The 46,059-nt window shown below is 66.3% G+C and carries 36 protein-coding genes; 20 read left to right on the plus strand and 16 right to left on the minus strand.

From position 1 onward, the window contains the following. The 3 genes from BJQ90_RS07040 to BJQ90_RS07050 form a co-directional block, all read left to right on the plus strand. On the plus strand, nucleotides 1–872 hold an 872-nt coding region (locus BJQ90_RS07040), incomplete at its 5' end, for an LCP family protein (protein ID WP_226759582.1). 85 nt (nucleotides 873–957) lie between these two features. Further along, the gene (locus tag BJQ90_RS07045; protein WP_226759583.1) at nucleotides 958–3,174 is read left to right on the plus strand and encodes a S9 family peptidase; all 2,217 of its coding nucleotides are present in this window, start codon (nucleotides 958–960) and stop codon (nucleotides 3,172–3,174) included. Nucleotides 3,175–3,278: 104 nt separating this feature from the next. Next, complete coding sequence (locus BJQ90_RS07050; RefSeq protein ID WP_226759584.1) at nucleotides 3,279–4,073, plus strand: DUF4386 domain-containing protein; 795 nt, start codon at nucleotides 3,279–3,281, stop codon at nucleotides 4,071–4,073. 210 nt (nucleotides 4,074–4,283) lie between these two features. Here the strand turns inward: BJQ90_RS07050 and BJQ90_RS07055 are convergent, their stop codons facing one another. Continuing rightward, a complete protein-coding gene (locus BJQ90_RS07055) occupies nucleotides 4,284–4,745 on the minus strand; it encodes a hypothetical protein (RefSeq protein WP_226759585.1) in 462 nt (153 codons plus the stop codon). Then, nucleotides 4,742–7,258, minus strand: coding sequence for a molybdopterin oxidoreductase family protein (locus tag BJQ90_RS07060; RefSeq protein WP_226759586.1), 2,517 nt, complete (start codon nucleotides 7,256–7,258; stop codon nucleotides 4,742–4,744). The genes BJQ90_RS07055 and BJQ90_RS07060 overlap by 4 nt, the downstream gene beginning before the upstream one ends. A gap of 359 nt (nucleotides 7,259–7,617) precedes the next feature. On the opposite strand from BJQ90_RS07060, the gene BJQ90_RS07065 reads away from it, so the two are divergent. Further along, a complete protein-coding gene (locus BJQ90_RS07065) occupies nucleotides 7,618–7,959 on the plus strand; it encodes a hypothetical protein (protein ID WP_226759587.1) in 342 nt (113 codons plus the stop codon). 114 nt (nucleotides 7,960–8,073) lie between these two features. On the opposite strand, the gene BJQ90_RS07070 is transcribed toward BJQ90_RS07065, so the two are convergent. Further along, nucleotides 8,074–9,039, minus strand: coding sequence for an amidohydrolase family protein (locus BJQ90_RS07070; RefSeq protein ID WP_226759588.1), 966 nt, complete (start codon nucleotides 9,037–9,039; stop codon nucleotides 8,074–8,076). Nucleotides 9,040–9,189: 150 nt separating this feature from the next. On the opposite strand from BJQ90_RS07070, the gene BJQ90_RS07075 reads away from it, so the two are divergent. Continuing rightward, the gene (locus BJQ90_RS07075) at nucleotides 9,190–9,447 is read left to right on the plus strand and encodes a hypothetical protein (RefSeq protein WP_226759589.1); all 258 of its coding nucleotides are present in this window, start codon (nucleotides 9,190–9,192) and stop codon (nucleotides 9,445–9,447) included. Between the two features lie 159 nt (nucleotides 9,448–9,606). Beyond that, nucleotides 9,607–11,586 (plus strand): amino acid transporter, encoded by a 1,980-nt coding sequence (locus BJQ90_RS07080; RefSeq protein WP_413463649.1) that lies wholly within the window; start codon nucleotides 9,607–9,609, stop codon nucleotides 11,584–11,586. Between the two features lie 8 nt (nucleotides 11,587–11,594). Here the strand turns inward: BJQ90_RS07080 and BJQ90_RS07085 are convergent, their stop codons facing one another. Next, on the minus strand, nucleotides 11,595–13,193 hold the full coding sequence (locus tag BJQ90_RS07085) for a helix-turn-helix domain-containing protein (RefSeq protein WP_226759590.1): 1,599 nt from the start codon (nucleotides 13,191–13,193) through the stop codon (nucleotides 11,595–11,597). Nucleotides 13,194–13,348: 155 nt separating this feature from the next. Here BJQ90_RS07085 and BJQ90_RS07090 point away from each other — a divergent pair, with 155 nt between their 5' ends. The 3 genes from BJQ90_RS07090 to BJQ90_RS07100 all read left to right on the plus strand — a co-directional run bounded on the left by BJQ90_RS07090 (nucleotide 13,349) and on the right by BJQ90_RS07100 (nucleotide 18,990). After that, nucleotides 13,349–15,403, plus strand: coding sequence for a hydantoinase/oxoprolinase family protein (locus BJQ90_RS07090; RefSeq protein ID WP_226759591.1), 2,055 nt, complete (start codon nucleotides 13,349–13,351; stop codon nucleotides 15,401–15,403). A gap of 2 nt (nucleotides 15,404–15,405) precedes the next feature. Continuing rightward, complete coding sequence (locus BJQ90_RS07095; protein WP_226759592.1) at nucleotides 15,406–17,412, plus strand: hydantoinase B/oxoprolinase family protein; 2,007 nt, start codon at nucleotides 15,406–15,408, stop codon at nucleotides 17,410–17,412. A 228-nt stretch (nucleotides 17,413–17,640) separates the two neighbouring features. Then, nucleotides 17,641–18,990, plus strand: coding sequence for a purine-cytosine permease family protein (locus BJQ90_RS07100; RefSeq protein WP_226759593.1), 1,350 nt, complete (start codon nucleotides 17,641–17,643; stop codon nucleotides 18,988–18,990). A 99-nt stretch (nucleotides 18,991–19,089) separates the two neighbouring features. Here the strand turns inward: BJQ90_RS07100 and BJQ90_RS07105 are convergent, their stop codons facing one another. From BJQ90_RS07105 to BJQ90_RS07130, 6 genes are all read right to left on the minus strand, one after another. After that, nucleotides 19,090–20,502, minus strand: coding sequence for an NAD(P)/FAD-dependent oxidoreductase (locus tag BJQ90_RS07105; RefSeq protein WP_264197042.1), 1,413 nt, complete (start codon nucleotides 20,500–20,502; stop codon nucleotides 19,090–19,092). 8 nt (nucleotides 20,503–20,510) lie between these two features. Continuing rightward, a complete protein-coding gene (locus BJQ90_RS07110; protein ID WP_226759594.1) occupies nucleotides 20,511–21,974 on the minus strand; it encodes an APC family permease in 1,464 nt (487 codons plus the stop codon). 5 nt (nucleotides 21,975–21,979) lie between these two features. Beyond that, nucleotides 21,980–23,530, minus strand: coding sequence for an APC family permease (locus BJQ90_RS07115; RefSeq protein ID WP_226759595.1), 1,551 nt, complete (start codon nucleotides 23,528–23,530; stop codon nucleotides 21,980–21,982). Next, entirely contained in the window at nucleotides 23,523–24,971 is a 1,449-nt protein-coding gene (locus tag BJQ90_RS07120) for an aminobutyraldehyde dehydrogenase (RefSeq protein ID WP_226759596.1), read from the minus strand. Before BJQ90_RS07120 ends, BJQ90_RS07115 begins: the two co-directional genes overlap by 8 nt. Nucleotides 24,972–25,087: 116 nt before the next feature. Beyond that, nucleotides 25,088–25,852, minus strand: coding sequence for a cache domain-containing protein (locus BJQ90_RS07125; RefSeq protein WP_226759597.1), 765 nt, complete (start codon nucleotides 25,850–25,852; stop codon nucleotides 25,088–25,090). Beyond that, nucleotides 25,842–26,597 carry a FadR/GntR family transcriptional regulator gene (locus BJQ90_RS07130; protein WP_226759598.1) on the minus strand — a complete coding sequence of 252 codons (756 nt, stop codon included), beginning with the start codon at nucleotides 26,595–26,597 and terminating at the stop codon, nucleotides 25,842–25,844. Before BJQ90_RS07130 ends, BJQ90_RS07125 begins: the two co-directional genes overlap by 11 nt. Before the next feature lie 277 nt (nucleotides 26,598–26,874). Between BJQ90_RS07130 and BJQ90_RS07135 the strand changes: the two genes are divergently transcribed. Then, on the plus strand, nucleotides 26,875–27,162 hold the full coding sequence (locus BJQ90_RS07135; protein ID WP_226759599.1) for a hypothetical protein: 288 nt from the start codon (nucleotides 26,875–26,877) through the stop codon (nucleotides 27,160–27,162). Nucleotides 27,163–27,206: 44 nt separating this feature from the next. Here the strand turns inward: BJQ90_RS07135 and BJQ90_RS07140 are convergent, their stop codons facing one another. The 4 genes from BJQ90_RS07140 to BJQ90_RS07155 form a co-directional block, all read right to left on the minus strand. Next, the gene (locus BJQ90_RS07140; protein ID WP_226759600.1) at nucleotides 27,207–28,325 is read right to left on the minus strand and encodes a hypothetical protein; all 1,119 of its coding nucleotides are present in this window, start codon (nucleotides 28,323–28,325) and stop codon (nucleotides 27,207–27,209) included. 139 nt (nucleotides 28,326–28,464) lie between these two features. Then, nucleotides 28,465–29,667, minus strand: a complete 1,203-nt coding sequence (locus tag BJQ90_RS07145) for an acyl-CoA dehydrogenase family protein (protein ID WP_226759601.1) — start codon at nucleotides 29,665–29,667, stop codon at nucleotides 28,465–28,467. A 104-nt stretch (nucleotides 29,668–29,771) separates the two neighbouring features. Further along, a complete protein-coding gene (locus tag BJQ90_RS07150; protein WP_226759602.1) occupies nucleotides 29,772–30,956 on the minus strand; it encodes a CaiB/BaiF CoA transferase family protein in 1,185 nt (394 codons plus the stop codon). Nucleotides 30,957–31,008: 52 nt separating this feature from the next. After that, nucleotides 31,009–32,367 carry an aminotransferase class III-fold pyridoxal phosphate-dependent enzyme gene (locus BJQ90_RS07155; RefSeq protein WP_226759603.1) on the minus strand — a complete coding sequence of 453 codons (1,359 nt, stop codon included), beginning with the start codon at nucleotides 32,365–32,367 and terminating at the stop codon, nucleotides 31,009–31,011. Between the two features lie 138 nt (nucleotides 32,368–32,505). Between BJQ90_RS07155 and BJQ90_RS07160 the strand changes: the two genes are divergently transcribed. The 10 genes from BJQ90_RS07160 (at nucleotide 32,506) to BJQ90_RS07205 (ending at nucleotide 44,194) form a co-directional block, all read left to right on the plus strand. Further along, complete coding sequence (locus tag BJQ90_RS07160; protein WP_226759604.1) at nucleotides 32,506–33,948, plus strand: PucR family transcriptional regulator; 1,443 nt, start codon at nucleotides 32,506–32,508, stop codon at nucleotides 33,946–33,948. A 147-nt stretch (nucleotides 33,949–34,095) separates the two neighbouring features. Beyond that, nucleotides 34,096–35,250, plus strand: a complete 1,155-nt coding sequence (locus tag BJQ90_RS07165) for an alcohol dehydrogenase catalytic domain-containing protein (RefSeq protein WP_413463650.1) — start codon at nucleotides 34,096–34,098, stop codon at nucleotides 35,248–35,250. A 31-nt stretch (nucleotides 35,251–35,281) separates the two neighbouring features. After that, a complete protein-coding gene (locus tag BJQ90_RS07170; RefSeq protein ID WP_226759606.1) occupies nucleotides 35,282–36,763 on the plus strand; it encodes a flavin-containing monooxygenase in 1,482 nt (493 codons plus the stop codon). Then, nucleotides 36,760–37,713: an alpha/beta hydrolase gene (locus BJQ90_RS07175; RefSeq protein ID WP_226759607.1), complete on the plus strand. Its 954-nt coding sequence runs from the start codon at nucleotides 36,760–36,762 to the stop codon at nucleotides 37,711–37,713. The genes BJQ90_RS07170 and BJQ90_RS07175 overlap by 4 nt, the downstream gene beginning before the upstream one ends. Before the next feature lie 102 nt (nucleotides 37,714–37,815). Continuing rightward, the gene (locus BJQ90_RS07180) at nucleotides 37,816–39,321 is read left to right on the plus strand and encodes an NAD-dependent succinate-semialdehyde dehydrogenase (protein ID WP_226759608.1); all 1,506 of its coding nucleotides are present in this window, start codon (nucleotides 37,816–37,818) and stop codon (nucleotides 39,319–39,321) included. 355 nt (nucleotides 39,322–39,676) lie between these two features. Further along, nucleotides 39,677–40,312 (plus strand): peptidoglycan-binding protein, encoded by a 636-nt coding sequence (locus BJQ90_RS07185; protein WP_226759616.1) that lies wholly within the window; start codon nucleotides 39,677–39,679, stop codon nucleotides 40,310–40,312. Between the two features lie 101 nt (nucleotides 40,313–40,413). Beyond that, on the plus strand, nucleotides 40,414–42,786 hold the full coding sequence (locus BJQ90_RS07190; RefSeq protein ID WP_319004611.1) for a hypothetical protein: 2,373 nt from the start codon (nucleotides 40,414–40,416) through the stop codon (nucleotides 42,784–42,786). Nucleotides 42,787–43,010: 224 nt separating this feature from the next. Then, nucleotides 43,011–43,277 carry a type II toxin-antitoxin system Phd/YefM family antitoxin gene (locus tag BJQ90_RS07195; RefSeq protein ID WP_226759610.1) on the plus strand — a complete coding sequence of 89 codons (267 nt, stop codon included), beginning with the start codon at nucleotides 43,011–43,013 and terminating at the stop codon, nucleotides 43,275–43,277. Then, nucleotides 43,274–43,534 carry a type II toxin-antitoxin system RelE family toxin gene (locus tag BJQ90_RS07200; protein WP_226759611.1) on the plus strand — a complete coding sequence of 87 codons (261 nt, stop codon included), beginning with the start codon at nucleotides 43,274–43,276 and terminating at the stop codon, nucleotides 43,532–43,534. Before BJQ90_RS07195 ends, BJQ90_RS07200 begins: the two co-directional genes overlap by 4 nt. A 534-nt stretch (nucleotides 43,535–44,068) precedes the next feature. After that, nucleotides 44,069–44,194, plus strand: a complete 126-nt coding sequence (locus BJQ90_RS07205; protein ID WP_226759612.1) for a GH32 C-terminal domain-containing protein — start codon at nucleotides 44,069–44,071, stop codon at nucleotides 44,192–44,194. Between the two features lie 63 nt (nucleotides 44,195–44,257). On the opposite strand, the gene BJQ90_RS07210 is transcribed toward BJQ90_RS07205, so the two are convergent. Further along, nucleotides 44,258–44,494, minus strand: coding sequence for a CDGSH iron-sulfur domain-containing protein (locus BJQ90_RS07210; RefSeq protein ID WP_226759613.1), 237 nt, complete (start codon nucleotides 44,492–44,494; stop codon nucleotides 44,258–44,260). 81 nt (nucleotides 44,495–44,575) lie between these two features. Beyond that, nucleotides 44,576–45,634, minus strand: coding sequence for an iron-containing redox enzyme family protein (locus BJQ90_RS07215; RefSeq protein WP_226759617.1), 1,059 nt, complete (start codon nucleotides 45,632–45,634; stop codon nucleotides 44,576–44,578). Nucleotides 45,635–46,059: the final 425 nt, after the last annotated feature.

Here is a 46,059-nt window from a genome sequence, read left to right on the forward strand (position 1 = left end):
CCCCGGAACCCACCCCGACTCCGACCCCGACCACGGATCCGCCGCCCGCCGCGCTCAACATCCTGCTGATCGGCAGCGACAGCCGGGGTAACGCCCGGGCCGTCGCCGCCTCCGGCGAAGCGTCCGACCAGCGCGGGGACGCCCTGGTCTTCATCCACCTCCCGGCAGACCGGCAGAGCCTCTACGGCATCTCCATCATGCGCGACCTCTGGGTGGACATCCCCGGCCACGGCGCGGCCAAGGTCAACGCCGGGCTCGAGCTCGGCGGTGTGCCCCTCATGACGCAGACCGTCGAGTCCCTGCTGGGCCAGCACATCGACCACACCGTGATGCTGGACTTCCAGGGCTTCGCCGCCATGACCGATGCCCTCGGCGGGGTGGACGTGGACATCAAGCAGGCCTTTCAGGGGACCGTCGATGACTACGTGTACTTTCCCGCCGGCGTGAACAAACTCAACGGGCTGCAGGCACTGGCCTACGTCCGCGAGCGCCATGCCTTCGCCGACGGCGACTACCAGCGGGTCCGCAACCAGCAGACCTTCCTCAAGGCCGTGATGGCCAAGCTGGCGGCCGAAGGCGGGCTGCAGGACCGCAACACCGTCAAGCAGCTGGTCTCCACCGTCCTCCCCCACGTCACGGTGTCCCCGGGACTGAATGTGGAGACGCTGGAGCACCTCGCCTTCAGCCTGCGCGCCACGGCCCCCGGCAACGCCGTGTTCTTCACTCTTCCCACCGCCGGCGTGGGGACCAGCCGGGACGGCCAGTCCATCGTCCTGCAGGACCCCGCCGCCACCGCCGCAGTCTCCGCCGCGCTGTCCTCCGGGACCCTGGCCGACTACGTCGCCGCCAACAACCTGCAGAACGGCAACTGACCCGCCGGGACAGCGGCGAGATGGGCTGCCGGGGCGCGGCCAGGCCTGCAATGGACTCCCCCTGCCCCGGCGGTAGATTGGAACCATGACCCAGACTCCTGTGCAGCCGTCCCCGCAGCCCCCGGTTGCCAAGAAAATCCCCGCCGTCCGCACGCACCACGGCGACGCCTTCGAGGACAACTACGAGTGGCTGCGGAACAAGGAATCAGCGGAGGTGGTGGACCTGCTCAAGGCCGAGAACGCCTACCAGGAGGCCGTGACGGCCCACCAGGAGCCGCTGCGCGAGGCCATCTTCCAGGAGATTAAGGCCCGCACCCAGGAGACAGATCTCTCCGTGCCCAACCGCAAGGACGGCTGGTGGTACTACACCCGCTCGGTGGAAGGCAAGGAATACGGCATCCAGTGCCGCGTCCGGCCCCAGGACACCGGGGACCGCGTCGCCGACTGGACGCCCCCCGCCGTCGAGGTCGGAGTCGAGGTTCCGGGCGAGGAAATCCTGCTGGACTGCAACGTCGAGGCTGAGGGCAAGCCGTTCTTCGCCGTCGGCGGCGCCGCCGTGACCATCGACGGGAACCTCTACGCCTACGCCGTGGACAACGCCGGCGACGAGCGCTTCAACATGCGGATCAAGGACCTGCGCACCGGGGAACTCCTGCCCGACGTGATCGAGAACGTCTTCTACGGCATCTCCTTCTCCCCCGACGGCACCCGGATCTTCTATACCGTGGTGGACGACGCCTGGCGGCCCTACCAGGTCAAGGCCCACGTGCTCGGCACGCCCGTCGAGGCGGACGAGGTCATCTACCAGGAGGACGACGTCGCCATGTGGCTGGGCTTCGAGCTCTCCGCAGACCGGCGCCACCTGGTGCTGGGCATCGGCTGCTCGGAATTCAGCGAGACCCGGCTGCTGCGCTTCGACGCGCTCGACGCCGGACTCAGCACCGTGATCTCCCGGGACGAACGCATCCTCTACGAGGCGGAGCCGTTCCTGCTGGCCGACGCCTCCGGGACGCAGGACGAGGCGATCGTCCTGACCCACAACAAGGACGCCATCAATTCCATGGTCTCCCTGGTGGACCCGGCCGAGCTCGCCAAGCCGCTCGCCGAGCAGCACTGGACCACCGTCGTCGAGCACTCCGGCGAGGTGCGGGTCAACGGCGCCGGCGTCACCTCGACGCACCTGGTGGTCTCCATCCGCAAGGACACGATCGAGCGCGTGCAGGTCCTGCCGCTGGCCGGGCTGGGCACGCCGGAGCAGGGCGCACCGGTGGAGCCCGCCTTCGAGGAGGAGCTCTACACCGCAGGGGTGGCCGGCTCCGACTACGAGGCCCCCGTGATCCGGATGGGCTACACATCCTACTTCACGCCGTCCCGGGTCTACGACTTTGTGCTGCCCACCGCGGAGCAGCCCGCCGGCGAGCTGCTGCTGCGCAAGGAAAGCCCGGTGCTCGGCGGCTACTCCGCCACTGACTATGTCGCCACCCGCGAGTGGGCGGTGGCCTCCGACGGGACCCGCATCCCGCTCTCCGTGCTGCGGCACGCCTCCGTCAAGCAGGATTCGACGGCGGCCGGACTGGTGTACGGCTACGGCTCCTACGAGATGAGCATGGATCCGAGCTTCGGGATCCCCCGGCTGTCCCTGCTGGACCGGGGCATCGTGTTCGTGATCGCGCACATCCGCGGCGGCGGGGAACTGGGCCGGCACTGGTACGACACCGGCAAGAAGCTGCAGAAGAAGAACACCTTCACGGACTTCATCGCGGCCACCGACTGGCTGGCGGAGTCCGGCTGGGTGGATCCTTCCCGGATTGCGGCGATGGGCGGCTCGGCCGGCGGCCTGCTGATGGGCGCCGTGGCGAACCTGGCCCCGGAGAAGTACGCGGCGATCGTGGCGGCCGTGCCGTTCGTGGACGCCCTGACCACCATCCTGGATCCCAACCTGCCGCTCTCCGCGCTGGAGTGGGAGGAATGGGGCAACCCGATCACCGACCGCGACGTGTACGAGTACATGAAGTCCTACACGCCGTACGAGAACGTCCGCGCGGTGGCGTACCCCAAGATCGCCGCTGTCACCTCGTTCAACGACACCCGGGTGCTCTACGTGGAGCCCGCCAAGTGGGTGCAGCGGCTGCGCGAACTGAACACCGGCAGCGAGCCGATCGTGATGAAGATCGAAATGGAGGGCGGCCACGGCGGCGCCTCGGGCCGCTACGTGCAGTGGAAGGAACGGGCCTGGGACTACGCGTTCGTCGCCGACTCCATGGGCGCGACCGAGCTGCTGCCGGGGGCCGGGGTTAAGTAGGCCGCCCTCCGCCGGGGACCCGCCCATTCGCCACAAAAACCAAGCCATTGACGGGGGTTCACCCGAGCACGACACTGGGACCCAGTTGAAGGTCGGCACAAGGTATGCCGCAGCCGAACAACTGGGCGGGCAATCGCTCGCCCGCCATCGCGCCAACAACGGAAGGCGTTCCGGTGACTTCAATGAGGAAGACCGCACTCGTGGCAGGTATCTTCTACCTGATTACCTTTGTTTCGATCCCCACGCTCACACTGTACGGTCCGGTGAAGGGCCAGGGCTTTATCATCAGCTCCACTGCCGACACTGGCGCGCTCTGGGGAGGCTTGCTCGAGGTGATCGTCGGCCTCGCCGGAATCGGCACCGCCGTCACGCTGTTCCCGGTGATCAAGCGGCAAAACGAAGCCATGGCGCTGGGCTTTGTCGCCAGTCGCACGATTGAAGCCGCCATGATCTTCGCCGGCGTCGCGAGCATCCTCTCCCTCGTTACCTTGCAGCAAGCCGGCGTCTCCGGAGCGGAAGCGACATCGTTGACCACTGTGGGCGATGGGCTCGTCGTGTTCTATAACGGAACGTTTCTGCTCGGCCAGAGCCTCATGCCAGCCGTGAACGCTGTGTTGCTGGGGACCTTGCTGTACCGCTCGGGCCTGGTGCCGCGTGCCCTTCCCGTGCTTGGACTCATCGGAGCTCCCCTACAGTTCGCTGCCGTCATCCTGACGATGTTCGGCGTCATCGACCGAATCTCCACCGTGACCCTGCTCGCCGCGCTCCCGATCGCTCTTTGGGAGTTCTCGCTTGGCCTATGGCTTGTAGTCAAGGGCTTCAGGCCGTCACCCATTACGGGCGCAATGCTCGCTACCGCCGCCGTCGCCTCGCCCGCCAGCCGAACTGACCCTGACTAGCTCACCGTCCATGGACAGCAGCTGGGTTGGCGTGGTCAGGATCCCGAGGCTGACGATGAGCGTCGTCGCCCCCCGCCGGCGGGTGTGGCCTGCGAAGCCAGGTCAGGGCCAGCGTGGTGAGCGCCACGGAGAGCGCTCCGGCGGCGACTGGAGCCGTTTCAGCAGGGACGGCGTCATGGGCATGGCGTTCGCCCTCCGAAACAAGGCACCTTAGCGCGCAACGAGCAGGGCCTGCGGGGCGGCCTGCTTCATCCGCGTCTGCAGCCAGCGCAACTGGACTGCGGTTTCCCCGCCACACCGGGCCACGACGTCGAGGAGCTCGCGGTCCCGGAGGGCCGAACCGGCCTGTTTGACCATCGTCCAGGTCACGTCGACAAGGCTGGCCAGCAGGTACAGGTCCTGCAGGTCCCGCAGAAGCCCCACCGGCCCCTGCCGCGTGGTGGAAAGCCCCTCGGCATGCAGGCGCTCCGGTTCGCTGTCAGAGAGGTCTTCGCCGTAGCGTTGAACGACCGGCAGCAGCAGGCGGCTGTGCTCCTCACACTGCTGTGCCAGGGTGTGGCACAGGAAGTGCACGTCGGGTTCGGCGCCGTGCCCCGACGCGACCTGGCGGAAGGATTCGGCCAGGGTCGTTTCGGCCTGGTGAAGCATCCCCAGATAGATGCTCAGGTTCATGGCCGGCTCTCCTGTCCGCTGCGGTTGATGGCGACTGAGTTAATCGATTCCGGGAAGCGGGGCGGCGGGGCCGCGTTGAACAGCTCCGTGGCTTCGGCGCCGCTGCCCCCGGTGGTCGGCGGTACCCGCTTCATTCCGGCTGCGGCGGGACGGGACGCCGTCGTGGTCGGCGCCGGTGCGGGCCCGGCGGCGTCGGCGATCTTCTCCACCTTCACGGCCGCGTTCTTGAAGACCGGCTGCTTGGACACCGGGTCCCACTCTGTGATCGTCAATTCGTTCGCGGCCGTCGGGTGTTCCCCGGGAGCGCCGTCCGCGTCCCAGTAGCCGTAGTGGAACGGTGCGAAGACGGTGCCGTTGCGGATGTCGCTGACCCGCGCCGGGACTTCGATCCGGCCCCGCCGCGACGTCACCCGGACCAGGTCACCTTCGCGGATCCCCAGCCGCCCGGCGTCGTCCGGGCCGATTTCCACCCAGGCGCTGGGCGCGGCCTGTGTCAGGGGGCGGGATCTTCCGGTCTTGGTCCGGGTGTGGAAGTGGTAGGCGGTCCGGCCGGTGGTGTAGCGCAGCGGGTATTCGCCGTCGGGCTCCTCGTGCGGGGGATGGTAGTCCGCGGCCTTCAGGATGGCCCGGCCGCGCGGGACGCTGGCACGGAACGACTCGGCGCCGACGGTGGCGCCCGTCAACAGGTCGTGCCCGTAGCTTTCGCAGTAATTCGGGTCCGTGGGGAAGACTCCGTCCGCGTAGAGCCGCTCGCGGCCGTCCGGGTTCTCATCGTTGCAGGGCCACGGGATGCCGCTGCCGCCGCGGAGCCGGTCGTAGCTCATGCCGCTGTAGTCGCAGGGCCGGCCCCGGGAACACTCCTTCCACGCCTGGAAGGCGTCCTCCGGGCCGGTCCAAGGCAGCAACGGGTCACCCTGCAGGGTAGTGAACTCCATCCGGCGCGCGTAGTCGAGAAAGATCTCCAGGTCGCTCCGTGCCTCCCCTGGGGGTTCTACCGCTTTGTCCGAGAGGTGGACGGTGCGGTTGACGTTCGTGAACGTCCCCGTCTTTTCGCCCCAGCCCGCCGCCGGCAAGACGACGTCGGCGGCCTGCGCGGTCTCGGTCAGGTAAAGGTCCTGGACCACCAGGAAGAGATCGGGCTTGGCCAGGATGTTCCGGATCCGCGGCAGGTCAGGCATGGAGACGGCCGGGTTGGTTGCCGAGATCCAGAGGAATTCGATGGAGCCCTGTTCGGCGTAGCGGAAAATCTGCATCGCGTGCGTCGGCGGGGCCCAATGTGGGATGGTCAGGGGGTCCACGTCCCAGAGGTCGGCGAGTTCCTGGATGTGGTCGGGGTTCTCCCAGTTCCGGAAGCCCGGGAGGTCACCGTCTGCCCCGCATTCACGGTTGTTCTGGGCGGTGGGCTGGCCGTTCATCTGCAGGATTCCGCAGCCGGGGCGCCCGAGCAGCCCGCGGAGCAGGTGCAGGTTGTTGACCTGGCAGGAGGCGGCGGTGGCCTGCGCGGACTGGTAGAACCCCTGAAGGACCGTGGACAGGACACGGGAAGAGGTGCCGAAGATCCGCGCAGCCTCCCGGATGTCCGCGGCGCTCACATCGCAGACTGCCGCCGCGGCCTCGGCTGTCCAGGGCTCGACGGTGGCTTTCAGCTCCTCCAACCCCACCGTGTGCTCATTCACGTACTCCGCGTCGAGCCAGCCGTTCGCCAGGACTTCGTGGACGAGGGCGTTCATGAGGGCGAGATTGGTGCCTGGCCGGACGGCGAGGTGGACATCCGAATGCCGGGCCACCTCCGTGTCGCGCGGGTCGATGCAGACGATCTTGGGCCGGTCGGGTCCGGCGATGCGGTCCAGCACGCGGGACCACAGCACGGTCTGCGTTTCGGCCATGTTGTGTCCGTAGAGGAACATCGCGTCGCAGCTGTCGATGTCCGCATAGGTGCCGGGCTGCCCGTCGGCCCCGAATGTTTCCTTCAGCGCTGCCGCCGCGGTGGCGGTGCACAGGCGGGTGTTGCCGTCCATGTGCGGGGTTCCGATGCCGGCCTTTCCAAGGACAGCCAGGGCGTAGTACTCCTCGAGGAAGAGCTGGCCGCTGGTGTAGAAGCCGTGGCTGAGCGGCCCGCGCTCCTGGAGCAGCTGCCGGCTCCGCTCGGTGATGCGGTTCATGGCGGTGTCCCAGTCGCATTCGACGAGCCGGCCGTCTTCCCGGATGAGGGGCCGTTGGAGCCGGTCCCGGTGGGATACCCCCTGCCAGCTCGCGAACAGGCCCTTGGGCCCGAGACGGCCGTGATTGACCAGGTCCCCGGCGCGGCCGCGGATGCCGACCATCGCTCCGCCCTTCACCGCGATATCGCACGCGCAGCCGTTACTGCAGAGCACACAGGCGGACTGGACCCAGCGGTCGACGTCGGACTCGGTGACCCCCTCACTCAGCGACTGGTCCACCCGCACCGGCCACAGCCCGTCTTTCGCGTACGGGGTCCTCGTGCCCCAAATCCCGGCAATCCGGTCAACCACGGTTGTCCTCCTCTGTGCTGGCCTGTCGCTTTTCGTTCCCGCTTCAATGCATCCGGATGGGTTATGTGGGCTGCCGGGTTCAGTTATGTGTATTTTGACTGGATCCCGATGGTTGCCCGAGTCAAGCTTTATCAGCAAGCTTGGTAGTAGTACAGACCCTTTTGTGACGTGGACCTCGCCCGCAGGGTCCGGGAGTCACGGCGATCCGCCAGCAGGGACAACGGGCGCACTACTTTTTCCGATGCTTGCTGTGTACGCTCAGTTTTAGTAGACGGACTGATCCAGTCTGGTGGTCCCCAGAGACCTTTTCCGCTCAGCGACCGGGAGCATTGCTTTGCGCGTCGTGGAAGGCCGCCCCAGTGGAACCGTTCACCGATTCAAACACTCCTCCGCTGTCTATCGCGCAGGTCGATTGGGCTCTCGACGGAGAATACGAGCAGGCGCCGCCCGGGTCCAACAAGGCTGCCGCTGACCTGCTGGCCTTACACGAGACGCTGCTAGCGGCAGTGATCACCCGCGTCGGCGAGGTCGAGGCGGCTGAATGGGCCCTTGACCAGGCAAAAGCCGCGTGCGGCGCTCAGGTTGCTGCTGCCCTGGCCGCCGGGGTGCCGGCCGAAGAGATCGCAGCAGCGGCAGGGGAACAGGGGTCGGCGGGGACCGACGTCGTCGATGACAGGGAACCCGAGCCCGCCGACGACTGACTGGCCCTTTCGCCCTCTGGGCCCAACTCAGCCCGGGACTCCTAGAGCAAGACGCGTGCTTCGAGGGTCGGTGCCTGACTCAGGCGATCGGGGTCCCGCCTGCTCCTGATCGTTTTAGCCTTGGCTGTGCTTCAGCCGCGGGAAGAGCGACTCCGCATTGCCGCGGTCGATCGCCGCGCGCAGGGAGGGTTCCATCGGGTAGTTCTCGTATTGCGTGTTCAGGAGCCCGATCGCCATCGACGGTGCGAACGGGAAGTCAGTGCCGTATGTGATGCGGCGAGGGTCAGCGACCTCGAGCAAGGTTGGCAGCGTCGTCGGGCTTGCGGACAGGGCGAGGTCGTAGTAAAACCGCCGCAGGATGGATTGCTTCGCATCGGTCAGCGCGGCCAGCGCGCTGAGGGCCAGGTCCCTGTTATTAAGCATCGTGAGCAGGATCCTGAAGGCGATGTACGGCGCGAAGCCGCCCGCGTGGGCCAGGAGGAACTTGATTCCCGAGTACTTCTCCACCGCTCCGGACAGGATCAAGCTGATAGCGGCGCGGGTGGTATCGAGCAGGAAGTCCGCGGCGAAGGTGGGGATCCCCGGCACCGCCGGAGCGGGAAGTTCGCCAGGGTGAATGAACACGACGGCCCGGCGGCGGTGCAGGAACTCCAGCAGCGGCTCGAAGTCCGGGTCGCCAAGGTAGCGTCCGTCATGGTTGGCCAGCAGCACGATGCCGTCGGCATGCAGGCTGTCCAAGGCGTACTCGGCCTCGGTTAGGGCCCCTTCCACGTCCGGCAAGGTAAGTGTCGCGAAGAACCCGAATCGATCCGGCCGGCCGGCCACCACCTCTGCGGTGTACTCATTGACCTCCCGCGCCCGTCGCCGCCCTTCGAGGGCGTCCCCGAGGTAGACGCCGGGAGTGGACAGGGACAGGATCCCCGTCTGCACGTCGCTCCCGTCCATGAACTTCAACGCCGAGCGCTCCGACCACGACGGCAGGCCCAAGCCACCGGGGCGGATGCCCTTCTGGTGCATCCAACGCGCATACCCCGGCGGAACGATGTGCTGGTGAGTATCTATGCGGTGCGGCCGGCTCATCCGAATCCCTGCCCAACGTACTCGACTCGCTGATCCGCGGGCCCGTCAATCGACAGCGGATGCTTACAATCTACTCGCCGGACGCCATCGAGAACCGCGCAGCCCCGGACGGGTCTTCCCGCGAAAACACTCCAATGGGAGGATGCTCATATGAGCGAGAAACACGACGGGCCGGCGCAGGACCTTGGGCCGCACCAGCATGCCCATGCAGTGCCGACGACGCAGCAGCTACGCACTGTCGGGCAGCGTCGGCGTGAGGCGGAGGAAAAGCTGGAGCATCACTTGGATGAAGCGCGCCACAAGAACGAACACCCCCATGGCACGCCCCGGACACCCGAAAGAGAAACCGTTGCCGAGGCCACAGTTGATGGAGGCGACGGCGCCGCCATCCAGAACGGTGGCGGCTGACCGCTGCTGCCCTGGCGTTCGACGTGAGCCGCCAGCGTTAGGAAAGCGTAAAGAATTCAGGGAAGCGGTCATTTCAGGCCTGCCCGCGGATTAGGTTCAATTGCCGAGGTGTCGGCCATTTTGAATACGCTGCGCCCGGCGAGTTATGAGGAGACGCAGATGAGCGCTACAGGCCACCAAACCATACCGGCAGAGGTGCGACGGTCCCGGCCGGAGACCGACACCGGAAACCCTCTGGTGCGGTGGTTGCTGAAGCATCGTGTCCAGCCGGTGATCGGGCCGGAGACCCCGGAAGACCACTCCCATCCGCAGGCATGGTGGAAGGTCATGTGCCTTACCGGCGTCGACTACTTCTCGACGCTGTCCTACCTGCCGGCGATCGCAGCCCTCGCGGCGGGCGCCTTGTCTCCGCTGGCGACCCTCCTGATTGTTGCTCTGACTCTGCTGGGCATGCTGCCGATGTACCGGAGGGTGGCCCAGGAGAGCCCGCACGGCCAGGGGTCGGTGGCAATGCTTGAAAACCTGCTGCCCTTCTGGCGGGGAAAGATCTTTGTGCTGGTGCTGCTCGGATTTGTCGCCACGTCCTGGATCATCACCATCACCCTCTCCTCGGCAGACGCCACGGTGCACATGCTCGAGAATCCCTATCTCCCAGAATTCCTGCACGGCCAGGCCGTCCCCATCACAGTGGTCCTGTTGCTCATACTGGGCGGCGTTTTCCTCCTGGGATTCAGCGAAGCCGTGGTGGTTGCCATCCCGCTGGTGGCAGTATTCCTGGTCCTGAACGCCGTCGTCATCGTCGCCGGCATCATCGAGGTCATCAACAACCCTGGCGCGATGGCCACCTGGACCGGGGATCTTTCTTCCCGTGGCAGCATCGGGGACCTCCTGGGGCCCGCCCTGATTGCGTTTCCGCTGTTGGTCCTGGGCCTGTCCGGATTCGAGACGGGTGTCAGCATGATGCCGCTGGTGGCCGCCAAAGGCACGACGCCCGAGGAGCGCCTCGCGTCCCGGGTGCGGAACACCCGCCGGCTGCTCACCACGGCCGCGGCAATCATGAGCGTCTATCTTCTGGGCAGCAGCTTCGTCACCACCGTCCTGATACCGGCCGAGAAATTCCAGCCAGGCGGTGAGGCCAGCGGACGGGCACTGGCCTACCTCGCACACGAGCAACTCGGAAACACCTTCGGAACGGTCTATGACGTCAGCAGCATCTTGATCCTGTGGTTTGCCGGCGCATCGGCCATGGCCGGCCTGATCAACATTGTCCCGCGCTACCTCCCTTCTTACGGCATGGCCCCGGAATGGGGGCGGGCGGTCCGCCCCGTGGTCCTCGTCTACACCGCGGTGAGCATCCTGATCACCATCGGCTTCAACGCTGACGTGAACGCGCAGGCCGGCGCATACGCCACCGGCATCCTGGCCATGATGGTCTCCGGCTCAATCGCCGTCACCATATCTGCCCTCCGCCGGGGCCAACGCAGGGCCGGCTATGCCTTCGTGCTGCTCTCACTGATCCTGCTCTACGCACTGGCTGCGAACGTCATCGAGAAACCCGACGGAATCACCATCTCGGCGTTCTTCATCCTGGGCATCATCGCGATCTCGCTGGTCTCCCGGGTGGCGCGGACCACGGAACTGCGCGCGGACCTCATCAGGTTCGACGACACCGCCCGCCGCTTCATCGCCGACTCACTGGACTACGACGGGGCGCTCAACCTGATTGCCCACCGCCGGCAGACCGGGGACGCCCAGGAATATGCTGAGAAGGAAACGGACCAGCGGGGCCAGAACGCTGTTCCCGGGACCGCTGACATCATTTTCCTCGAAATCGACATCATCGACCCTTCCAACTTCGGCGGGACCCTCGACGTGCACGGCGTCGATGTCGATGGCCACCGTGTGCTTCGGGTGGAAAGCCCGGCGGCCCCGAACGCCATCGCCGCGATTCTGCTGGCGCTCAGGGACACAACCGGCGTGATTCCGCACTCTTACTTCGAATGGTCCGAAGGCAACCCCCTCGCCCACCTGATGCGTTATCTTCTCCTGGGCCGCGGCGACACCCCTCCCGTCGTGCGGGAAATCATCCGGCAGAACGAGACGGATCCCGCCCGGCGCCCCCGCATCCACGTGGGGTGACCGAGATTTCAGCCGCGCGGTTCGTGACTGGCCTGGCCCAAAGCCACTATTTCGTCGTGAAAGGCGAGGTAGAGATTGGCAATTATCCGTGGGCTCGAGAGGGACCCGCCTACCAAGTTTTCAGCCTTCTTCAGGCGGTACCGGACAGTGTTCGGGTGGACGAACAACACACCGGCAACCTTCGCGACATCCAAGTCGTTCACGAGGTAGCAGATGACCGTCTGCTTCAGTTCGCTGTCGACGCTAAGGGCTTCAACAAACCTGTTTAGCTTGTCCTTGTCCTGTGGCGACTGCCGACGTGCAAGGAGCCAGGTCGCGGGGTCCACTTCATCCAGCCGGACGATCCCCTGATACGTTGCGGAGGAGGCGATGCCTGCTGCGGCTTGGACCTGCCGGCGGGCAATTCCTGCTGCTGCTTCTGCTTCCCGGAAAGCCTCGGGCGTCCTGGCAAGATCCGAATAGGGTTCGGACAGGCCGACGAAAACAGACCTGTCCGTCAAGTCCAGCCAAGCGCCCAGTGCTGATGAGTCCGACACCACCGCATGAAAGCCCGGCGGGTTTTCGGGCGTTCGCCCGGTCTCTGCCAGCAAGAGCCCCATGCCACTGGTTTCGGCTCCTCGCAGGAGTCGCTCCGCAAAGGAAGGGTCCAATGGCTGCTGGGCGACATTTACCGCTACCACGGCGCGTATTGGTGCATAGGGTATGAACCGGAATGTGCGCATCCGTTCCCAGTGCCTGAACTCGCGGGCAACCGGCACGCCGTCTTGCAGCATGGTGAGCAACTGCGTGTTTTCGTGCCTTTCTCTGGAATCTGAGAACTGAACGATCCCATACACTGCGGCCAGGAGCCGCTGTGTCGTTTCCAGCAACACATCACCGAGATCCGTCAGAACGCGGTGGTTTCTACTGGCCACCGCCAGGGTGAAGCCATCGCCCCGAAGCACCAGTGGCCGCGCCATGACTCCCCACTGGCCAATCACTATGGGGTCAGACTCGTTCTTTCGGTTACGCAACTCTTTCCAGATCAAGTGAGTCGGGCCGTCGCCGGAGGCTTCGACGATTCGCCCGGAATCTTCGTAAAGCACCGCTGTACCCCGGCATGCTGCGGCAAGTCTGACGATGAGGGCTTTGACCGGGTTCTCTGCAGAAATACTCTGCAACAAGTCATTGCTTAGCCAAAGTGCGCGCTTTTGCAGATAGGCGTCGGGAGATGCCTGCGACTTGTTGATGAAGTTCTCGATGCGGTGGAAGGGAACATCGGCCGCCACGGTATACAACGCGAAACCGGCCTGTTTGCAGGCCGACACCAGCTTTGCGGGCACATGGTCAAAGTAGACCCCGACGCCGAAGAACAGAGCTGCGACCCGGGCCTTCCGTAGATCTTCTACGAGTCTCACAGCCAGCTGTTCATCCCGTTCTGCATTTACAAACCTCAACCCGGTGGTCAGCAGAACGGTGTTCGGCTCCAGCCAGGCCGCCGGATTGTGGATGTCACTGGTGTGCGCTCCAGTTATGACTGCGGCTGGGTTGCCTGGGACAACCGGTGCCAAGCCTAGGGAAGCTTCTGATACCACGTCATTAAGCGTGACGGGGGGCTTGTCCGGCATCGGGCCTCCTGGCTTGAAGGGACGGGAGGCCCGAGTGGAAGCTGATTGGAAATCTCACAACGGACTCTCCCCTATATTTTAGTTTCGCCAGTGACAGAGACTCACGTCACAGCGGATGGTTGTTGGTACCCAATCAGCATCCTGGAGGAACTTAGATGTCCAATCTCAGAGTCGCAGTCGACGTCGGAGGCACATTCACTGACGTCTGCATTTTCGATGAAGATTCACAAAGCATGCGGGTCACCAAGGTCCCGTCGACACCGGCTGACCCCATGTTGGCGATACTGAGCGGGGTGGAACGTGCCGAGATCAATCTGGCGGACGTGTCACTGTTCTCACACGGAACCACCGTAGCAACGAACGCCCTGATCACCCGGAACTTTCCCGCCGCAGCCATGGTCACTACAAAGGGGTTCAGGGATGTCATCGAGATCCGGGACGGTACGAAAGACGACCTTTGGGACGCCTACAACGACGTAACAGGTCCCTACATCCGCCGCCGTGACAGGTTCGAGGTGACCGAGCGGATCGACTACGCCGGCAACATCGTCGCTCCCCTGGACGAAGACGAGGCCCGCCGTCTGGCCGCGGTACTCCGTAAGCGCGGCGTCACAACCATCGCCGTCTGCTTCATAAACTCCTACGCCAACGCCGAGCACGAAATCCGGATGCGGAAAATCCTGGAGGAGGAACTTCCGGAAGCCACCGTCTCCACCTCTGCCGAGATCCTGCCCGAAATCTTCGAGCACGACCGCTTCAACACCGCCGTCGCCAACGCCGTGCTGGGACCCCTGGTATCCGGCTACGTCAGCCGCCTCGCCGATGAGCTCGAATCCGGCGGTTACGACGGCGACCTGCTGCTCCTGCACTCCGGCGGCGGTTCCATGACCCCGCGAATGGTCAAGCGCTACCCGGTGCGCCTCGCAGCGTCGGGCATCGCAGCCGGCGCCATCGCGGCGAAGCACATCGCCCAGCAGTGTGGCTTCGAGAACGCCGTGAGCCTGGACATGGGCGGCACGTCTACCGATATTGCCCTGGTCTCCGACGGTGAGCTCCGTATTACCAAAGAATGGCAGGTTGAATACGGCCACCCCATCGTCTTCCCGAGCATCGAGGTTCTCACCATCGGTGCCGGCGGCGGCTCGATTGCCCACATTGACATTGCCGGTTCGCTTCGAAATGGCCCGCAGTCCGCGGGTGCCGACCCGGGGCCCGCCTGCTACAACATGGGCGGCGACGACCCGACCAACTGCGACGCCAACGTGGTCCTTAACAGGCTCGGATCCACCTTGGCCGGCGGCGCAAAGACGCTGGACCGCGGACTCTCGCAGGCCGTGATCAAGCGTGCCATCGCTGAACCGCTGCACATGAGTGAAGCGGAGGCCGCCCACGCCATCCTCCAAGTCGCAAACGCCAACATGGCGGACGCCGTCCGCCTGATCTCCATCCGCCGTGGCTATGATCCCCGCGACTTTGCGTTGATCGCCTTCGGTGGCGCTGGCGCCCTGCACGGCGCGGAGGTGGCCAGGGAACTGAACATTCCCACCGTCGTCGTACCGCCCAACCCCGGCGTCACGTCAGCACTGGGCTGCCTGCTGGTGGACATCAGGCACGACCTGTCCGCCATGTACTCGGCCGTTGCCGCAGACGCCGACGCGGAAAACCTGGAGAGCAAATACAAGGCCCTGGAAACGGAGGCCACTGCCCGGCTCCGCCACGAAGGCGTTTCCGAGGAGAATTCGATCCTGCAGCGGATCATCTCCATGCGCTATCAGGGGCAGTGGCGCTCGCTGGCCGTGAATATGGGAACCGGCGACGGTGCTCTGGAGGAAGCCATCCAGAGCTTCCACCAGCAGCACGAGCGCGAATTCGCGTTCCGCCAGGATGATCAGCCCGTGGAAATCTACCAGCTGCAGCTGTCCGCCGTCGGTAAGACGCCCAAACCCTCCTTCGCTCCGTCGACGGAACGGGTCTCCGGGCCTGGCGAGCCCGATTCGGTTCGGCCGGTGTACTTCGGCAAGGACGGCTGGGTCGAAACGCCCGTCTACGACCGCACCAAGCTCGGCGCCGGCGCGAGGTTCGAGGGTCCCGCGATCATCGACCAGCTTGACTCCACGACGGTCCTGCCCCCGCGGACCACCGCTGAGATCGACGAGTGGCTAAACATCCGGATCCACCTCACAGAGTTCCAAGACGAGCAGGAAGCCTAATCATGACCGACGTGATCACCATGCCAGATCTCCATGTCGCCCATACCGACGCACGGCAGGCATCAGGCCTTGACCCCGTAACGTTCGAGGTGCTGAAGAATGCCTTCGTCACCAGCGTCGACCTGATGAGCGAACAGATTCTCCGGACTTGCTACTCGTTCGTCATCTATTCCCGTGACTTCTCCTCCGCACTCTGTGACGCCAACGGAAACACGGTCATGCAGGGCAGCGGTGACATTGCCGTCCACGTGGGTACCTTGCACTTCCAGTGCAAGGCGGTCATAGAAGAATTCGGAAAAGACATTCACCCCGGCGACGTCTTCGCCATCAACGACCCCTACCGGGGCGGCACGCACTTCAACGACGTCAGCTTCATCCGGCCGATCTTCTCCGCCGGTGAGGTGATTGCCTTCGCCCAGAACAAGGGCCACTGGGCTGACATCGGAGGGAACGTCCCGGGTTCATTCGATGTCAACGCCAAGGAGCATTTCGGCGAAGGCCTGCGGATCACTCCCGTGCGGATCTGGAGCAAGGGTGTATTCCTTCACGACGTCGCCCAACTCCTGGTCTCCAACACTCGGGCACCTCGCCAGGCGATGGGAGACCTCCACGCACAGTCAGAAGCGACCGCCGTGTGCGAGCGTGAAATCCACCGTCTTGTGGCCAAGTATTCAAAAGCAACGGTTGTCTCGGCGATGCAGGAAACACAGGACTACGTCGAAAGAATCGTGAGACGCCGGCTTGAGCACCTGCCACAGGGAGAGTGGGAAACGACCGACTACATCGACTTCGATCCCGGCAAGGGTGAGGGTCTGGTGCCCATCAAGATCAAGCTGACCTTGGATGGCAAGGGAATCCACTACGACCTGACCGGTTCCGCACCCGCCGTGGAAACCTTCCTTAACTCCGGTTACGGCACCACCCACTCGGCCATCTACGCCGGCACCAAGACGTTCTTCCCGGACGTTCCGCTGAACTCCGGCTTTTACGCCGCCGTCGAAGCGGAAATCGGGCCGGAAGGCACCGTCGTCAATGCCGGATGGCCCTACGCGGTCACCGGGTTCTGCTCCGGTCCCTACGAAAAGCTGATGAACGGGATCTTCGAGCTGTGGTCCCAGATCATGCCCGAGCGGGCCATGGCATGTGCGTTCAACCTCGAGTACCTCCTGGTGGGTGGCCGTGACGGCCGCACCGACAATAACCCGTACTTCATGTGGTACGACTGGATGGCTGGTGGCTGGGGTGGCCGGGCCTCCAAGGACGGTGCCAGCGCCACTGCCCCTGTCTTCGGCCCCGGCCTGGCGGTCCAGCCCATCGAAGGCCAGGAGCGGCTCTCCCCCGTCCTGACCACCGTGCACCAGATCGCCACCGATTCCGGCGGCCCCGGCAGGTTCCGCGGCGGCCTCGGCATCGAAAAGGGCGGCACCCTGGTCGACGCGACGAAGACCGTGATGAGCTACTGCTGCGACCGAGCACGCTCGATCACGTGGGGCATCGAAGGCGGCCTGCCGTCCATCCCACACGGTGTCTGGATGAACAAGGGCACCGATCAGGAAAAGTTCCTCGGTTCCAACTTCTCAGCGGTTCCGTTGCAGTCCGGGGACTCGTTCACACGCCCGTCCGCTGGTGGCGGCGGATACGGCGATCCCCTGGAACGCCCCTTCGACGAAGTCCTCGAAGATGTCATCGACGAGTACGTGTCGATCGAACGGGCGGCGAAGGACTACGGCATCATCATCCGCGAAATCGACCGCGAACTGGACCAGTTCGAGATCGACTCCGCCGCCAGCACCGTTCTGCGCCAGCAGATCCGCGCCGACCGACCCGGGTGGCTGACCGCCGATCCGGTCGTCGTGGCGGCGAAGTACCGCTCCGGAGAAGTGAGCATGCTCGACGTGATCCGCCGCCACGGCGTGATCCTGGACTGGGGCACCGGGGAACTGTTCCCGGAGACCACCTCAGAGTTCCGCAAGAGCATGGAGAAGCGCTCCTCGTCCCATTGGCACTAAGCGCATTCTGACCAACCGGTCCCGCCGACGCTGATCGCGTCGGCGGGACCAGCACCTCATTGCCCTGCAATCGCGACAGATCCGTGACCACGGTGGGGGAAGTACCCAGTTTTCAGGAAGCGAACCCCGGCTCGAACCCCGCATGCCCGAGCCAGGCGTTGCTCCTCGAGCGTCCCGAGGCTAAGCCTCACCCTCCTAGCTACTTCAACTGCTGTGAAAGGTGCGAAAATGTCGTACTCAAACTACGTCCTACCAGCCAGTATGCGTGCCGGAAGATTGTCCCTCACGATGGCCTGGTGGGCGGTATTTTCCGCCATGTTCTGGATCTACGTCGCGGTGGCTTCAGCAGGAGCAGTCGGCGTTGTGAACACCCTGATTGGAATGGCGCTAACCGTTGTCACTTACGGTGCCATCAACAAAGTTCTGTCGCGCTACGCAGCGCGGACAGGGCTCACGGTGAGCCTCTTCTCCCGCACGCTTTTCGGGTTGGTCGGGTCCGCCCTGGCTTCCCTCATTTTCGCGGCAACTGCCATCTACTATGCGGTGTTCGAAGGATCCATCATCGCCGTCGCGTTCCACGAGTTCTTCGGTGGGAGCATCCTCGTTTGGTATGCCGTGGTGGTGATCTACGCTATTCCCCTGGCCCTGGGCGGCGTGCAGAACTGGCTGGACAAACTCAACGGTGTCCTGCTCCCGCTTTATGTTGCCGGTCTGATTGCCGTGGTCGTCGCGGCCACCCTTATCAGGGGCGTACCCACGGACTGGATTGGCCAGGCCGCCGTCTCGTCGGCGCTGCCGGGCTGGCTAACTTCCTACCTCATTTACATGGGCGTCTACATCATGATGATGTACACCTTCGACTACGCCCGGATGGGACGCAAACAGGACGAAAAGTTCCTTGGAACCGTGACATTCGGCTGGGTCTTCTACGCTTTCACGTTCGGGCTGAACGGCCTGGTTGGCATCTACATCATGAGTGCATGGCGAATTGAAGCCTCGGAAACCGGAGTGGTCCAGGCGTTTATCTCCTCGCTGGGGTTTGTCGGCCTGCTTGTCATCCTCATTTCACAGACCCGCATCAACACGGCAAACTACTACCTCGCATCAGAAAACCTCTCGGCGTTTGCCAGCCGGGTGTTCAGGCTGGACCTGCCCCGCTTTGTCTGGGTTATCGTGACCGGCGCCCTGGCCTTCCTGCTGATGCTCACGGACGTTTTGAGTTATCTACTCAAAGCCCTGGCCTGGCAGGGTGTCTTTGTCACTGCATGGGTCGCCATCGCACTGGTATTCATTGGCCTGAACTGGAAAGCACAGGATCAAGTCCCTGATATCAGGCCGGCCAATCTCAAGGCGATCAGCCCCGGAGCAGTCGCCTGGGTGTTTGCTTCAGCCGTGGGAATTGCGCTCACCGAACAGACGGCGTGGCCGGTGGTGTCCCAGCTCACCCCCTTGATCACCATGGTGTTGGCAGCGGGCGTGTACTACGGAGCCTACAAACTCTCACCGCCGCGCCTGATCAGTTCCGAAGCGGCCATTGACCGGGCCGATGAAGAGCTGGATCCTGCCCTCACGCACTAGACCTGTAGGGCCTTAAGACCCTGCGGGTCCGGCAGTTTTCACTGCCGGACCCGCAGGGCTCTTTGCTGGTGTTCACGGCCTGCCATGAACACCAGTCCGTCAGCTCGCGGCGTATGCCGGCGCGGACTCCCTGGCGCGGGCCGCGATCTTCGCCGCGGTGCCGCGGCCCATCCGCACGGCCCCGTCCACGTGCTGGTAGCCGGCGGCCGCCAGGTCGGAGGAAGCCCAGTAGATCGGTCCCACGGGAGTGAGCTGGTCCGCACCGTAACGGTGCAGGCCGCCCAGGTCATAGCTGGAGGCATAGGCGCCGCGGGTCCACTCCTCCGATCCCCAGTCCGATTCGTAGTACACCACCGGTTCCAGCGCCTTCGGCCCCAGCGACTTTGCGAAGTCTTCCAGGATCACCTGGCGCCGCTCGTCAGCCCCAAGCGCGAACATGGCGTCTGCTTTCTCGTCCGGCACGAAGGCGACCAGTGTCCCGCGGGGGTCCTCGTGGTTGGTGTTGTCGTAAATTTCCTGCACCATCAGGTCCGGGCTGAAGCAGGTGCCGGACAGTCCTTCGTCCCGCCAGAACGGTGCGTCATAAACGGCATGGACCTTGATGACCAGGCCCAGGGACTGGTGTTGGTGCATCTGGTGCTGCCGGCGCGGCAGCGGCGGATCGAAGGTAACCCGGGAATACAGGTTGGGCGGAACGGCCATGATGGCGTACTTCGCCCGGACGGTCGCTTTCTTTGACACGGCGGTCACGCCGGTGCCGTCCTCACCCTGCCCCCAGTGCAGGGTGCGGACCGGAGAGCCGAGGACGACGCCGTCGCCCAGTTCTGCGGCGATCGTTTCGGAGAGTCGCTGCATGCCGCCGACCACCCGCTTGTCCAGCAGCAGGTCCTCGTCAACCAGATTGGAGAACGAGCCGGCGGACGCAGCCATCAGGATGGCCTGCAGGGCGGAGAAGGAGTGGGCCGGCTTGGTCAGCATGCCGCCGGCCAGGAAGTGGCCGATGTTGGCACAGGCTTCCTCGTCCGTGGAATGCTGGCGCAGCCAGTGGTGCAGGGAGATGGTGTCCAGTTCCCGGGCTCTGGGGTGGGCCCACGGCTCGGCGGCGCCGACGGCGGCCGCGAGCTCGTCCAGGATGTCGATCAGGCGCTGGATCTCCCGCCCGGTCTGCTCCGGAACCGGGAACATGTCCCCGGCGTACTCGGTCCGTTCGCCTTTCGGAGACACGTACACGGATTTTCCCTCGCGGTACCGGCTGAAGGTTTCTAGTCCGAGCTCGTCCAGGATGGACGTCAGCGCGTCCTGGTCCGGGGAAATCCACTGGCCGCCGATCTCCAGCACGGCGCCGTCGATGGTGTCCGTCCAGGTCCGGCCGCCTACACGGTCGCGGGCTTCCAGGACGGCGACGGTCAGGCCGGCGGCCTTTAGGTCACGGGCGGCTGTCAGCCCCGTGACGCCGCCGCCGATGATGACGACGTCGCGGTCAAGAATGTTCACTGTTTCCTCGATTTTCATGGTCCTGTTCATTCCTTGTTATGGACGTGGGTGGGCGCGGCGCCGGTCAGGACCGGAACTCCGCTGGTGGGGCGATCGCCGTCGTCGACATCCGCGCTGACCTCAACGTCCCCGCTGACCTCAACGTCCGCCGTCTCCTCTTCAAGCACAAAGTCCGCGACCTTCAGGCGGAAGCCCTTGGTGAGTACCGCGAGGTACACCACGCCGGCCCCGGTCCAGATCAGGCCGAAGGTGAGCGCTTCCGGATGCAGAAAGGCCCACAACACTCCGGTCATGCCCGCTCCGATCAAGGGCAGCACCAGATAGCGGAATACGTCCCTGGGGGTGCGGTACCGCTTCTTGCGGACCACGAAGTAGGCAATGACGGAGAGGTTTACGAACGTGAAGGCGATCAGTGCGCCGAAGTTGATCATGGACGCCACCAACTCCAGCGACGGCGTGATCGCCAGCAGCGAGACCACACCCACCAGTCCCACGGTGAAAACAGGTGTCCGGAATGTCGGGTGGACGTAGGCGAAGAGTTTGGCGGGGCGCAGCACGCCGTTGCGTCCCATCACGAAGAGCAGGCGGGACACGCTGGCGTGGGAGGAGAGGCCGGAAGCGATGGTGGCCGCGAACGCTCCGGCCAGGAACAGCAGCTGGAAGACCTGCCCGCCCACGTAGAGCGCCATTTCCGGCAGGGTGTCATCGGTGACCAGGAATTGGTCCACCGTGGGGAACACGGACTGGCCAAACCAGGCCGCCAGGAAGAAGATGCCGCCGCCGATCCCCAGGGTGAGCAGGATGGCCCGCGGCATGGTCTTTGGGTCCTTGGCCTCCTCGCTATACATGGTGATGGCGTCGAAGCCGATGAAGGAGAAGCACACCACGGTCGCTCCGGTGAGGATCGCCGCAGCCTTGATGCCGTCGTTGAACAGCGGCGCGGTGGAGAAGATGGTGCCCTGTCCCATGCCGTTGGACAGCTGGATGGCGGCCAGGGCAACGAACGCGACAATCAGTGCGATCTCGAAGACCACCAGCGTGGAGGTGACCTTGGACGTTGAGGTCATGCTGCGCAGGTTGATGCCGGTGATCAGGGCGACGTACAGCACCACCCAGATCCAGCCCGGAACATCGGGAAACAGCGCCTCCATGTAGATGCGGATCAGTAGCGCGTTGACTACCGGCAGCAGCAGGTAATCCAGCAACGCAGCCCAGCCCACCACGAAGCCGAGCCCTGGGTGCATGGTCTCGCGGGTGTAGGTGTACGCCGACCCGGCGGCTGGGAAGACCGCCACCATTTTCCCGTAACTGAGTGCGGTGAAGAACATCACCACGGTGGCCACCAGGTACGCCATCGGGACCAGCCCGCCGGTTTCCGTGGAGACAATGCCGAACGTGTCAAAGACCACCGTGGGGGTCATGTAGCCCAGGCCCAGGCCCACAATGGCCCACATTCCCAGGGAACGCTTGAGTGATTTTTTGGGTGCCATGGATTTCACTTCCTCAACGGGGATTCGACATCCGCGGGTGCGGTGGTGCCCCGGTGTTCCCGCAACAGCGCGGCAACCTCTACGGCGTCACCGCTGGGGGCGGTTGATTTAGCATCGGGGCGGGCAAGGAGCAGGTAGAGCAGGCCGGTGCCGCTGACGATGGCCAGACCGATCAGGACGGTCCAGTCGGCCAGGAAATCACCGGTGCTGCCGGGCAGTGCCAGCAGGAGCATGGCGAAGACGCCGTAGGCCAGGGCGGCCACGTTGATGGCGAAGCCGGCGGCGCCGAGGCTGAACGGCCCGGCCGGGCGCCAGCCCTTCATCCGCTGCCGCAGGGCTGCCAGGACCACGGACTGGAACGCGACGTAGATGCCCAGTACCGCAAAGGAGGTGACCTGGGTCAGGAGTCCGTCCGGGCCCAGATAGATGATGACGCACAGCGCCAGCGGGATACTGCATGCCACGATCAGCGCGTTGGTGGGGACCTTGGCCGTTCCGGAGACCTGGGACAACCACCGGTGTCCGGGCATCATTCCATCCCGGGCGAAGGAAAAGATGAGCCGGCTGGCCGCCGCCTGGAGGCTCAGGACGCAGGACAGGAACGCGGTGAGCGCAATGACCAGGAAGAACTTGGCGCCGATCGGCCCCAGCGTCGCTTCCAGGATGGCGGGGATGGGGTCCGCGTCGTCGCCGTTGACGATTTCCTGCAGGTTCGGTGCCGCCATCACATATCCGCAGAAGGAGAACAACGCCGAGACGCCCCCCACCAGGATGGTCATCAGCATGGCCCGGGGAATGCGGCGGGCGGCGTCGCTGACTTCCTCGGCAACGTCACCACACGCCTCGAACCCGTAGAACAGGAACAGGCCCGCCAGGGCGGCACCCATAAAAGCAGCGGCGTAGGGCTGGTCGCCCTGGACTCCCATGGAGTCGAAGAAGATGCCGAATCCGTGCTTGCGCTGGAAGATCAGCAGGTACAGGCCGACGGCGATCACGCCCACCAGTTCCGCAGCAAGACCGATCCGGGCTACCCGGCCAAGGGTCCTGGTTCCGGTGAAGTTCAGGGCCAGCGCTACAAGCAGCAGAATGACGGAGAGCCACAGCGTGGCCTCCCGCGTCAGCTCGAAGTTGAAGAGGCTTGCCAGGAATCCGCTGCCGAACTGCGCGACGGAGGTGATGGTGACGATCATGGCCCAGATGTAGATCCAGGCGGCCATCCAGGCGTACCGCCGGCCCCACAGCCTCCGGGTCCAGGGATAGATGCCGCCGTGGATGGGGTACTGCGAGACGACCTCGCCGAACACCAGGGCCACCAGCAACTGCCCGGCGCCGACAATGAGGATCCAGAACACCGACGGCGGTCCGCCAGTGGACATAGCGATCGCGAACAACGAGTACACGCCCACCAGCGGTGAAAGGTAGGTGAATCCGAGGGCGAAGTTGGCCCACAGGGACATGGACCGTTCGAAGGTGTCCTGATACCCCAGGACAGCGAGGTGTTCGCCGTCGCCGATGTTCCTACCCGGGGGCACCGCCGGGGTCTGTGCGTTACCCACGGCTGTCAGGACCGATGTAGCTCATGACGTGCTTGATCCGGGTGTAGTCCTCCAGGCCGTACATGGAGAGATCCTTGCCGTAGCCGGATTGTTTGAAGCCGCCGTGCGGCATCTCGGCGACCAGCGGAATGTGGGTGTTGATCCAGACGCAGCCGAAGTCCAGTTTCTTGGCGAACTGCATGGCGCGGGTGTGGTTCTGGGTCCAAACGGAGGACGCCAGGCCGTAGTCCACGTCGTTGGCCATCTGCAGCGCCTGGGCGTCGGTGGAGAACTTCTGCACGGTCACGATCGGTCCGAAGACTTCTTCCTGCACCAGTTCGTCGTCCTGGTTCAGGCCGGAGACCACCGTGGCTTCGTGGAAGTAGCCCACGGTACCGTGCCGTTTGCCGCCGGTTTCGACGACGGCGTGATCGGGCAGGCGCTTGACGAACCCGGCGACCCGCTTGAGGTGTTCGGCGCTGCTGAGCGCTCCGAAGAGGACGCCTTCCTCGTCCGGGGCGCCGGTCCTGGCATTCTTCTGAACCTCGGCGGTGAAGGCGGCCACGAACTCGTCGTGGATGCTCTCGTGCACCAGCAGGCGCGTCGCCGCCGTGCAATCCTGGCCGGCGTTATAGAACGACGCCGGGACAATACCTTCGACGGCCGCCGTGATGTCCGCGTCGCTGAAGACGATGACGGGGGCCTTGCCGCCAAGTTCAAGGTGGACCCGCTTGAGATCGGCGGCAGCGGCTCCGGCCACCTCCATGCCGGCCCGGACCGATCCGGTGATGGACACCATGCCCGGAACCTTGTCCGCCACCAGTGCCCGGCCGGTGTTCCGGTCACCCAGGACCACGTTGAAGGCGCCGGTGGGGAGGAATTCGCTGGCCAGTTCGGCAAACAGCAGGGTGGAACTGGGGGTGGAATCCGAGGGTTTGAGGACCACGGTGTTGCCGGCGGCCAGCGCCGGGATGACCTTCCAGGTGGCCATCATCAGCGGGTAGTTCCATGGCGCCACCTGGCCGATCACGCCGATGGGTTCACGGCGGATGGAGGAACTGTGGTCCGCCAGGTACTCGGCCGTAGCCCGTCCCTCCAGGTTCCGGGCGGCACCGGCAAAGAAGCGGATCTGGTCCACCAGGACATCGATTTCGTCCGAGACGATCCCCCCGCGGGGCTTGCCGGTGTCGGCGCATTCCAGGTCGGCGAGGTCCTCGGCGCGGGTCTCCACCGCGGCGGCGATGCTGAGCAGCGCCCGCTGGCGCTCCGCCGGCGTGGTCTCGCCCCAGGTTTCGAACGCGGCCGAGGCGGCAGCGTATGCCGCGGCTACGTCCGCCGCATTTGAAACGGGGGTTCTGGCGATGACCTCTTCGGTGGCCGGATTGATAATGTCCAGCCTTTCCGCAGAGGAAGATTCGACATACCGGCCGTCGACGAAGTTGTGTAACTCGCGCACACTCATGGGTTTCCCTTCCAAAAGACATCAATCAGGTCAGCGCACTTGCGGTCCGCTTTGTGACGCGGTTCACAGCGCCTAAGTGAGACTACACCTGATTCATCTGGAATGGGATGTTTAATTTAAATGTCTTCTCCCAGGAGGAGTTTCAGCTCCGTGCCGGGGCACTGGACGGCATCCCATCCGCGGTCCTCGGCGCTGGCATCGGACACGATGGAGCCCACCCGCAGGGTGGGGGACACCGACAAAATGACCCGGCCGCTGCCGCTGACCAGGGCGATGGCCGTGTCCGTGGCGCGGAGCAGCGGCAGCACTTCCGGCTCCAACCGCCGGACCAGGATGTCCGCGCCCACGACTCCCCGCATGGACCCGCCGGCACCTACCGGCGCGGTGAGGGTCAGGATGTAGTCGCAGGTGCACAGGTGGTCCACATAGGGGCCGGTGATGTGGCCGGCCCTGGTGGCCTGGGGAACCTGATACCACTCGAAGGCCCGGAAGTCCCGCAGGTATTCCGCGTATTCGCGCGATGCCAGGTCCAGCCGGCTGGGCTTCGTGGTGGTGCCCAGCAGGGGGTTGTCCGTGAGCGGGCCAAGCCACCAGGCGAAGTGCAGCGCCTGGCTGGTGTCATTTTCCGGGGCTGCGATGAAGCCTGCCCCGATCACCAGCGGATCAGCCGCGGTCAGTTCCGGCTCCACCAGGGAGTACACCAGCGAGTCGATGCGGGCGGTTGTGGTGCCTGCCCCGGACGCCTCGACCGCTGCGCGCCAGCCGTCCAACATGGCGAAGACTCCGCTGAACAGTTCGCCGATGGCGGCCGCGCACTCCCTGCCGCGTTCGGCGTCCGGCCCGTTGTCAGTTATGCGCATGGCCATGCTCTCATTGCTCAATTCTTTCCTTTGCTGCCAACAACCAACCCGACAGTTCGCTCAGCTGGGCCCGCACCAGCGCGCGGGCCCGCTCCGGGTCATGCGCGGAAATTGCTTCCGCGATCTGCACGTTCTGCCCGAAAATGTTCCGGCGCAGAGCCTCGTCGGCCACTCCGAGCCACAACAGGGAACCAAACTCGGCCTGCAGGCGGATCTGTTCACGGACAAGTCGCGGCGACTGGCTGATGACGGCTATTTCCAGATAGAAACCACCCGCGTTCCGGGCCGCGTCGCTCACCGTGGCAAAGTCGGCATTCTCCAGCCACAACCGCAGGCGGGCCGATTCCTCATCCGAGGCCAGCTCCGCGGCCCGTTCGGTGCAGCCGGCGCTTAGCACCCCGAAGTAGACGGCACTGTCTTCGATATCGACCCGGGCCATGCCACGCAGCCGGGCCCAGAGCAGCGCTTCCGGGGTCCGGGACACGGGGAGAACGAAGCTGCCCCCCTCGCGGCCGCGCCGGGTTTCCACCAATCCGGCATCCCGCATGGCGCTGAGCGCTTCCCGGGCCGTCACCAGGGCCACGCCGAACCGCTGTGCCAGTTCCGCTTCGCTGGGCAGGCGGTCCCCCGGCGTCAGGACGCCCAGCAGGATCGCATCAATGAGCCGCTGGGCCACCTGCTCCGAACGGCCGGCGCCGGACAGCTGGGCAAAAACCGCAGCCCGGGCTCCCCGGGAGGAGGGCTGCGGCGCCAGGTCTGACGTCACAGCCCGGTCCCGCGGCTTGGTGGCGGGATCTGCACGCAAAGGTGTGGCCTGTCATCCATAGCGCCACTGTATCTTTCGGTTCGGGTCTTGGCGCAACATCCTGCGCCCCACGCACAGGTTGCAAGGCGGACGCGTACAAACAAAGACGAAAGTCTTGACGTTCTGCACGGTGACGGGTGTCACAGGGGTGCCTACGCTCAGTGGACGGTCTGTTCCCCACCCATAAACCACTTCGGCTCTCTGCTACCCGGGCCGCAGGACTGAAAGAAGAAGCCCCATGCCACTGAAGTCAAAACGTCCGCACCAGCCGGCAGTCACCGCCACCACCGGCCACCATGCACCCGCCAGCGGCTGGTGGCGTCCGGACGGCGACCCGGAGCCGTTCCGCTACCTGCAGCAGGGCGACATCATGCCCTCGCTTGGAGGCACACAGGCCATTTGGAAACTCGTCCAGGAGCTCGATCCCGCCCTCATGGTCCGCTGCGGAAGCCGGCAGCGCCAACTCACAGGCGGCCGGATATTCGACCCGTCAGTCGCACCCACCACAAGGATGGCAAAGCCATGAAACGCAGAACCCTGGTTCGAAGCAACAGCGACCGCCAGCTCGTATCACCCGAACAGCCTCGACCGGCGGCGCAAAAATCCGATACCCACGAGGACAGCAAGAACGACGGCGGCTCCACCCACAATTAGGAAACTGCTTCCGGTGCCGTCGGAGTTGGCCTGGGCGGCCGCAGATCCGGCGCCAGGTTCGGCAGACACCACGCCCACAGGGGCTGCTGCCGCGAAGAGTACCGAAACGGAATTACCTGCACGATTTGCCACGTAGACGGCACCGTCCCCCGTCACTGCAAGACGTCCGGGCTCCTTGCCCACAGGGATGGTCCTTGCGACGGCGGTGTCTCCCGGCCCGATGACGGAGACGGTGCGGTCCACACTGTTGGTGACGTACACGGAGCCATCCGGGCCCGCTGAGACTTCCTGCGGGGAGCGGCCGACAGGTATCCGCCGCGCCACTGCCGCCGTCCCCGGTTCGATGACCACGACTTCATTGGTCAGAACGTTGGACACATACACGGTGCCGTCAGGGCCGGACGCAATTCCGTGCGGATTCGACGAGCGTCCGACGTCGATCGTCCGGGACGCGCTGCCGGAACCTGCGGGGATGACTGAGACGGTGCCGCCGTATTCGTTGGTGACGTACGCCGTGCCGTCCTTCGTTACTGCCACCCCGAGGGGGCCGGAGCCGGCCTGGACAGTGCGGCCAATGGACACGGCATTCGGGAGGATGACCGAGACCGTTCCCTCATTCGGGTTGGTCACAAACACAGAGCCGTCTGCGCCGGCGGCCAGCCGGTGCTCGCCCCGGGAGACGGGGATGGTCCTGGCCACTTCGTTGCCTGCTCCGGGAAGGACACCGATCTCCGACTCACCCGAACCGTTGCGCTGCACCACGTACAGGGTTCCGTCAGGGGCTGATGCCACAGAGGACGGAAAGTCGCTGGTACGGATGGTGCGCGCGGGAGCTGTGGCTCCCGGAGGAAGGACGAATATCCCGCCTCCCCACTCGCAACGGGTCACATAGACGGTGCCGTCCGGGCCGGCCGCGACACCGACAGGTGGCCCGCCGACGCTGATCACCGTGCCTTCATCAGCGGACGTGGCCGGAACCCCGAACAGCACGAATGTGGTGGCCGCGGCTGCGGCGGCCAGCTGTAAAAAACCCACAGAAAGAATCCCCCAAGACTTCAAACCGTCAAGCAGTCAAACGAACGACGTTCGACAGTTTGCAGTCTACCGGCGGCCGCGGCAGCCCCGCGGGAACCCCGCCACGGCCCCCCGCCGCGGCACTCAGCGAGGCGCGGCCTCAGCGGAAGGCCCCCACGCCCGTCAGCTTCTGGCCCAGGATGAGGGTGTGGACCTCGTCGGTGCCTTCGTAGGTGCGCACTGACTCCAGGTTGTTGGCGTGGCGCAGCGGTGAGTAATCGAGGGTGATGCCGTTGCCGCCAAGGATGGTCCGGGCCTCGCGGCAGATTTCGATCGCCTCGCGGCAGTTGTTGAGCTTGCCCACGCTGATCTGGTGGGGCTGCAGTCTCCCGGCGTCTTTGAGCCGGCCCAGGTGCAGGGCCAGCAGAAATCCCTTGTTGATCTCCAGAGCCATGTTCACAAGCTTCTGCTGGGTGAGCTGGTACCCGGCGAGCGGGCGGCCGAACTGCAGCCGCTCCTTGGAGTAGGCGAGCGCATCCTCGAAGGCGTCGCGTGCCGCCCCCATCGTTCCCCAGGCAATGCCGTAGCGTGCCTCGTTCAGACACGAGAACGGGCCCTTGAGCCCGGTAGCGTCGGGCAGGACCGCGTCACCGGGGAGGCGCACGTTCTCCAGCGAGATTTCACACTGGATCGAGGCGCGCATCGAGAGTTTCTGCTCGATCGGGGTGGCGGTGAAGCCGGGAGTGCCGGTGGGCACAACGAAGCCCCGCACGCCGTGGTCCGTCTGGGCCCAGATCACGGCCACCTGGGCGACGTTGGCGAGTCCGATCCACCGCTTGGTGCCGTTCAGGACCCAGTCACGGCCGTCCCGGCGGGCGAAGGTGGTCATGGCTGACGGGTCTGACCCGGCGGTGGGCTCGGTAAGGCCAAAGCACCCGATTGCCTCGCCCGCCGCCATCCGCGGGAGCCACTCCTGCTTTTGCTCCTCGGAGCCGTGCTTGGCGATGGCGGACATGGCGAGGGATCCCTGGACCGAGACGAAGGTGCGGATGCCGGAGTCGCCGGCTTCCAGTTCGGCGGCGGCAAGGCCGTACTCGACGGCGGTTCCGCCGGCGCAGCCGTAGCCCTTGAGATGCATGCCGAGCAGGCCGAGTTTGGCCATTTCCGGCACGATTTCGATCGGGAACCTGGCCTGGTCATACCAGTGGGCGATGTTCGGCTTGATTTCCTCCCGGACGAAGGTCCGGACGCGATCGCGCAGGGCGAGCTCCCCGGCGCTGAGGAGGGAGTCGAAGGAGATCAGGTCCGAGGGGTCCACGGCAGCGGCTGCCTCGAGGTCGGCTGAACTGGGGGCAAGGCTCATGGTGTTGTCCTTCCGGGGCTGACGGCTGGGTGAAGTAGGAACGGCTGGGTGAAGTAGGAACGGCTGAGGAAACGGGACCGTCTGGGGAACGCGGGCTTGGAGGGTCAGGGGGAAGACTTGCTTTGCGGGCCCCGCAGCCACTCCACTACGCCCCCGGTGTGCTCCCCGAGGGCGGGCGGCGCGTGGGTCCGCGGTGGCAGGGGCGGTGTCCAGGTGATGGGGTGGCGGATTTGGCGTCCGATGACTGAGCCGCCGGCGTCGTGCATTTCGATGGTGGGCGCCAGGCCCAGGGACTCCGCGTAAGCGATGCCCTCCCCGATGCTGGCCACCCGCCCGGCGGGCACCCCGACGGCCACCAGGGTGTCCTGCCATGCCTCCGCCCCTGCCCCGGCCAGCCCGGATTCCAGCAGCGGGATGAGCTCGCGCCGGTGCCGGACCCGGTCCGAGTTGGTGGCGAAGCGCGGGTCCGCGGCAAGCTCCGGCGCCCCGATCGCCTCGCAGAGCCGGGCAAATTGCGCGTCGTTGCCCACGGCGACCGCCAGGGGTGCGTCGGCCGTGGGCAGCAGCTGGTAGGGCACGATGGAGGGGTGGTCGTTGCCCATCCGTTTGGGCACCACACCGGCGCCCAGATACGCCTGCCCCTGGTTGGCGAGTGCGCCCTGGAGGCTGGAGAGCAGGTTGACCTCGATCCGGCGGCCCCGCCCCGAGGAGGCACGCTCGGCCAGGGCAGCGAGGATGCCGATGGTGGCATCTTTCGCGGTCAGGACATCCACCAGTGCGACCCCCGCCTTGTAGGCGTCGCCGTCCGGGGAGCCCGTGATGCTCATGAGCCCGCCGAGGGCCTGGACGATGAAGTCGTACCCGGGGAGATCCCGGCCGCCGGCGGAGCCGAAGCCTGAGATCGAGGCGTACACGAGTCCCGGGTTCTCCCCGGCCAGCGACTCATACCCGAGCCCGAGCCCGTCGAGACCGCCCGGCTTGAAGTTCTCCACCAGGACGTCGGCGCGGCGCGCCAGTTCCCGGGCAAGCTCCAGGTCCGCGGGGTCGGCCAGGTCCAGGGTGATGGATTCCTTGTTCCGGTTGACGCTCTCGAAGTAGGTGGCCCCCGTTTTCGACGACGGCGGGTCCCACCGGCGGGTGTCGTCCCCGGTCCCCGGCCGTTCGACCTTGATGACGCGGGCGCCGAGATCTGCCAGCGTCATGGTCGCCAGCGGCCCGGCGAGCACGCGGGAAAAGTCCGCGACGAGGATTCCCGCGAGGGGAGCGCCGGATCCCGGTTCCGAGGTCATGGCCGGCCCCGGACGGGCCGCGTTCCGGAACCTCCCATGGGAGCCGGATCACTCATGAGAGGACACAGCGGATGGATGCCTCCAGCACGGCGAGGCCCTCGTCCAGGACGTCGGCCCCGATGACCAGCGGGGGCAGCAGGCGGATCACATTGCCGTTGGTACCGCAGGTGAGGGTGAGGACGCCGTGGGCGTTGGCAGCCTTGGCGGCGGCGCTGGCGAGGTCCCCGCGGGGCCCTGAGCTGTCGCGGAACTCGACGGCCATCATGGCGCCCCGGCCGCGGACGTCGGCGACGCCGTCGAGAGCCACAAGAGGCTCAAAGCGGCGGCGGACGGCGGCCTCGATGCGGGCGGCATTTTCCAGCAGCGCGCCGTCTTCGAGGAGTTCGAAGACCGCGAGGGCGGCCTCGCAGGCCACCGGGTTTCCGGCGTAGGTTCCGCCGAGGCCGCCGGTGTGAACGGCGTTCATGAGCTCGGCCCGCCCGGTGGCGGCCGAGAGCGGCAGACCGGCGCCGAGGGCCTTCGCCGTCAACGTGATGTCACCGGCGATGCCTTCGTGCTCGGATGCGAACAGCTTCCCGGTGCGGCCCATGCCGGACTGGATCTCGTCGATGACCAGGACGATGCCGTGGCGCGTGGCGATCTCGCGCAGACCGGTGAGGAATCCGGGGGCCTGGACGATGAATCCGCCTTCGCCCTGGATCGGCTCGATGACCATCGCCGCGAAGGTCTCCGGACCGTGCTGTGCCAGGAGTTCCTCGATCTTTCCGAGTGCTTCGCCGGGTCCGTTCGGGGAGGTGTGCGCGGGCGCCGTCGGGCCGCGGAAAACCGAACCCGGGAAGGGGCCGAAGTTGAGCCGGTACGGGTTCTCCTTGGCCGTCATGGCCATGGTGAGCTGGGTGCGCCCGTGGTAGGCCTCGTCGAAGACGAGGATGTTCGGGCGCCGGGTTGCGGCCCGTGCGACCTTGACCGCGTTTTCCACGGCCTCGGCACCGGTGGTGAACAGCGCGGTCCGCTTCTCGAAGTCGCCGGGGGTGTGCTCGTTCAGCCAGCGGCAGACCTCGACGAAGGACGCGTATTCGGTGACCATAAAGCAGGTGTGCGTGAAACGCTCGAGCTGCGCGGCGGCGCGCTTGGCCACCTTCGGGTTGGCCGCGCCGACGCTGGTCACCGCGATGCCCGAGGCGAAGTCGATCAGGTGGTTCCCGTCAACGTCCACCAGCAGCGCGTCCTGCGCGTGGTCGATGAACACCGGCATGGTGATGCCGAAGGCGTCGGTGACGTGCTTCCGGCGTTCGGCTTCCAGTTCGCGGGAGCGCGGGCCGGGGAGCTCGGTGAGCAGGCGGCGGGCTGTTGCTGTGACGCTGGCCGGGTCAGTGGCGCGGCTGGGGGCGAGTTCTGGTGTGACCGTCATGGGTCCTCCTCGTGGGTTGGGCTTCGTGGTTTGGCTCCCACGATAAGGACGGCGGGGCCTGCTGTCTTTGGATGATTCGTCCTGCTGAAAGCGCGCAGAAGCCGGATTGTACAAAGGCTTGTACCTTATGCTTTAGGCATGATCACCCTCGCTCGGCTGGTCGAGGCTGCAAAGCCCGACCTGGTGCCCTACTGGCCGGTTCCGCTCCCCCGCGTTGAGCTGACGGGCGTCCATGTGTCCGAGCTTGAGGACCCCACCGTGTTCCTTTACGGCGGGGAGCTGCTGCTGACCGTGGGGCTGCAGCTCGGCGGCCTCGACGGTGATGGCAGGGCGGAGGCAGCCCGGAATTACGTGCAGCGGCTGGTCGACGGCGGCGTGGCGGCCCTGGGTCTGGGCCTGGGTTCAGGCCACGCCATGGTGCCGGACGAGTTGCGGGCGGCTTGTGTGGAACTGGGCCTTCCCCTGCTGACGGTTCCGCGGGAATCCCCTTTCCTGGCCGTATCGCGGGCCTACTGGGAGCTGGTCAGGCAAGGCGGCGAGGCCGAACTAACTGCCCTCCTGGGTCTGCAGGTGGCACTGACGCGCGCCGCCGCGGAAGCGGATGCGGAGCCCGAGATCGTCCGCGAGCTCTCCCGCGCCCTCCGCACCTGGGTTGCCTACCTGCCGGAGGGTGACGGGAGTCCGTCGTCGGCTTCGGCCAGCGGCGGCAAACTGCCAACCGGGCTGCTGGCGGAACTGGCCCGCGAATCCGCCAGGCTGCGGACCGCCCGCCGAGGGGCGACGGGCAATATCCAACTCGCATCCGGCACCGCTTCCCTCTATCCGGTATCCGACGGTCCGGCGATGTCCGGCTACCTGGCGCTGGGCCGGAGCGGGCAACTGGGTGCTGCGGAACGCCACCTGTTCCTGACCGCATCCACGCTCCTTGCCGCAAGGGCGGCAGGACAACGCCGCGCGGCGGCTGAACGGCGCCGCGCCGAGGGGATGCTCGCCGCGCTCGTCCTGGAGGGACACGATGATGCCGCGCGCCTCCTTGCCACCCAGATGGACTCCGCTCCGCTGCCCGAGACAGCATTCGTCGTGGTGCTTCCGGACCTGGAAGAGCTGGCAACGCAGCCTCACCCGGATGGACTCGTGCTCGAACGTTCCGGTGTGATGTTCGTGCTCCAGGGAGCATCCAGCCCCTCCCCGAAGCTGCCCAAGGGTGCCCGCGGCGCGTGGGGCGGGCCGATGCCGCTCCGGCGCCTGCACGAAATCCGGGCCCAGGTCGCCGAGATTGCGGCCTCCGCCCCTCCCGGACAGTTCATCCGCGTCGGTCACGGACTCGATCTCCCGGCCGACGAATGGGTGGACACGCTGGTGGCGCACCCGGGCCACCTCCTCGAGACCGTCCGCGCATACCTGGCCCACCGCGGGCAATGGGAGGCCGCCGGGCGCGAAATTGGCGTACACCGGAACTCGGTGCGGTACCGGATTGCCCAGGCCAAGGAACTCTTGGGGGTTGACCTGGACGACCCCGACGTCGCAGCCCAACTCTGGCTGGCTCTCAGGGGCCGCACCCAGGCGCCACCCAAAGAATAGAAGCTTTTCCGCGAACTTCCTTGCCGGCACGATTTTTGACGGATCGTACAAAGAAAGGGCCAAGTCACGACATTCTGCACCGTGACGGGCGTTGTCACGTTGCCTACTCTCAATGCACAGCTTCACTGCATCATGGAGAGGACGATCGTGACGATCGAAGACACAAAGCCAGCCACGAAGACCGCCGGCCGCACCAGGACCATCCGCGGCGCCGTGCTGGAAACCATCGGGGCGGACCGGCCCTACCAGGACAGCCTTCCCATCCGGGTGGCCGAACTTGAACTGGAAGCTCCCGGCCAGGGCGAGATCCTTGTCCGCATCGAGGCCGCCGGGGTCTGCCACTCGGACCTGTCGGTGGTGAACGGAAACCGGCCCCGGCCCGTTCCGATGCTGCTCGGCCACGAGGCCGCCGGAATCGTCGAGGAACTGGGTGCGGGCGTCACTGACATTGCTCTGGACCAGCGGGTCGTAATGACCTTCCTCCCGCGCTGTGGGGAGTGCACCGGATGCCAGTCGAACGGCAAGACCCCGTGCGCGCAGGGCAGCGCCTCCAACGCGGAAGGCACGCTGCTCGGTGGCAGCCGGCGACTCTCCCGGGACGGCGAGCCTGTGCACCACCACCTCGGCGTCTCCGCATTCGCCACGCACGCCGTGGTCTCCCGCCGTTCCGTGGTGCCCGTCGGCGCGGACGTGCCGGCACACATCGCTGCGCTGCTGGGCTGTGCCCTGCTCACCGGCGGCGGCGCTATTCTCAACGTCGCCAAGCCCGGACCTTCCGCCCGGGTGGCCATTGTCGGGCTCGGCGGCGTCGGCATGGCCGCACTCATCACCGCCAAGGCCGCCGGAGTCGACTACGTGGTCGGCATTGACACGATGCCAGCCAAGCTCGACGCCGCCATGAATCTCGGCGCTAGTGCCGCCATGACCTCCGCGGCAGCGCTGGAAAGCGGTGAGAAGTTCGACGCCGTCATTGAAGCCGCCGGACACCCCCGCGCGCTGGAAGCTGCCATCGCCCTGACCGCGCCCGGCGGCATCACCGTGACGGTCGGGCTGCCGGCCCCCGGACAGCCCGCCTCCATCGACCCGCTCGCCCTGACGGCCGAGGCCCGGACCATCGTCGGCAGCTACCTCGGCTCAGCCGTTCCGGAACACGACATCCCGATCTACGAGGAGCTGTGGCGCTCCGGGCAACTGGCCGTGGAAGGCCTTGTCTCGGACACCATCCCGCTCGAGGAGATCAACCGGGCCATGGACACCCTCGACGGCGGCCACGCGCTGCGCCAAATCATCACCTTTTCCTAAACCACCAGACTTTCCCTGAGGAGAGAACACCATGTCTAACGACCACATTTACAGTTCCATCGTCATCGGCGCCGGCTTCGGAGGCCTGGGCCAGGGAGCCCAGTTCGTGCAGGAAGGCGTCGAGGACTTCCTGATCCTTGAGCGCGGCACCGACGTCGGAGGTGTCTGGCGCGAGAACACCTACCCGGGCGCCGCCTGCGACACCCAGGCCCTGGTGTACTGCTACAGCTATTTCCTCAACCTGAAGGTTTCCCGGCTGTTCGCCGGCCAGGAGGAACTCCAGGGTTACCTGCGTTCCCTGGTGGAGGAATTCGGCCTGGCCAAGCACATCCGCTTCGGCCAGAACATCACCGCCACCGAATGGGACCAGGACCGCAGCCTCTGGACCGTGCACACCGCAGACGGCTCGCAGTTCCTGACACGTTCCGTCGTGGGAGCCTGGGGCCAGCTCAATGTGCCCAACATCCCGGACATCCCGGGCCTTGAGTCCTTCGAGGGAGAGGTGTTCCACTCCTCCTCCTGGCGCCACGACCTGGATCTGACCGGCAAGCGCGTCGCATCCATCGGCTCCGCGGCCACCGCCGTCCAGTACGTGCCCGAGGTCGCCAAGATCGCCGCGAACCTGACGGTGTTCCAGCGCTCGGCCAACTACATCCTCCCCCGCGACCAGTACGTCTTCACGGCCGAGGAGACCGCGGCGTTCCTCGCGGACCCCGAGCTTTACCGCACGAAGCGCCAGGAGATCCATGAGCTCCGCGAAGCCGGATTCGAACGCACCCGCCGCCACAGCGCAGCATCCGAGGAAGGTGTCCAGCAGGCCCGCCAGCACCTCGAGAACCAGGTGGCGGACCCGGCCCTGCGGGCCAAGCTCACCCCCGACTACGACTTCGGCTGCAAGCGCATCCTCCGCAGCGATGATTTTTACCCCGCCCTGACCCGCGACAACGTGGACCTCGTGACCGAGAAGATCACCGAATACACGCCCCGCGGCATCCGCACGGCAGACGGCGTCGAGCACGAATTCGACGTGATCGTTTACGCCACCGGGTTCAAGAGCCACGCGTTCCAAGGCTCCATGCGCGTCGCCGGACGCGACGGACTGCTCCTGGATGAGCGGTGGGGCAACGCCCCGGAGGCCTACCTCGGCATCACCGTCGACAGCTTCCCCAACCTCTTTATGGTCTACGGGCCGAACACCAACCTGAACCACAACTCCGTGGTGTCAATGCTCGAAGCCCAGCACCGCTACATCGCGCAGGCCGTGGAGTACATCGCCGCCGACCCGACGAGGGTGCTGGAAGTTCACCGCGGCGTGCTGGACGATTTCAACGCCCACGTCCAGGAAGAGCTGGACAAGTCCGCCTTCTCCTCCGAGTGCTCCTCCTGGTACAAGAACGAGGACGGCCGCGTCATCAACAACTGGTCCGGCACCGTCAACGAGTACCGCGCCCACACCCAGGACCTCCAGCTCGAGGACTACCTCCAGCTGGCCGCGACCGGTTCGGGTAAGTGACCAGCCAGGATCTGTTCAGCGGAAGGCCCGTAGCCGAGGACGCGGCAGACGTTCTGGAACGGTTCCGGGCCTCCGGTGGACGCCCGTTCCACACCTACCCCGTGGACGAGGTGCGTGGCATGTACGAGCGCGGCTGTGCCGCCAACGGTCTCAGCGGCGATCCGCTATTCTCGGTTTCGGATTTCGGGGTGCAGGACTTCGGGGTGCGGGTCTACGAGCCGCGCACCCAGACGGGGCCGACCGCCGTCGTGCTGTTCCTCCACGGCGGCGGCTGGGTCATGGGAAGCCTCTCCACCCATGACGGGCTGTGCCGGCGCCTGGCTGCCCTCACGGGCCTGCCGGTCGTGGCGGTGGACTACCGGCTCGCCCCGGAGCACCCCTACCCCGCGGCAATCGAGGACAGCCGTGCGGCGCTGGACTGGCTGTTCAGCGCCGGTCCGGTCCATGGCCTGGACGTAACCAAGGCCGTCCTGGTCGGTGACAGTGCAGGCGGGCAGCTGGCCGCGGTCCTGGCCATCGAAAACGCGGAAAGCGCCTATCCGTGGCCGATCGCGGCGCAGGTCCTCATCTACCCGATGGTCGACCTGACGATGTCTGCCCCGTCCTACAGCCGGGTCACCGAAGGCTTCCCCCTGGTTGCGGACACCATCGCCTGGTTCGCGGACCACTACCTGCCCGAGGGGATCGACCGGGCGCGGCCGGACATCAGCCCCGCCCTGGCCCAGCTCCCTGCCGGGCTTGCGCCGGCCTACGTCATCACGGTGGACAACGATCCGCTGGTTGACGAGGGGGCGGACTACGCCGCGGCCCTGGCCCGGGCCGGAACCGAGGTCCAGTACCAGCACCTCACCGGATACGCCCACGGACTGCTCACCTCCGCCGGGCGGATCCGGCGCGGCGAACAAACAGTCGCCGACATCGCCGGCTTCATCAGGAACCGCACGGCCTGACCCAGGCTGGGGCCCATCGGGCTGATCAATCGAAGCACGGTGATGGCCCGTCATTTCCCTGACGGGCCATCACCGTCATCCACATTCTTAGGAAAAGACTCCATGACTACTTCCCTCGCAGGTCCGCCCGCCGTCACGCGCATGCGTGAGGCCGAGCTCCTTGGCTCCGTCCCGAAGGGCCTGCTGATCGGCGGGCAGTGGCGCGACGCGTCCGACGGCGGCACCTTTGACGTCCACGACCCGTCCACGGGCGCCGTCCTCGCCACCCTGGCGTCCGCCACGAGCGCCGACGCCCTCGCCGCGCTCGACGCCGCCGACGCGGTGCAGGCGTCCTGGGCCCGCACCGCGCCGCGGGAACGGGCCGAGATCCTGCGCCGGGCCTTCGACCTGGTGACGGCCCGGGCCGGGGACTTCGCCCTGCTGATGACCCTGGAAATGGGCAAACCGCTGGCCGAGGCCCGCGGCGAAGTCACCTACGGCGCCGAATTCCTGCGCTGGTTCTCCGAAGAGGCGGTCCGCAACTACGGCCGCTACCTCCCCAGCCCGGAGGGCAAGAACAGGATCCTGGTGCAGAAAAAGCCGGTGGGCCCGTGCCTGCTGATCACGCCATGGAACTTCCCGCTGGCCATGGCCACCCGCAAGGTGGCCCCGGCCGTCGCCGCCGGCTGCACCATGGTGCTCAAGCCTGCCCGGCTGACCCCGCTGACCGCTCAGCTCTTCGCGCAGACCATGCTCGACGCCGGCCTGCCCGCCGGGGTGCTCAACGTCGTAGCTTCCGCCAGCGCTTCCGGCATCTCCGGGCCGCTGCTGGCCGACGCGCGGCTGCGCAAGGTCTCCTTCACCGGCTCCACCCCGGTGGGCAAGCGCCTGATGGCCGACGCCGCCGCCAACGTGCTGCGCACCTCCATGGAGCTCGGCGGGAACGCGCCCTTCATCGTCTTCGAGGACGCGGACCTGGACAAGGCCGTCGACGGCGCCATGGCCGCCAAGATGCGGAACATGGGCGAGGCCTGCACCGCGGCGAACCGCTTCCTGGTCCAGGAATCCGTGGCTGCTGAATTCACGCAGAAGTTCGCCGCGGCCATGGGCGCCCTGACCGTTGGCCGGGGCACCGACCCCGGCAGCCAGGTGGGACCGCTGATCGACGCCGGCGCCCGTGCTGACGTGCACGCCCTGGTGAGCGACGCCGTCGACGCCGGTGCCACCGCAGTCACCGGCGGCGAACCCGATTCGGGCCCCGGCTACTTCTACCCGCCCACGGTGCTCGCCAACGTGCCCAACGACGCCGCGATCCTCCGCCAGGAAATCTTCGGCCCCGTCGCCCCGGTCACCACCTTCGCCACCGAGCAGGACGCCATCGCCCTGGCCAACGCCACCGAATACGGCCTGGCCTCCTACCTGTACAGCCGCGACTTCAACCGGCTGCTGCGGGTGGCCGAACAGATCGAATTCGGCATGGTGGGCTTCAACTCCGGCGTCATCTCCAACGCCGCCGCTCCGTTCGGCGGCGTCAAGCACTCCGGACTGGGCCGCGAGGGCGGCGCGGAAGGCATTGCGGAATACACCACCACGCAGTACATCGGCATTGCCGACCCCTACGCCGGCTGAGCGCTGCGGTTCCGGGCGGGCGACGCGGATCCGGCCCGGAGACGCGGATCCGGCCTGGCGACGCGCAAAATACCGAGCGCGCCGGAATGACCGCAGCGCGGAGCCGTATTCCGCGTCGCAGGACATTTACCGCAGCGGAATTACTCGCCCAATCGGGCGCGGAATGGATGTGGCGGAGATTTGGGGGGCGGCGCGGGCCGGGGCTCCGGGCGGGTAATCCCGGGAGTCGCCTACCGGATAAATGCTAACCATGCTTACTATTGACTCGCATTAGGCACATCGGTCTGGAAACTGCTCACTGGGGGCAGCAGAAGCCGTGCCGGAACTGGAGTTTTTCGTGAGCATTGAACAGGAAATGACCCCGCTGAGTGACGCCGAACTGATGGCGGAGGCGGGCACCGCGCTGCCGGCCAAGGAAGTGGCCTCCGTCCTGGACCTCAACGCGGACCTGGACCTCGGCCTCAACGCGGCGGCACCGATTGACCTCGCCGTCGCGGCCAACGCCAACGTTGCCGCCCCGATCGACGCAGCAGCCTCGGCCAACATCCTGTCCTTCGGTTCGGACGCCCAGGCGCTCTCCGACCAGGGCGTCATCATCAACCAGGGCATCGACGCCGATGCCAACGCCGACTCCACCCAGGACAGCACGCTCCAGCAGGACTCGGGCAGCACCGACGGCTCCGACACCGGCACCACCGCCGTCACGGCCGAGGAAAACGCCCTGCCGACCGACGTCCCCGGCGCCCTCAACTCCAACCTGCTGAACGTGAACGTGAACCTGGACGCCGCCGCCGACATCGCGGCCCCGATCAACGGTGCCGTGGCCGCCAACGCCAACGTCGCCGCCCCGATCGACGCCGCCGTCGCCGCCAACATCGGCTCAATCGACAGCAACGCCTTCGCCGTCTCGCAGCAGGACGCCATCATCAACCAAAACATTGCGGGCGAAGCCACGGCTACCGCCGACCAGCAGTCCGACCTCCGGCAGTAGTTCCCCGGATGAGCACACCGCACGGCGGGCCGTCCCTCGCGGACGGCCCGCCGGCCTCCTCTGCGCCGGACTCTTCTGCACCGGTTTCCTCCCCGCCGACTGTGTCTGCACCTGTTGCCGCCGCCGGCACCCTGCCGGTTCCGGTCCGGGCCGACGGCGTCCAGCTCCTCGGCGAGACCCAGGGCTCCGGCTACCGCGAGGCGCCCTCGCTGGTCCGCCGCGCCGACGGCCAGACCCTGCAGCTCACCCGGCTGCTGTACATAATCCTCGAGGCGGTCGACGGCACCCGAGGCGCCGAGGAAATCGCCAGCCACGCCAGCGCCGGATTCGGCAGGCTGGTCAGCGCCGACAATGTCCGGACACTCATCGACTCCCAGCTGCTGCCCCTGGGACTGCTGCAGCTGGCCGACGGCTCCCAGCCCGAGGTCCGCAAGGCCGACCCGCTGCTCGGGATGAAGTTCCGCTACACCGTCACCGACCCGGAGAGCACCCGCCGGATCACCGCCCCCTTCGCCGCGCTCTTCAACCCGCTGGTCGTGATCCTCGTGACCGCGGCCTTCCTCGCCGCCTGCTGGTGGGTGTTCATGGTGAAGGGCCTGGCGTCCGCCACGCATGAGGCTTTCGCCAACCCCGGCCTGGTGCTGCTGATCCTGGCCGTGACCGTGCTTTCCGCCGGGTTCCACGAGTTCGGGCACGCTGCCGGCGCACGCCGCGGCGGGGCCACCCCGGGGGCGATGGGCACCGGCCTGTACCTGATCTGGCCCGCGTTCTTCACCGACGTCACCGATTCCTACCGGCTGGGCCGGGCCGGCCGCATCCGGACCGACCTCGGCGGCCTCTACTTCAACGCGATCGTCGCCGTCGCCATCATGGGCCTCTGGTGGGCCACCGGCTTCGACGCGCTGCTGCTCGTCGTCGTAACCCAGGTGCTGCAGATGGTCCGGCAGCTCATGCCGCTGGTCCGCTTCGACGGCTACCACATCCTCGCCGACGCGACTGGGGTTCCGGACCTGTTCCAGCGGATCAAACCCACCCTGCTGAGCCTCCTGCCGTGGCGCCGGAAGCAACCGGAGGCGCAGGTCCTCAAGCCGTGGGCCCGCGCCGTGGTTACGGCCTGGGTCCTCATCACCGTTCCACTGCTGCTCTTCAGCATGGTCATGATGGTCCTGTCGCTGCCGCGGGTGCTCGGCACCGCGTGGGACAGCGGGCAGAAGCAGTACGCCATGTTCAACCACAGCCTCGCCGGCGGGGACCCCGTCGATGCCGCCGTGCGGATCCTGGCGATCGCCGCCGTCGCGCTTCCCGTCCTGGGGATCTTCTACATCCTGTTCCGGCTGGGCCGGCAACTGGTCACCGGGCTGTGGCGGAAGACCCGCGGCCGCGCACTCCAGCGCGGGACCGCTCTTGCCGCGATCGCCGCCGTGGTGGCCGGACTCGCCTGGGCGTGGTGGCCCGGCGCCGAGAGCTACCGGCCCGTCCAGCCCTACGAGCGCGGCACCCTGGCCGACGCCACCACCGCGATTTTCCCGGCCGGTTCCGCCGCCGGCATGCGGGAGGGCCGCGCCGGCCGGACCGTGGCGCTCTGGCCCGCGGGCAAGGACAAGCCCACCCGGGAGGACCCGCAGCTGAGCATGGTCCTGGTGCCGCGTGATGCCGGCGCTTCCGGAACGCCGGCGGCGCCGTCGTGGGTGTTCCCCTTCGACCAGCCGGCCGCGCCCGGGGAGGACGGCAACCAGTCGCTCGCCGTCAACACCACGGACGGATCCGTCGTCTACGACGTCGCCTTCGCGCTGGTCTGGGCCGACGACGGCGCGGACGTCACCACCCGCAACGAGGCCTACGCGTTCGCCAGCTGCGCGGACTGCGCCGCCGTCGCGGTGGGCTTCCAGGTGGTGCTGATCGTGGGCCAGACCGACGTGATCGTCCCGGAGAACCTCTCGGCCGCCGCGAACTACAACTGCGTGCGGTGCCTGACCTACGCCCTGGCCAGCCAGCTGGTCCTCACCCTGGACGGGCCGCTGAGCGCCGACGGCATGACCCGGCTCAACGAGCTCTGGCAGCAGATCGCGGAGTACGGCCGGAACCTGCAAAACGTGCCGCTCTCGGAGATTCAGGGGCGCCTGGACGCCTTCAAGGTCCAGATCATGGAGGTCATCAAGAGTGACCCCAGCGCCACGCCGGGTGTCGCGTCCGGCACGGCTCCTGCCACATCGGGGAGTTCGCCGGGGGCCAGCACGAGTGCGAGCCCGGGCGCGAGCCCTTCGGCCACGCCGGGGGCTCCGGGCGCCACACCGGGGGCGACTGCGGGCGCTCCCGGGACCGCGCCGGCGCCCGGCGGGACCGCCCCCGCCGCCACTTCCACGGCTACTGCGCCCGCGGGAGCCCAGCCCACGGAATCCGGAGGAACGGCCACCTCACCGGCTCCCGGACCGACGTCGGCCGCTTCGACGGCCACGGCGCCGCCTGCACCGTAGGAGGCCGGGCAGCGGAGCCGCGGAGCCGCGGAGGCCGCGGAGGCTGCGGAGGCCAGGCACTTCCAGTGGGGCCCGGATTTCCGGGCATCCGTTCGCCACAGATGGCCGCTATGAGACCCCTCATGGCGGCCATCTGCTTCATATCGGCGGACCGGCGGCGGCCGGGCATCGTCGCGCTTACTGCGGTTATGTACATTGCGGCGCTGTAGGGTTAAAATTTGGTCATGAGCGAGATGTCTGTCACTGACGCGCGAAGCCGGCTCTCCGAGGCAGTCGATACTGCCCGGGTGAACCATGAACCTGTGTATCTCCTGCGTCGCGGACGTCGAGTCGCAGCATTGATCGACGCCGAGGATCTTGCCAAACTAATCGAGGCGGCCGAAGATCTGGATGATCTCCGGGCGGCCAACGCAGCGCGGACCGAAATGATCGACACCGGCGAAGGCCCTGTCCCCTGGGATGAAGTCAAGGCGGAACTGGGCCTCGTGTGAGTCATGCCGTACAGGTTGCGCCGGCCGCCGTCCGACAGCTGCGCAAGCTCCCTCCCGACGGCCGCCGACGCATCCAGGCCGCAATCGAACTCCTCGCCGAAACACCGCGGCCACCCGGCGCCAAGAAGCTCTCCGGCAGCAGCGGCGACTGGCGCGTCCGCACCGGCGACTACCGGATCATCTACGAGATCCGCGACGCACAGCTCATCGTCCTGGTCGTCGCCATGGGCCACCGTCGGGAGATCTACCAGCGCTAGGCGGGCGATCCGTACCGATGCCTCCGGCACACATACCCCGGAATCCCGGAGCAGGATCCAGGGCTGCTGCGATGAAGCTGCCCAGTGGGCCGCCGTGGCATTGATCCCGAGCCACTGCGGTGCAGCCTCCCAGCAATAATTCGCTACGGTTCCGGGGCTCAGGGCTCCGCCGGACAGTACTTCGTCGGAGACTTCGACGGACCGACCCCGCCTGATCCAAAAGGCCACCGGAAACCTCGCTGCACTTCCGGAGGCAAGCCAAGCGTTCAACCTTACGGACACTGATATCGCCGACGGCACCCAAACCTTAGAAGGTGCCGCGGGCAGCGTCCAGCGCATCGATATCACCCTCGCCCCGGGAACAGCCACGGAATTCGGGCTGGTCGTACGCGGCGACGGAAGGACCCCTGATCGTGGACCGCCGGGAATCCGGAAACACAGATTTCCACAAATCCCTCCCGTCCATCGACAGCGCCCCCGTCCGGGCAACGGAAGGGTCCTACGACCCCACCGTCTACGTGGACCCGCTGCTCCGTGGAAGTCTTCGCCCAGGGCGGCGAGGTCACCATGACGGAACTGATTTTTCCGCCCGACACCAGCACCGACGTCGCTGTCTACGCGATCGGCGCTTTCAGGGGGGCGGCCGAAGCGCCGCCATGAGAATTCCGCTGCACGCACCGAATTATCTGCCTGACGGCCGGGCAGCGCGCGCCGGGGACTTCCTTACTTCCCGGGCCCGCCGGGGATTTCGGTCCGGAAGCCGATCAACTTGTGGGTGCCGTCGCAGTAGGGCTTGATCGCGGAGGCGCCGCAGCGGCACAGGGCGACCGTTTTGCGCTGCCGTGGCACTGCTTCCCCGGAGGGCGTGACAATCTGGAAGTCGCCGCGCACCAGGATCGGTCCGTCGGGGCAGACAACGATGGAGTTCTCGTTGGAGGATTCATGCGGGTTCTGGTTCATTAATGCTCACTGTGAGGGTTCGTATGGCGGGGGTTAGGGTGACCGCGGCGGGGGTTAGGGTGACCGCGGCGAGGGTTGGGGTCAGACCGCAGCGGCGGACACGGCCTGGTGCAGCGAGGAGCCGTCGTTGTCCCAGGCCCCCATGATGTGCGATGTGAGGCGGGCGTCGATGGCCATGACCGCCGTCGCGCCGAACAGGACGTCCGCGAAGAGCTCGGGTTCGGACTCCACGAGACCGCCAGCGAGATCCCTGCCGGCGATCTGTTCGTGGACGGCGTCCGCCTCGACATGCTCGTCGAAGTACCCGGTCACATCGGCCTCGAATCCGAGGCGTCGAAACCCGTTTCCGTACAGCTGGTTCGGCCGGGAGGACGTCATCTCATAGATCGCCAGGTGCCCTGCAATGGCTCCGCGGAGTCTGCGGTTCAGGCCGAAGAGGGACATCATGTTGACCGAGGCGAGGGAGACGGGCGGGACGGCGTCGACATAGGCGCCGTAGCGGTCGTCAAGCCCCAGCCCGCGCATGGTCCGGGCGAAGAGGGCGCTGTGCATGCGGTCCGGGCGGCCGCCGCCGTACTCGTCCGCCTGGATCTCCACCAGCGCAGCTTTGGCCCGCCCCTTGAGCCTCGGGATCGCCCAGGTGTGCGGGTCGGCTTCCTTGAGCTGGTAGATCGATTTGTGGATCAGGAATTCCCGGAGCTGGTCCAAGGTTGCCTTCTTCGCCACGTGGCGGGACATGCCCGGTCCACTATCCTGGGCCGCGAGTCCGAACAGAATGTCCGCCACGGCGTCACGGTCCAGGCCGGCGGCAGAAACGGGCAGGCCCGGACCGGCGGACAGGAGGGCCGCATCGCGCAGCGCCCGCTCGAACGGCTCCTCCAGCAGTTGCCGGAGAGCGATCAGGCCGGGGTGCCATTCCCAGCGGTCGGTCACCCCGTCCAGGCCTCCGTAATGCAGCTCGTACAGGCAGAACAGCGTCAGCTGCACGTCGCCGTCGTCGATGATGTCATCGATCAGCGGCAGCTGCGCCCCAACCAGGTCCCGCAGGGCGTCGTGGGCCCCGGCGTCGTCTCCGGGGCTGCCGGCGAGAAGCCGGAACAGCCCGGCGCTGATGGGTCCGCGCGGGGTAGGGATCAACATGTTCTGTGAAGTTGCCATGGCTGGCTCGTTTCATCGCGGTGCATGGTGTGCCGCCGCGTGGCTGCAGCAGCTCGGCTTCGACGCCGTGCACGCGGCATAAAAGCAGGATTGCGGCCCGCGTCACCGCGGGTCCGGGGAAAGTGCGCTGCCGGGACGGATATCTGGGTGCCGAGGAAGGCCGTCCAGGCAGGTTGTCTACACTGTAGACTTTAGGCGCAGACTACATCATAAGCAAGCTGTCTTTTGCTGCCGGTGCCCTTCGCCTCTGACCCCGCGCTGACGGCGTGCGTACTGTGACGCCCTGGACCGGCGGCTTCTAATCAATGCCTACACATAGTTCACCTGTGGCGAGTAGCGCTTGATGGTAGCGCGAGTCTGGACAGTTGGTAGCACGATTCCGGGAACACGGTAGCGCCCGCCCTGGT

The organism is Arthrobacter sp. SO3 (genome assembly GCF_020532825.1).
Classification (GTDB): domain Bacteria; phylum Actinomycetota; class Actinomycetes; order Actinomycetales; family Micrococcaceae; genus Arthrobacter.

Bases quoted from the DNA above. Each gene is read 5' to 3' on its own strand.
- BJQ90_RS07045 (WP_226759583.1), top strand. From the start codon at position 958: ATGACCCAGACTCCTGTGCAGCCGTCCCCGCAGCCCCCGGTTGCCAAG.
- BJQ90_RS07120 (WP_226759596.1), bottom strand. From the start codon at position 24,971: ATGAGTGTGCGCGAGTTACACAACTTCGTCGACGGCCGGTATGTCGAA.
- BJQ90_RS07100 (WP_226759593.1), top strand. From the start codon at position 17,641: ATGTCGTACTCAAACTACGTCCTACCAGCCAGTATGCGTGCCGGAAGA.
- BJQ90_RS07170 (WP_226759606.1), top strand. From the start codon at position 35,282: ATGTCTAACGACCACATTTACAGTTCCATCGTCATCGGCGCCGGCTTC.
- BJQ90_RS07215 (WP_226759617.1), bottom strand. From the start codon at position 45,634: ATGTTGATCCCTACCCCGCGCGGACCCATCAGCGCCGGGCTGTTCCGG.
- BJQ90_RS07085 (WP_226759590.1), bottom strand. From the start codon at position 13,193: ATGCCGGACAAGCCCCCCGTCACGCTTAATGACGTGGTATCAGAAGCT.
- BJQ90_RS07195 (WP_226759610.1), top strand. From the start codon at position 43,011: ATGAGCGAGATGTCTGTCACTGACGCGCGAAGCCGGCTCTCCGAGGCA.
- BJQ90_RS07070 (WP_226759588.1), bottom strand. From the start codon at position 9,039: ATGAGCCGGCCGCACCGCATAGATACTCACCAGCACATCGTTCCGCCG.
- BJQ90_RS07210 (WP_226759613.1), bottom strand. From the start codon at position 44,494: ATGAACCAGAACCCGCATGAATCCTCCAACGAGAACTCCATCGTTGTC.
- BJQ90_RS07180 (WP_226759608.1), top strand. From the start codon at position 37,816: ATGACTACTTCCCTCGCAGGTCCGCCCGCCGTCACGCGCATGCGTGAG.
- BJQ90_RS07185 (WP_226759616.1), top strand. From the start codon at position 39,677: ATGACCCCGCTGAGTGACGCCGAACTGATGGCGGAGGCGGGCACCGCG.
- BJQ90_RS07160 (WP_226759604.1), top strand. From the start codon at position 32,506: ATGATCACCCTCGCTCGGCTGGTCGAGGCTGCAAAGCCCGACCTGGTG.
- BJQ90_RS07090 (WP_226759591.1), top strand. From the start codon at position 13,349: ATGTCCAATCTCAGAGTCGCAGTCGACGTCGGAGGCACATTCACTGAC.
- BJQ90_RS07110 (WP_226759594.1), bottom strand. From the start codon at position 21,974: ATGGCACCCAAAAAATCACTCAAGCGTTCCCTGGGAATGTGGGCCATT.
- BJQ90_RS07150 (WP_226759602.1), bottom strand. From the start codon at position 30,956: ATGACCTCGGAACCGGGATCCGGCGCTCCCCTCGCGGGAATCCTCGTC.
- BJQ90_RS07080 (WP_413463649.1), top strand. From the start codon at position 9,607: ATGAGCGCTACAGGCCACCAAACCATACCGGCAGAGGTGCGACGGTCC.
- BJQ90_RS07135 (WP_226759599.1), top strand. From the start codon at position 26,875: ATGCCACTGAAGTCAAAACGTCCGCACCAGCCGGCAGTCACCGCCACC.
- BJQ90_RS07050 (WP_226759584.1), top strand. From the start codon at position 3,279: ATGCCGCAGCCGAACAACTGGGCGGGCAATCGCTCGCCCGCCATCGCG.
- BJQ90_RS07155 (WP_226759603.1), bottom strand. From the start codon at position 32,367: ATGACGGTCACACCAGAACTCGCCCCCAGCCGCGCCACTGACCCGGCC.
- BJQ90_RS07075 (WP_226759589.1), top strand. From the start codon at position 9,190: ATGAGCGAGAAACACGACGGGCCGGCGCAGGACCTTGGGCCGCACCAG.
- BJQ90_RS07055 (WP_226759585.1), bottom strand. From the start codon at position 4,745: ATGAACCTGAGCATCTATCTGGGGATGCTTCACCAGGCCGAAACGACC.
- BJQ90_RS07145 (WP_226759601.1), bottom strand. From the start codon at position 29,667: ATGAGCCTTGCCCCCAGTTCAGCCGACCTCGAGGCAGCCGCTGCCGTG.
- BJQ90_RS07095 (WP_226759592.1), top strand. From the start codon at position 15,406: ATGACCGACGTGATCACCATGCCAGATCTCCATGTCGCCCATACCGAC.
- BJQ90_RS07105 (WP_264197042.1), bottom strand. From the start codon at position 20,502: ATGAAAATCGAGGAAACAGTGAACATTCTTGACCGCGACGTCGTCATC.